Source organism: Streptomyces sp. CCM_MD2014, from assembly GCF_000772045.1.
GTDB classification, from domain to species: domain Bacteria; phylum Actinomycetota; class Actinomycetes; order Streptomycetales; family Streptomycetaceae; genus Streptomyces; species Streptomyces salinarius.
The window spans coordinates 1,139,216-1,196,886 of record NZ_CP009754.1; the positions used below are offsets into that span (position 1 = coordinate 1,139,216).

At 72.8% G+C, this 57,671-nt stretch carries 46 protein-coding genes and 2 pseudogenes (2 of these 48 running past the window's edge); 24 read left to right on the forward strand and 24 right to left on the reverse strand.

Translation table 11 applies throughout. The features are described from left to right. The 3 genes from NI25_RS05010 to lanKC form a co-directional block, all read right to left on the reverse strand. Positions 1–243 carry the start of an ATP-binding cassette domain-containing protein gene (locus tag NI25_RS05010; RefSeq protein WP_061441283.1) on the reverse strand. 1,533 nt of this gene lie to the left of the window's left edge, so the window shows 243 of its 1,776 coding nt (coding positions 1–243); the start codon lies at positions 241–243; its stop codon lies beyond the left edge, outside the window. Positions 244–364: 121 nt separating this feature from the next. Next, positions 365–493 (reverse strand): SapB/AmfS family lanthipeptide, encoded by a 129-nt coding sequence (locus tag NI25_RS05015; protein WP_006130296.1) that lies wholly within the window; start codon positions 491–493, stop codon positions 365–367. 58 nt (positions 494–551) lie between these two features. Further along, the gene (gene lanKC / locus NI25_RS05020) at positions 552–3,176 is read right to left on the reverse strand and encodes a class III lanthionine synthetase LanKC (RefSeq protein WP_061441284.1); all 2,625 of its coding nucleotides are present in this window, start codon (positions 3,174–3,176) and stop codon (positions 552–554) included. Between the two features lie 225 nt (positions 3,177–3,401). On the opposite strand from lanKC, the gene NI25_RS05025 reads away from it, so the two are divergent. Genes NI25_RS05025 through NI25_RS05035 form a run of 3 tightly spaced genes read left to right on the forward strand, consistent with a single transcriptional unit; the run spans position 3,402 to position 5,580 of the window. Further along, positions 3,402–4,475: an aromatic ring-hydroxylating dioxygenase subunit alpha gene (locus NI25_RS05025; protein ID WP_107071627.1), complete on the forward strand. Its 1,074-nt coding sequence runs from the start codon at positions 3,402–3,404 to the stop codon at positions 4,473–4,475. Then, entirely contained in the window at positions 4,472–4,642 is a 171-nt protein-coding gene (locus NI25_RS38290) for a hypothetical protein (RefSeq protein WP_061441285.1), read from the forward strand. The genes NI25_RS05025 and NI25_RS38290 overlap by 4 nt, the downstream gene beginning before the upstream one ends. After that, on the forward strand, positions 4,639–5,580 hold the full coding sequence (locus NI25_RS05035; RefSeq protein ID WP_061441286.1) for a PDR/VanB family oxidoreductase: 942 nt from the start codon (positions 4,639–4,641) through the stop codon (positions 5,578–5,580). Before NI25_RS38290 ends, NI25_RS05035 begins: the two co-directional genes overlap by 4 nt. Before the next feature lie 85 nt (positions 5,581–5,665). On the opposite strand, the gene NI25_RS05040 is transcribed toward NI25_RS05035, so the two are convergent. After that, a complete protein-coding gene (locus NI25_RS05040) occupies positions 5,666–6,325 on the reverse strand; it encodes a hypothetical protein (RefSeq protein WP_061441287.1) in 660 nt (219 codons plus the stop codon). 233 nt (positions 6,326–6,558) lie between these two features. Between NI25_RS05040 and NI25_RS05045 the strand changes: the two genes are divergently transcribed. Both NI25_RS05045 and NI25_RS05050 read left to right on the forward strand, forming a co-directional pair. Then, the gene (locus NI25_RS05045) at positions 6,559–7,215 is read left to right on the forward strand and encodes a helix-turn-helix domain-containing protein (RefSeq protein ID WP_061441288.1); all 657 of its coding nucleotides are present in this window, start codon (positions 6,559–6,561) and stop codon (positions 7,213–7,215) included. Positions 7,216–7,448: 233 nt separating this feature from the next. Next, positions 7,449–7,685 (forward strand): hypothetical protein, encoded by a 237-nt coding sequence (locus NI25_RS05050; RefSeq protein WP_061441289.1) that lies wholly within the window; start codon positions 7,449–7,451, stop codon positions 7,683–7,685. 28 nt (positions 7,686–7,713) lie between these two features. On the opposite strand, the gene NI25_RS05055 is transcribed toward NI25_RS05050, so the two are convergent. Both NI25_RS05055 and NI25_RS05060 read right to left on the reverse strand, forming a co-directional pair. Further along, complete coding sequence (locus NI25_RS05055; RefSeq protein WP_061441290.1) at positions 7,714–8,394, reverse strand: 4'-phosphopantetheinyl transferase family protein; 681 nt, start codon at positions 8,392–8,394, stop codon at positions 7,714–7,716. After that, entirely contained in the window at positions 8,391–9,260 is an 870-nt protein-coding gene (locus tag NI25_RS05060) for a metallophosphoesterase family protein (protein WP_061441291.1), read from the reverse strand. The genes NI25_RS05055 and NI25_RS05060 overlap by 4 nt, the downstream gene beginning before the upstream one ends. A gap of 287 nt (positions 9,261–9,547) precedes the next feature. Here NI25_RS05060 and NI25_RS05065 point away from each other — a divergent pair, with 287 nt between their 5' ends. After that, a complete protein-coding gene (locus tag NI25_RS05065) occupies positions 9,548–10,699 on the forward strand; it encodes an ATP-grasp domain-containing protein (RefSeq protein WP_061441292.1) in 1,152 nt (383 codons plus the stop codon). On the opposite strand, the gene NI25_RS05070 is transcribed toward NI25_RS05065, so the two are convergent. Then, positions 10,692–12,029, reverse strand: coding sequence for a 6-phospho-beta-glucosidase (locus tag NI25_RS05070; protein WP_061441293.1), 1,338 nt, complete (start codon positions 12,027–12,029; stop codon positions 10,692–10,694). The genes NI25_RS05065 and NI25_RS05070 overlap by 8 nt on opposite strands. A 134-nt stretch (positions 12,030–12,163) precedes the next feature. Here NI25_RS05070 and NI25_RS05075 point away from each other — a divergent pair, with 134 nt between their 5' ends. From NI25_RS05075 to NI25_RS05095, 5 genes and pseudogenes are all read left to right on the forward strand, one after another. Beyond that, entirely contained in the window at positions 12,164–12,958 is a 795-nt protein-coding gene (locus tag NI25_RS05075) for an IclR family transcriptional regulator (protein WP_061441294.1), read from the forward strand. 32 nt (positions 12,959–12,990) lie between these two features. Further along, a complete protein-coding gene (locus NI25_RS05080; protein ID WP_061441295.1) occupies positions 12,991–14,202 on the forward strand; it encodes a sensor histidine kinase in 1,212 nt (403 codons plus the stop codon). Beyond that, the gene (locus NI25_RS05085) at positions 14,199–14,867 is read left to right on the forward strand and encodes a response regulator (RefSeq protein WP_061441296.1); all 669 of its coding nucleotides are present in this window, start codon (positions 14,199–14,201) and stop codon (positions 14,865–14,867) included. Before NI25_RS05080 ends, NI25_RS05085 begins: the two co-directional genes overlap by 4 nt. A gap of 138 nt (positions 14,868–15,005) precedes the next feature. Next, positions 15,006–17,106 (forward strand): annotated as a pseudogene (locus tag NI25_RS05090) (MMPL family transporter). Between the two features lie 293 nt (positions 17,107–17,399). Beyond that, on the forward strand, positions 17,400–18,800 hold the full coding sequence (locus NI25_RS05095) for a glycoside hydrolase family 16 protein (protein WP_061441297.1): 1,401 nt from the start codon (positions 17,400–17,402) through the stop codon (positions 18,798–18,800). A 79-nt stretch (positions 18,801–18,879) separates the two neighbouring features. Here NI25_RS05095 and NI25_RS05100 read toward each other — a convergent pair whose 3' ends face one another. After that, entirely contained in the window at positions 18,880–19,809 is a 930-nt protein-coding gene (locus tag NI25_RS05100) for a helix-turn-helix transcriptional regulator (RefSeq protein WP_061441298.1), read from the reverse strand. Between the two features lie 157 nt (positions 19,810–19,966). On the opposite strand from NI25_RS05100, the gene tkt reads away from it, so the two are divergent. The 8 genes from tkt (at position 19,967) to NI25_RS05140 (ending at position 31,372) form a co-directional block, all read left to right on the forward strand. Beyond that, entirely contained in the window at positions 19,967–22,051 is a 2,085-nt protein-coding gene (tkt, locus tag NI25_RS05105) for a transketolase (protein WP_061441299.1), read from the forward strand. Between the two features lie 41 nt (positions 22,052–22,092). Then, on the forward strand, positions 22,093–23,238 hold the full coding sequence (gene tal / locus NI25_RS05110) for a transaldolase (protein ID WP_061441300.1): 1,146 nt from the start codon (positions 22,093–22,095) through the stop codon (positions 23,236–23,238). Beyond that, positions 23,235–25,013, forward strand: a complete 1,779-nt coding sequence (zwf, locus tag NI25_RS05115; protein ID WP_061441301.1) for a glucose-6-phosphate dehydrogenase — start codon at positions 23,235–23,237, stop codon at positions 25,011–25,013. The genes tal and zwf overlap by 4 nt, the downstream gene beginning before the upstream one ends. After that, positions 25,010–25,945, forward strand: coding sequence for a glucose-6-phosphate dehydrogenase assembly protein OpcA (gene opcA / locus NI25_RS05120; RefSeq protein ID WP_054101838.1), 936 nt, complete (start codon positions 25,010–25,012; stop codon positions 25,943–25,945). The genes zwf and opcA overlap by 4 nt, the downstream gene beginning before the upstream one ends. Continuing rightward, positions 25,938–27,590 (forward strand): glucose-6-phosphate isomerase, encoded by a 1,653-nt coding sequence (gene pgi / locus NI25_RS05125; protein WP_061441302.1) that lies wholly within the window; start codon positions 25,938–25,940, stop codon positions 27,588–27,590. Before opcA ends, pgi begins: the two co-directional genes overlap by 8 nt. Before the next feature lies 1 nt (position 27,591). After that, a complete protein-coding gene (gene gnd, locus NI25_RS05130; RefSeq protein WP_061441303.1) occupies positions 27,592–28,473 on the forward strand; it encodes a phosphogluconate dehydrogenase (NAD(+)-dependent, decarboxylating) in 882 nt (293 codons plus the stop codon). Between the two features lie 56 nt (positions 28,474–28,529). Continuing rightward, positions 28,530–30,014 carry a hypothetical protein gene (locus NI25_RS05135; RefSeq protein ID WP_061441304.1) on the forward strand — a complete coding sequence of 495 codons (1,485 nt, stop codon included), beginning with the start codon at positions 28,530–28,532 and terminating at the stop codon, positions 30,012–30,014. A gap of 125 nt (positions 30,015–30,139) precedes the next feature. Beyond that, positions 30,140–31,372 carry a serine hydrolase domain-containing protein gene (locus NI25_RS05140; protein ID WP_061441305.1) on the forward strand — a complete coding sequence of 411 codons (1,233 nt, stop codon included), beginning with the start codon at positions 30,140–30,142 and terminating at the stop codon, positions 31,370–31,372. Between the two features lie 20 nt (positions 31,373–31,392). Here NI25_RS05140 and ribA read toward each other — a convergent pair whose 3' ends face one another. Then, the gene (gene ribA / locus NI25_RS05145; protein ID WP_061441306.1) at positions 31,393–32,055 is read right to left on the reverse strand and encodes a GTP cyclohydrolase II; all 663 of its coding nucleotides are present in this window, start codon (positions 32,053–32,055) and stop codon (positions 31,393–31,395) included. Between the two features lie 82 nt (positions 32,056–32,137). Between ribA and NI25_RS37235 the strand changes: the two genes are divergently transcribed. Continuing rightward, positions 32,138–32,896, forward strand: coding sequence for a creatininase family protein (locus NI25_RS37235; RefSeq protein ID WP_078884508.1), 759 nt, complete (start codon positions 32,138–32,140; stop codon positions 32,894–32,896). Between the two features lie 482 nt (positions 32,897–33,378). Here NI25_RS37235 and NI25_RS40595 read toward each other — a convergent pair. From NI25_RS40595 to NI25_RS39600, 5 genes and pseudogenes are all read right to left on the reverse strand, one after another. Continuing rightward, positions 33,379–34,320, reverse strand: a pseudogene (locus NI25_RS40595) (lysylphosphatidylglycerol synthase transmembrane domain-containing protein); the annotation flags it as partial. Beyond that, positions 34,293–35,621, reverse strand: coding sequence for a hypothetical protein (locus NI25_RS38300; protein ID WP_061441307.1), 1,329 nt, complete (start codon positions 35,619–35,621; stop codon positions 34,293–34,295). The pseudogene NI25_RS40595 and the gene NI25_RS38300, both read right to left, overlap by 28 nt. Next, the gene (locus NI25_RS05165) at positions 35,618–36,826 is read right to left on the reverse strand and encodes a glycosyltransferase family 4 protein (RefSeq protein WP_233520678.1); all 1,209 of its coding nucleotides are present in this window, start codon (positions 36,824–36,826) and stop codon (positions 35,618–35,620) included. The genes NI25_RS38300 and NI25_RS05165 overlap by 4 nt, the downstream gene beginning before the upstream one ends. Then, the gene (locus tag NI25_RS05170) at positions 36,823–37,221 is read right to left on the reverse strand and encodes a 6-pyruvoyl trahydropterin synthase family protein (protein WP_061441308.1); all 399 of its coding nucleotides are present in this window, start codon (positions 37,219–37,221) and stop codon (positions 36,823–36,825) included. The genes NI25_RS05165 and NI25_RS05170 overlap by 4 nt, the downstream gene beginning before the upstream one ends. A gap of 115 nt (positions 37,222–37,336) precedes the next feature. Beyond that, positions 37,337–38,347 carry a zinc-dependent alcohol dehydrogenase gene (locus tag NI25_RS39600; RefSeq protein WP_061441309.1) on the reverse strand — a complete coding sequence of 337 codons (1,011 nt, stop codon included), beginning with the start codon at positions 38,345–38,347 and terminating at the stop codon, positions 37,337–37,339. Between the two features lie 109 nt (positions 38,348–38,456). On the opposite strand from NI25_RS39600, the gene NI25_RS05180 reads away from it, so the two are divergent. Beyond that, positions 38,457–39,257, forward strand: a complete 801-nt coding sequence (locus NI25_RS05180) for a CDP-alcohol phosphatidyltransferase family protein (protein ID WP_061441310.1) — start codon at positions 38,457–38,459, stop codon at positions 39,255–39,257. Here NI25_RS05180 and NI25_RS05185 read toward each other — a convergent pair. Continuing rightward, entirely contained in the window at positions 39,254–40,069 is an 816-nt protein-coding gene (locus NI25_RS05185; RefSeq protein WP_061441311.1) for an SDR family NAD(P)-dependent oxidoreductase, read from the reverse strand. The genes NI25_RS05180 and NI25_RS05185 overlap by 4 nt on opposite strands. Before the next feature lie 72 nt (positions 40,070–40,141). On the opposite strand from NI25_RS05185, the gene NI25_RS05190 reads away from it, so the two are divergent. Further along, entirely contained in the window at positions 40,142–40,729 is a 588-nt protein-coding gene (locus NI25_RS05190) for a TetR/AcrR family transcriptional regulator (protein ID WP_061441312.1), read from the forward strand. Here NI25_RS05190 and NI25_RS05195 read toward each other — a convergent pair. The 9 genes from NI25_RS05195 to NI25_RS05235 form a co-directional block, all read right to left on the reverse strand. Further along, positions 40,726–42,102, reverse strand: a complete 1,377-nt coding sequence (locus tag NI25_RS05195) for an MDR family MFS transporter (RefSeq protein WP_061441313.1) — start codon at positions 42,100–42,102, stop codon at positions 40,726–40,728. The genes NI25_RS05190 and NI25_RS05195 overlap by 4 nt on opposite strands. 1 nt (position 42,103) lies before the next feature. Further along, positions 42,104–43,912 carry an ABC transporter permease subunit gene (locus NI25_RS05200; RefSeq protein ID WP_078884510.1) on the reverse strand — a complete coding sequence of 603 codons (1,809 nt, stop codon included), beginning with the start codon at positions 43,910–43,912 and terminating at the stop codon, positions 42,104–42,106. Between the two features lie 3 nt (positions 43,913–43,915). Continuing rightward, a complete protein-coding gene (locus NI25_RS05205; RefSeq protein ID WP_061441314.1) occupies positions 43,916–45,427 on the reverse strand; it encodes an ABC transporter substrate-binding protein in 1,512 nt (503 codons plus the stop codon). A 90-nt stretch (positions 45,428–45,517) separates the two neighbouring features. Further along, positions 45,518–46,081 (reverse strand): GNAT family N-acetyltransferase, encoded by a 564-nt coding sequence (locus NI25_RS05210; RefSeq protein ID WP_061441315.1) that lies wholly within the window; start codon positions 46,079–46,081, stop codon positions 45,518–45,520. 431 nt (positions 46,082–46,512) lie between these two features. Then, positions 46,513–48,603, reverse strand: a complete 2,091-nt coding sequence (locus tag NI25_RS05215) for an Hsp70 family protein (RefSeq protein ID WP_061441316.1) — start codon at positions 48,601–48,603, stop codon at positions 46,513–46,515. Continuing rightward, complete coding sequence (locus NI25_RS38305) at positions 48,600–49,202, reverse strand: hypothetical protein (RefSeq protein ID WP_233520679.1); 603 nt, start codon at positions 49,200–49,202, stop codon at positions 48,600–48,602. Before NI25_RS38305 ends, NI25_RS05215 begins: the two co-directional genes overlap by 4 nt. A 169-nt stretch (positions 49,203–49,371) precedes the next feature. After that, on the reverse strand, positions 49,372–51,069 hold the full coding sequence (locus tag NI25_RS05225; RefSeq protein WP_199561089.1) for a hypothetical protein: 1,698 nt from the start codon (positions 51,067–51,069) through the stop codon (positions 49,372–49,374). A gap of 200 nt (positions 51,070–51,269) precedes the next feature. Beyond that, the gene (locus NI25_RS05230) at positions 51,270–51,818 is read right to left on the reverse strand and encodes a hypothetical protein (protein ID WP_061441318.1); all 549 of its coding nucleotides are present in this window, start codon (positions 51,816–51,818) and stop codon (positions 51,270–51,272) included. A 111-nt stretch (positions 51,819–51,929) separates the two neighbouring features. Continuing rightward, positions 51,930–53,156: a DNA sulfur modification protein DndB gene (locus NI25_RS05235; protein WP_061441319.1), complete on the reverse strand. Its 1,227-nt coding sequence runs from the start codon at positions 53,154–53,156 to the stop codon at positions 51,930–51,932. A gap of 189 nt (positions 53,157–53,345) precedes the next feature. On the opposite strand from NI25_RS05235, the gene NI25_RS05240 reads away from it, so the two are divergent. Together NI25_RS05240 and NI25_RS05245 are read left to right on the forward strand one after the other, a co-directional pair. Beyond that, positions 53,346–55,523 (forward strand): N-6 DNA methylase, encoded by a 2,178-nt coding sequence (locus tag NI25_RS05240; RefSeq protein WP_199560827.1) that lies wholly within the window; start codon positions 53,346–53,348, stop codon positions 55,521–55,523. 162 nt (positions 55,524–55,685) lie between these two features. Then, positions 55,686–57,671 carry the 5' portion of a type I restriction-modification system subunit M gene (locus NI25_RS05245; RefSeq protein ID WP_061441320.1) on the forward strand. It continues 6 nt past the right edge of the window, so 1,986 of the gene's 1,992 nt are visible here — the first part of the coding sequence; it begins with the start codon at positions 55,686–55,688; its stop codon lies beyond the right edge, outside the window.

Consider the following 57,671-nt stretch of genomic DNA (forward strand, 5'->3'; position numbering starts at 1 on the left):
GGTCGCGCTGTCCAGCAGCAGTTCGCCCAGGAGCAGCCCGGCGCTCGCCGGGAGCCACCGGCCCGCGTCGCCGTCGCGCAGCAGCAGGTCCAGGGTGCGGCCGAGAACGAGGGGCTGGGCCACGGCCGCCAGGGCCGCTCCGACCGAGCACAGCAGTACCAGGGCTTCCAGCGTGCGCCCGGGTGCGGAGCCGTCGGTCCCGTTCCGCTCCCCGGGTGCTCGGCGCACCGCCGCCCTCGTCATTCGCACCTGCCGAACCTCCGTACGTCCCGCGCGGGCAGGCGTCGGCGCCCCGGGCCGCGGCCCGGGGCGCCCGCGCCCGGCGGCATGGCTCACCACGCCGCCGTGGCCCTCGAGTCCGGCGTCAGTTGCAGGTGGTGACGCTCAGGCTGCTGTCGCCGCAGAGCAGGAGGCTCGCGCGGCTGCCGGTCTCGACGTCCCCCATGGCCTCTTCCTTGGGGGTCTCCATCGACTGCAGGTCGAACAGGTTCATGACGACTTCCTTTCGTTCGGCAACGGGTGTGCTGTTCACGACCCCGTACGGGGCCGGGTCAGGGGGCGCTGCTCTGCCGCAGCGGTGGGAGGAACGGCAGCCCGGTGGGCGCGCCGCCGAGGACGGAGGCGACGGCCAGCAGGCATCCGGCCGTTCCGGTGGAGAGGTCCATGGACAGGCGCATCATCTGCTCACCGGGGAAGGCCAGCCGGTCGCGGTAGGACATGGCGTGCCAGGACAGCGCGTCGAGCTGGCGCCGTACGGCCTCCGGGCCCGTGCCGGGTGCCGTGGCCGTGGTGCGGCCCAGGTACAGCACCATTCCGGCCACCCCCCGGAAGAGGCCCGGCTGGGCGTAGAACATCGCCTGGGCCGCGGCGACGATCTCGTCCCCGGCCCGTGCGAACTCCTCGTCGGCCCGGTGCGCCAGGTAGTCGTCGAGGACCATGCCGATGCCCACACTGCCGGCGCCCAGGTAGGGCATGGTGCGCCATCCCTCGTCGACCTGCAGCGCGCCGCCCGCGCCGCGGACACAGCGGGCGAGGTCCTGGCGCAGCGCGTCCCGTGCGAGGTCGAGGAGGGCCGAGTCCCGGGTGCGTTCGAACAGCCGCAGGAAGAGCAGTGCGCGTCCCGCGCCGCCGTACAGAAGCCCCGCGCGGGCACGTCCCCGGCCTCCGCCCCCGGCCGGCGCGGCGTCGGCGGCCAGCTCGGCGCAGCGCAGGGCCGCCGCGTGCGGTGCGCTCTCCCCGGTGGTGACGGCCAGCGAGTCCAGGGCCAGGCCGAGACCGGCGGTGCCGCCGTGCAGGTCCGGACCCAGGTGGTCGAGGGACTGGTCGAGGAGGAGTTCGGTGAGGTCGAGGGCGCGGTCGCGGTGGCCGAGGTGCTCCAGGGTCCAGGCGATGCCGGCGAGCCCGTCGTGGAAGCCGAGCGCCATGCCGGAGGGCGGTTCCTTGGTCCGCTCCAGCAGCCACTGCTCGCCCGTCTCGTCGCGTCCCGCACCGCTCTCGGCGAGGGCGTACAGCACTCCCGCCGCGCCGTGGGCGAAGGCCAGCCCGCCGCCGGCGGTGGCGAACTGCGCGATGTCGCCGGGGAAGAGGCGGTCCGTGCGGGACGGCGTCGCGGAGGCGCGGATCGCCGCGGCCATGGAGTCCCGGCCGCGCGGCCAGTCGCCCGGCCGGACCGGAACCGCGCACCGGGCGGCCGGTCGCGCCACTTCCCCGGGGTGCGGTCGCGCCGCCGGGCCGGCGGGCCGTCCCGCCTCGGGGCCGCCGTCCACGCGCGTGATCTCGTCGACCGCCGCGTCCAGGAAGGCCCGGTCCACCGGGAACTGTTCGGCCACCACGTCCGCGAGATGCGCCGCCTTGCGCCGGTCCACGGCCAGCAGACTGGTGAGCGGGAGGAACAGCGCGAGCCGCAGACACGCCAGCGCGTACCGGTCCACCGCCACGCCCCGCCGGTCGGAGGGCGCCACGAACCCGGGGTTGGCCACGGTCTGCCGGCCGGCCTCGCCGACAAAGCGGGCGGCCTCGAAGTCCAGGAGGGCGACGCTGCCGTCGTCCCGGATCATGATGTTGAACAGATGCAGGTCGTTGAAGACCACACCCCGGGCGTGGACGTCCTCTACGGCGCGTTCCACCCGCGCGTGGACGTCGAGGGCCCAGTCGGTGTACTCGGCCAGTCTCCGCTCCCCCGGGTCGGCCTCGATGAGCGGATGGCGGCGGGCGAAGAACGTGTTGAGCGGCTTGCCGTCGATGTGCTCCAGGACCAGGAAGTGGTGCTCACCGACCGTGACGTGGTCCCGTACCTCGGGCGTGCAGTCGAGGCCCGACAGCCGCTCCAGCGCCCGGCGTTCGCGGTGCAGCCGGGTCACGGCGTCGGCGCCGTCGGCCGCGAGACCGGCGTGCGGACGGGCCTCCTTCAGGACGACCCGCTCCCCGGTGCGGGTGTCGCGGGCGAGGTACACGCCGCCGCCGTTGGAGAAGTGCAGCGCCGACTCGACGGTGTAGGGCAGGCCGGTCACGGTGACCGCGGAACGGGCGTCGAGGTGGGGGCGCAGAAAGGGGGGCGGGCTCACCCAGTCCGGGACGCGGAAGACCGGGCCGCGCGGGTCGGGGACCAGCACACCGTCGGGGCGGGCCACGGCGGGCCGCAGCTCCCCGTCCGCGTCGTAGCAGTTGCGGCGCGTGAAGCCGCCGTAGCGGACGTGCACGGGGCCGTCACCGATGCGCAGGTCGCTCAGGATGTGCGGGCCGGGCTCGCCGGCCAGCAGGTCGGACAGCTCGCGCACCAGTCGCTCGAACTCCGCCTCGTCCGCCGGGTACACGGTGACGAACTTCCCGCTGCCGGCCCGGTCCGCGTACTTGGCGTTGCGCTGGTGCAGCAGGTAGCGGCTGGGCACGAACTTGAAGGCCGTACCCCCGGCGACGCAGTACCGCCACACGCGGTCGAGCACGGACTCGGCGTTGTCGAGACAGGCGGAGACGTGGATCTTCCACCCCTGGTCGGGCAGGTCCGCGTCGGCCGGGCGCAGCGCGAGCCAGTCCCCGCTCTCGTTGCGCCGCCATCCCTCCGGCACCGGCCGGGAGGCCGCGGCGTAGCGGGATCGCGAGGTCCCCGAAGCCGTGCGGTGCGGGGCGTCGTAGAAGTACGGGTCCGCGTCGCAGTACACGGCGTAGCCCTTGTTCACGCCTGCTCCTTCCCGCCCGGTCGCTGACGGAGACGACGCTGTCACGCGGCGTACGGCCGCGCACAGTTGCCGCTGTCATCACTCCGACGTGCGGAACGCACGGGTAACTTCACGGGAGGAGGACGGCGAAGCGGGACAATTCCGCCGGGCGGAAGTTCTGTTGCCGGGCTCGGAGGGGGTGGCGATGGTGTGACCACACGACGTCAACGACGACGGGAGCCGCGCATGCCGCACATGACCGCCTTCGCCAGGAACCAGTGGTACGTCGCCGCCTACAGCCACGAGGTGGGGCGGGAGTTGCTGGGCCGCACGGTCCTCGGCGAGCCGCTCGTGCTCTACCGCGCCGAGGAGGACGGAAGCCCGGTCGTGCTGCACGGCCGCTGCGTGCACCGGCGTTACCCGCTCTCCGAGGCGCCGACCCGGCTGGACGGCGACCGGATCGTGTGCGGGTACCACGGGTTCACGTACGACACGACCGGCACCTGTGTGTACGTGCCGGGCCAGAAACGCGTGCCGCGCACCGCCCGCGTCGCCTCCTACCCGGTGGCCGAACGGGACTCCCTGGTGTGGGTGTGGATCGGCGACCCGGCGCTGGCGGACCCCGGGGCGGTGCCCCGCGCCCGGCACCTGGACGCGCCGGGCTGGGTGACGGTCCGGGGGATGGAGCCGATCGACGCGGACTACGGGCTGCTGGTGGACAACCTCCTCGACCTGTCGCACGAGACGTATCTGCACGGCGGTTACATCGGCACGCCCGAGGTCGCCGAGACGCCGATCACCACCGAGGTCGACGAGGGAGCGGGGATCGTCCGGGTGAGCCGGCACATGGACGACGCCGAGTGTCCGCCGTTCTACGCCAGGTCGACGGGCATCAGCGGGCGCATCGACCGCCGGCAGGACATCGAGTACCACGCGCCCTGCCTGTACGTGCTGCACAGCAGGGTCGCGCCGACCGGCTCCGTGCCCGCGCCCGACGGCAGCGATCCGGACGGCTTCCACACCGAGATCACGTACGCCATCACACCGTCCGGCGAGGGGAAGGTGTACGACTTCTGGGCGGTCTCCCGGGACTGGGCGACGGACGACGCCGAGGTCACCGAGTTCCTGTACAAGAACAACCGCACGGTCGTCATGCAGGACGTCGACGCGCTCAACCTGCTCCAGCGCACGCTCGGCGGCGAGCGCTCCGGCTACCGGGAGCTGAGCATCAACATCGACACCGGGGGCCTCGCCGCCCGCCGCATCCTGGCCCGGCTGGCCGAGGAGGGTGCCGGGGCGGAGCCGCGGGTGGCCCGGTGAGCGGGCGCACCGGGGAGATCTACCGCGTCGAGTGGCTGCCCGGCACCGACGTCCTGCACGGCACCTGCCACTGCGGCGCCGAGCACACCGCCGAGGACCCCGTCGCCATGTGGGACTGGATGCTCGCCCACCCGCAAGGACACGGCCTGCCCGGGGACGGTTCATGACCGCGTACGAAGCCGAACTCGTCGTCGGCCGCCGGGAGACCGCGGCCGACGGCGTCCTCGCCCTCACCCTGCGCCATCCCTTGGGCGAACCGCTCCCGGCCTGGGAGCCCGGCGCCCACGTCGACGTCGTCCTGGGCCCGGGTCTGGAGCGGCAGTACTCGCTGTGCGGCGACCCGGCCGACCGCACGCAGTGGCGCATCGCGGTGCTGCGCGAGACCGACGGGAGGGGCGGGTCGGCCCACGTCCACGAGGAGGTGCGGACCGGCGGCAAGCTCCGGGTGCGCGGCCCGCGCAACAACTTCCGGCTGGAGCGCGCGTCCCGCTACCGTTTCGTCGCCGGGGGCATCGGCATCACCCCCATCCTGCCGATGCTGGCCGCCGCCGAGGACGCGGGCGCCGAGTGGAGCCTGCTGTACGGCGGACGGACCCGCGCCGGCATGGCGTTCACGCGGGAGTTGGGGCGGTACGGCGACCGGGTGACGGTCGTCCCGGAGGACGAGTCGGGGCTGCTCGACCTCGCGCCCGTGCTCGACGACCTGCCCCCGGACACCCTCGTGTACTGCTGCGGCCCGGGCCCGCTGCTGGACGCCGTCGAGGCGCGCTGTCCCGCCGGGCGCCTGCGCGTGGAGCGCTTCCGCCCGAAGGAGGCCGGCGACGGTGCCCCGGCGGAGGCGGAGTTCGAGGTCGTGCTCGCGCGCAGCGGCCGTACGGTCGCCGTCCCGCCCGGTGTCTCGGTCCTGGACGCGGTCCGCGAGGCCGGCGTCGAGGTGCTGCACTCCTGCACGCAGGGCACCTGCGGAACCTGTGAGACCGAGGTCGTCGAGGGGGAACCGGAGCACCGGGACTCGGTCCTCACCGAGGAGGAGCGGGCCGCCGGGGAGACGATGCTCGTCTGCGTCTCCCGGTGCCGCGGCCGGCGGCTCGTCCTGGACCTGTGACGGCGCTCCGGCTCCCGGACACGCCGGCCCCGTCCCGGTTGAGTGCTCAACGGCCCGTCGAAACGGCCCATCGAGAGACCACCGGTCACTCGGGGGCGGGGACGACCGTCAGGTGGGAGGGGGCACGGCGGGTGCGCGGCGACCGCTGCGCGGTGCGGCGCGGCTCCCGCAGGACCAGCGTCAGCCTGGTGTAGCCGAGCTCCTGGAGCGCCCTGGGCGTCTCCACGACGACCCGGCACTCGGTGGTGCCCCGGCGCGGGTCGGGGTGGTGCAGCGGCCGTACGGCCCCGTCGTGTTCGACGGCCCGGTCCCCGACGGCGCGGACCCAGTGCGGCAGGCCCTGGCGGTAGGCGGCCTCCATGATCGGGTCCTGGGCGATGTCCCGGCGGACGGCCTGCAGGCCGGGGTCGTGGCCGTACCGCTCCAGGGTGGCGGCGAAGTGCGCCAGCATGGGCAGGCACCAGCTCGACTCGTGCTCGCCGAGGACGGTGGCGGCGTCCGGGTGGAAGAGGACGAAGCGGAGGAAGTTGTCGTCCGGCATGGCCGTCGGGTGCGGTCCGGCCCCCTGGAAGAGTGTCCGGAAGGCGCCGTTGGCCAGCACCACGTCCCAGCGGTGGTCGACCACGAGAGAGGGGAAGGGGACGGCCTCCAGGAGCGCGGTGTAGTCCTGGAGATAGGCCTGGGCCTCGGGGGTCGCGGGGGTGGGCCGCGGCGCCGACCGCTGCCCTCCTGCCTGAAATGCCATCGGGAGGTCACCCCTCTTGCCTATGCGGCCTTCTCGCGGCGTCCCGCATCCTGGCGCCCCGACGCGAGGTGTGTCAACTATCGTGGCATTTCGTGCCTGTTGACGGCTGAAATAGGCCACAGTTGTGGCGATGCCTGGATGTGAGTTCGAGCGGCAGGCTACTCTCCGGGAAGTTCACGGCAACTGCTTGTGAGAAGCCTGTGAGGCCTGTGAGAGACGTAGGAGAGCTGTCGGTGACGGGTGGCTTCGAGGGTCCGGGCACCATGCCGATCACCACGCTGACCGCCGTCGTCGCCCGGGTCGGCGCACTCGCGGACCGGCTCGGCGTGCCGCACACCGAGGTGTTCGACGTCGGCCGGCTGTCCGTCGCCTCCGGTGTTCCCGAGTCCGTGGTGGGAGCCCTGCTCGGCGGCCGGCCGGCGGGTGAACCCGACGTCCAGACCCGGTTCGTCCAGCGCCTGGACCTGCTGCGCCGAACCCGGCTGAAACCGAACGGCCGCAAGTACACCCAGCAGGAGATCGCCGACGGGGCGGGAATGTCGCGGCAGCAGGCCGGCGCGCTCATCAACGGCGACCGGCGCCCCACCATGGAGCACTGCGACGCCATCCAGCGCTTCTTCCGGGTGCACGCCGGATTCCTCACCGCAGAGGACCCCGAGGCGCTCGCGGGCGCCCTCCAGCACACCGAGCAGGAACTGCTCCAGCAACTCGCCGACCGTGAGCGGGAGGCGGCGGCCGCCGCCGACGACCCGCTGGAGCGGCTGCTCCAGGACCACGGCGTGCGTGGCATCGCCTGGCGGGCCGCTCAACTCCCCACCGACCAGCACCGCGACAAGGTCGCCGAGTGGCTGGACATGCTGCTGGAGAGCGTGCAGCGGCCCGAGTCGTGAGCCGTTGCGCACCTTTGATGAACCGTGCGCCCGTCGTGAGCCGTCGTGCGCCCTCGCGGGTCAGTAGTACGTCTGTCGTGCGCCCGTCCGAGGCGGTGGCCCGATCGGCCCGCGCGGGGAGGGAGTCCGGGCGCGGCTGGACGGGATTGTCAGTGGCGGGCGGCAAGCTGGGAGGGTGCCGCCGCCGTGCGGGGGCGCGTGACCGCTGACGTCGTTGTGGGGAGAGCCGACCGATGACCACCGCCGTACTGACCGACCACGAACGCACGGCCGTCCAGGCCTACCTGCGACTCCTGCACACCGTGCGGGCCGGTGTGGACACCGGCTCCGATCCGGACGCCCCGAAGCGGCCGCCCGTCGTCCCGCCCTCCGTGCTGGCGGAGGCGGAGCAGGCCCTGGAGGCGGCGGGGCTGGCGGGGAACGAGGAGGCGTTCTTCCGGCTGCTGCGGAACTGGTGCCCGCCGACCTGACGGGGAGGGGCGGGCGGCCTGTCGCCGTTCAGGTGTGCGGGACCGTGATCGCCGTGGCGACCAGGCCGTTCCGGGCGGTCCAGCGGCCGTCGAAGCGGGCCAGGCGCCTGCCGCCCACGATCGGTCCCGGCACCAAGAGGGCGGCGTGCAGGGTGCCGCGGCGCGGGTCGGCCGGATCGACGCGGACCTCGACGTCCGCCTCCGTGAAGTCCAGCCACTGCCCGGTGAGGGGGAACCACGCCTTGTAGACCGACTCCTTGGCGCTGAACAGCAGCCGCTCCCAGTGGATGCCGGGCCGCGCCTCGTCGAGTCGCCGCAGGCGGGCCGCCTCGGCGGGCAGGGCGATGGTCCTGAGGACGCCGTCCGGAAGCGGCCCGTCGGGTTCGGCGTCGATACCGAGGGAGGCCAGGTCGGTGAGGCGGACCAGGGCGGCCGCGCAGTAGCCGTCGCAGTGGGTCATGCTGCCGGCGAGGCCGGCCGGCCAGCTCGGCGCCCCCCGTTCGCCGGTCGGCACGGCCTGCGGGGGCACGCCGAGCTTCTCCATGGCACGGCGCGCGCAGGACCGTACGACGGTGAACTCCCGGCGCCGCTTGGCGACCGCCCGCACGACGATCTCCTCCTCCTCCGGGTAGAGGGGCAGGTGGCCGGCCTCGTCGTGGCCGAACGCCTCCACGGCGACGACGGTGTCGGGCAGCAGTTCCTCGATCAACGGGCCACCTCCGGGCGCGACGGGGAGGGCAGGATGCGGCGCAGTTGCCCCGGCGGCCCGGGCCGCTTGCGCCACTCGCGGGGGTAGCCCACCGAGACCTCCTCGAAGCGGACCCCCTCGTGCCAGGTGGTGCGCGGGATGTGCAGATGGCCGTAGACCATGGCGGCGACCCGGAATCTGCGGTGCCAGTCCGCGGTCAGCGAGGTGCCGCACCACATGGCGAACTCGGGGTACCACAGGACGTCGGTGGGGTGCCGGTCGAGCGGATAGTGGTTGACGGGGATCACCGGCAGGCCGGCGGGGATCTCGGTGAGCCTGCGCCCGGTCTCGGCGACCCGCGCCCGGCACCAGGCCTCGCGGCTGGGATAGGGGTCGGGGTGCAGCAGGTACTCGTCGGTGCACACGACGCCGGTGCCCCGGGCGTACTCCAGGCCCTCGGCCTTGGTCGCGCATCCCGGGGGCAGGAACGAGTAGTCGTAGAGCAGGAAGAGCGGGGCGACGACCGCCGGCCCGCCCGCGCCCTCCCACAGGGGGTAGGGGTCCTCCGGTGTGGTGACGCCCAGTTCGCGGCACGTCTCGACGAGGTGTTCGTAGCGGGCGACACCGCGCAGGGCGACCGGGTCCTTGGGGTGCGTCCACAGTTCGTGGTTGCCGGGGACCCAGACGACCCGGCCGAAGCGGCCCGCCAGCGTCTCCAGCGCCCAGCGGACGTCGGCGACGGTCTCCGCGACGTCGCCGGCCACCAGGAGCCAGTCGTCGGCGGACTCCGGACGCATCCGCTCGACCAGGGCCCGGTTCTCCTGGTAACCGATGTGCAGGTCGCTGATGGCCCACAGCTTCCCCTGAGCGCCGGCCCTCGACGTCATCCCCCACCCCTCCGCAGACACCCGTTCGACGTCACGAGATCACATCACCACCCCCGTCACAAGGCGGCCCCGCGACGCCCGCCCCGGGCCGGTCCGAAGGCCGGTGCGCGGCGGGCCCGGCGCATCCGTGTGACGCGCGTTGCACTCGGGGCCGCGCGTACCCCTATGATCGCCCCAACACCACCGCCACGCCCCTTTCCTCGCGCAGAGCGGCTCGGTGTCCCTCCGAACCCCTGGCCGGGCACGGCCTGCTTCGCCCTGCCCGCGAACCCTGGAAGGCGGCTTGCATGGCTTCTCCCGTACGCGTCTGGCTCAACCGCACGTACGCGGAGAACGTCTTCTTCATGGATCAGCTGCGGAGAAATCCCGCCGACCGGGCCGTCGAGATCCATGCCACGCACGGCGACCCGGACTCCCCCGTGCTGGCCGCCGCGGACACCGCCGACCTGGAACCCGAGGGGCTCTCCCCGGCCGGTTACGTCGAGTACGCCCTGGCACAGTGCGCGCGGCGCGGCATCGACGTGTTCGTGCCCCGGCTGCACCAGTCGGCGATCGTGGCGCACCGCGCCGAGTTCGAGGCCGCTGGTACGGCACTGCTCGCGCCGTCGCCCCAGGCGGTGGCCCTGTTCGGCGACAAGGTGATCGCCTACGAGGCGGTCCGGGCGATCGGCGTGCCGGTGCCGCCCTGGTGGCGGGTGCGCACGGCCGAGGAGCTGGTCCTCGCGGTGGAGGAGCTGGAGGCCGGCGGCCACCGGGCGTGCTTCAAGCCGGCGTCCGGCGCGGGCGGCGTGGGCTTCCGGATGGTCAGCCGGGACCCCTTCTCGCTCGCGCACCTGAACGGGTTCCCGAGCCCGTCCGTGCCGCTGCCCCTCGTCGTCGAGGCGCTGCGGGCGGCCGAGGAGCCCGTGGACTGGCTGGTGATGCCGCGTCTGGAGCAGCCGGAGGTCTCGGTGGACCTTCTCACGGGACCCGACAACCGGGTCCGGCTGGCCGTGGGCCGCACCAAGAACGGCCGCCGCCGGGGGTTCACCCTGCACGAGCAGTGGCTGGCACCGGCCCGGCGGATCGCCGAGGCGTTCGGGCTGCACCACCTGTCCAACGTGCAGTTCCGGATGCTCGGCGACCGGCCGGTGCTCATGGACGTCAATACCCGCCCGGCCGGCGGGCTGCACCAGCTGGCGCTGTGCGGCGTCAACGTGCCGTGGGCGGCGGTCCGGCTGGCCCTCGGCGACGACCCGGGCGAGCTGGAGCCGCCGTTCCTGGGCCAGGACTACGCGGTGGTCTCCGGACCGCGCCCGCTGCGCCCGGTGTCCCTGCCCCAGCAGCGCCCGGACCTGCCCGCCGTTCCGTCTCCGACGACGGCTCCGGGGCCGGGACCGGCCCACCCCTCGACGCCGGCGCAGGCTCCGGCGACGTCCGCGCCGGCGGGGCTCACCTGAGGTAGGCCAGCCCCGGGTGCACCGCCCGGTAGCCGTCGACCAGGCGGCGGGCGACGTCGACCGAGTCGACGAGGGGGTGCAGGGCGAAGGCGCGTACCGCGGCCGCGCGGGAGCCCGTCTCGGCGGCGGTCAGGACGTCGCGCTCGACGGCCTTGACCGCGCAGACCAGGCCGGTGGCGTGGCCGGGCAGCGGACCGACCGCCATCGGGTGGGCGCCGTTGGCGTCGACCAGGCAGGGGACCTCGACCACCGCGTCGCGGTCGAGGGCACAGAGCGTGCCGCGGTTGCGGACGTTGAGGATCAGGGTGGCGCGTTCGTCGCGGGCGACGGCCCGCATCAGCGCCAGCGCCACCTTCTCGTAACCGCCGGACAGGTCCTCGGCCTCGCGCTCGCCCGCGCCCGCCGTCTCGCGGTTCTCGGCCATGTAGGTGGCCTCGCGTTCCGCGCGGGTGCGGTCCCAGGCGGCCAGGGCCGGGGTGCCGGGGCGGCGCATCTCGTCGTAGAAGCGGGCCTGCTGGTCGCGCAGGAACGCGCCGCGGGTGCGGTCGGCCTCCTGGTAGGCGCGTACGGTCTCCCGGTTGAAGTAGTAGTAGTGCAGGTACTCGTTGGGGATCGCGCCGAGGGAGCGCAGCCACTCGGGGCCGAAGAGCCGGCCCTCCTCGAAGGAGCCGAGCAGCTCTGGGTCGGCGAGCAGCCGCGGGAGTTCGTCGCGTCCGGCGACGCGCAGTCCGCGCAGCCAGCCGAGGTGGTTGAGGCCGGCGTAGTCGACGAAGACGCGGTCCGGGTCGGCGCCCAGCACGCGGGCGACGCGGCGGCCGAGGCCGACCGGCGAGTCGCAGATGCCGATGACCCGGTCGCCGAGGTGCCGGGACATGGCCTCGGTGACCAGTCCCGCCGGGTTGGTGAAGTTGATGACCCAGGCGTCGGGCGCCAGCCGGGCCACCCGGCGGGCGATGTCGACGGCGACCGGGACGGTCCGCAGCCCGTACGCGATGCCGCCCGCGCCGACCGTCTCCTGTCCGAGGACGCCCTCCGCGAGCGCCACCCGTTCGTCGTCGGCACGTCCCTGGAGGCCGCCGACGCGGATCGCCGAGAACACGAAGTCGGCACCGCGCAGCGCCTCGTCGAGGTCGGTCGTGGCGGTCACCGCCGGCGCGTCGGGCACCGCGGCCGCCTGCTCGGCCAGGACCCGGGTCATCGCGGTCAGCCGGGCCGCGTCCGTGTCGTGGAGCACGACGTCGCTCACGCGCCCCTCGGCACGGTCCCCGAGCAGCGCCCCGTACACGAGCGGCACCCGGAATCCGCCGCCGCCCAGCATCGTCAGCCTCACGTCGTCCGCACCCTTCCGTCACCGAGCCGCGCCACCATCCGTCTGGCGCCGATCATGGCACGGCCGGTCGCCTGCCCGCGTGCACCCGTCCCTCCCCCTGTCCAGGGCCGGACGGGCGCCCTACCCTCGGCCCGGTGACGGCGTCCAGCTCCCCCACCGCCCCCGACCGGCTGCTCTCCGTGCTCGCCGCGTTCGACCACGCGCACCCGGCCCTGTCCCTGACGGACATCAGCCGCCGGGCCGGGCTGAGCCTGACCACCGCGCACCGGCTGGTGGGCGCTCTGACCCGGTGGGGCGCCCTGGAGCGGGACGCGTCGGGCGTCTACCACGTCGGTCTGCGGCTGTGGGAGGTCGCCGCACTCGCCCCGCGCGGTCTCGCGCTGCGGCAGGTCGCGTGGCCGTACCTGGAGGACCTGTACGAGGCGACCCACGAGAACGTGCAGCTGGCGGTGCGGGACGGCGGCGAGGTCGTCTACATCGAGTGGCTGGCGGCGCGGTCGTCCGTCGGCGTGCACATCCGCGTCGGCGCCCGCTGGCCGCTGCACGCCACCGGGGTGGGACTCGCCCTGCTCGCGCACGGCGCACCGGAGTTCCAGGAGGCCTACCGCACCGGCCCGCTCGCCTCCTTCACCCCGCACACGATCACCGACCCGGTGCGGCTGCGCCGGGTACTGGCCGAAGTGCGGCGCACCGGAGCGGCGGTGAGCGACCGCCAGGTCACCGACGACGCCCTGTCGGTGGCCGCGCCGGTGCACGGCCCGGACGGCAGGGTGACGGCGGCCGTGTCGGTCGTCGTGCCGTACGCGGGAGCCCGGGTGCCGACGCTGGTCCCGGCGGTACGGCTGGCGGCGCGCGGCATCTCACGGGCGCTCGGCTGGCGCCCCGATATCCCTCTCGCCGGTGAGGACGGGCACCCGCGCGGCTGTTGATACTGGGACGGCCCTTCCCCCGAGGAGCCGCCATGCCCGACCGGTCCCCGCTCGCCCCCGTCGTCGCACGGCTGCGCACGACCAACCCGTACGCCGTGGACGCCGTCGTCGCCGCGCTGGCGCTGTTCGCCGTCTCGCTGCAGTGGCTGTTCCCGGACGAGGGGGACGACCCCCTGTCCTGGCGGGGCTGGCTGCTCGGCGCGGCGACCGCCGTGCCCCTGGTGTGGCGGCGTGCGGCACCCTTCGCGACCGCCTGCGCCGTGTCGGTGGCCACCCCGGCCCAGGCGGTGTACCACGCGCCGCCGCCCGACCTGATGTACGGCGGCTTCGTCGTCCTCTACACGCTGGCCGCACTGGCGCGGCCCTGGCAGCGCCGGGTGATGCTGGCGGGCTGGCTGCTCGGGGTGGCCACCACCATCAGCCACCGGGAGGACGCCGAGCCGTTCGAGTACGCCTTCCAGCTGCTGAGCATCGTGTGCGCGTACGCGTTCGGCTCGCTCAGCCGCAGCCGGCGCGCCTACACCGCCGAACTCGAGGACCGGGCGCGGCGGCTGGAGCGCGAGCGGGCCGCCGACACCGCGCGGGCCACGGCGCGGGAACGCGCCCGTATCGCCCGCGACATGCACGACATCCTGGCGCACGCGGTCAGCCTGATGGTGGTGCAGGCGGAGGCCGGGCCGGTCGTCGTGCGCAGTGATCCGGCGCGCGCGGAGGCCGCGTTCGACGCCATCGCGACCGCGGGGCGGGACGCGATGACCCAGCTTCGGCGCATCCTCGGGGTGCTGAAGGAGGAGGAACGGGAGGCAGGTCCGCGGCGGCTGCCCCAGCCGGGCCTGGCCGCGCTGCCGGGGCTGGTCCGGCTGGTCGGCGAATCGACCGGCCTGCGAGCGGAGTTGAAGGTTTCGGGCGAGCCGTGCCCGCTGCCCCCGGACACCGAGGTGGCCGCCTACCGCATCGTGCAGGAGGCCCTCACCAACACGGTCAAACACGCGTACGCTTCCTGCGCGGCGGTCGCACTCGACTGGGCGGAGGACGCGGTGACCCTGACGGTGACGGACGACGGCCGGGGGCCGTCGGCACCGGGCGACGGACCCGGCGGGGGCGGGCACGGGCTGATCGGCATCCGGGAGCGGGCCGCGGCCTGCGGGGGCGAGGCCGTCACCGGCGGCGGACCGGACGGCGGCTTCCGGGTCGTCGCACGCCTGCCCGTCGTCGCGGCGGGCCGGCCGGCGGCGCTCGGGTGAGCGTTCGGGTGGTCGTGGCCGACGACCAGGAGCTGGTGCGCAGCGGGTTCAGCATGATCCTGGACGCGCAGCCCGACATCGAGGTGGTCGCGGAGGCCGGGGACGGCGCGGAGGCGGTCGCCGCGGTCGAGCGGCACGCGCCGGACGTGCTGCTCCTGGACATCCGCATGCCGGTCATGGACGGTCTCGAGGCGGCCCGGCGGGTGTGCGCGGGCTCCGCCTGCAAGGTCGTCATGCTGACCACCTTCGACCTCGACGAGTACGTGTACGAGGCCCTGTACGCGGGCGCCAGCGGCTTCCTGCTCAAGGACGTGCGCCGGGACGACCTGGTGCACGCGGTACGGGTGGTCGCGGCCGGCGACTCGCTGCTGGCCCCGGCGGTGACGCGCCGGCTGGTCGCGGACATCGTGCGGCGCCGGCACGAGGAGGCCGCGGCCGACGTCACTCCGCGGCGCCTGGAGGTACTGACCGCGCGCGAGGTCGAGACGCTGCGGCTGCTGGCGCGGGGGCTGTCCAACTCCGAGATCGCCACGACGCTGTTCGTGAGCGAGCACACGGTCAAGACGCATGTCAGCAACGTGCTGAGCAAGCTCGGTCTCAGGGACCGGGTGCAGGCGGTGATCTGCGCGTACGAGACCGGTCTGGTGGCTCCCGGCTCCCCCTGACGGGTGAGGCGGCGGGCGTTCTCCCCCGCACGGGCGAGGCCGCGAACCGCTCCTGTCGGCGATCCGGCGGACCGCCCGCGGCCCCGACTCTGGTGGCGACGACGCAAGTTCGAAGCCCGACCGCCGGGAGGGACCACCGTGCTGTCCACACTCGCCCGGGCGGCGACCCGCCGCCCCTTGACCGTGATGCTCCTGTGGGGCCTCTTCCTGCTGCTCGGCTTCGGCCTCGGCACGGGCGTGTTCGGGAAGCTCTCCGACGACGTGCCCGACGTCCCGGGCACCGAGTCCCAGGTCGCCGCCGACCACCTGGACGGCCTCGACCCGGCGGGTGACTCGATCACCGGGGTGGTGGAGGCCGCCGTCGCGGACCCCGCCGTGCGCGGCGAGGTGCGGCGGGCCGTGGCCGACCTGCGGGACGTCGCGGGGGTCGCCGAGGTGCCCGACCCCTACGCCACTCCCGGGCTGGTCGCCGAGGACGGGCGGGCACTGATCGTCTCCGTCACCCTGGAGGGCGGACTCGGCGACGACGCCGAGGAGTCGGCGGTGGACCAGGCCTCCGGCCGGCTGCACCAGATCGCCGGGAGTGGGGTGTCCGGGGTCCACGTCAGCGGCGGACCGCTGCTGGGGCAGCAGCTCGGCGAGCGCGCCCAGGAGGACGTGAAGAACGCGGAGTTGATCTCACTGCCGGTGGTGCTGGTCCTGCTGCTCGTCGTGTTCGGGGGGCTGCGCGCGGCCGGGCTGCCGTTGCTGGTGGCGGTCGCCGGAATCGCGGGCGCGTTCCTCGCGCTGTTCGGCTTCAGTCGGTTCACGGACATCTCCGTGTACGCGATCCAGGTCACGACGATGCTGGGACTCGGCCTGGCGGTGGACTACGCCCTGCTGATGCTGGTCCGCTTCCGTGAGGAGCGGCGGCACACCCCGGACGTGGCCGAGGCCGTGCACCGTACGGTCGCGGCGGCCGGGCGGACGGTGCTGTTCTCGGGGCTGACGGTGGCCGTGAGCCTGGCCGGGCTGCTGGTCTTCCCGAGCACGTTCCTGCGCAGCATGGGGCTCGCGGTGGCCGCGGTGGTCGTCGTCGACATGCTGGCCGCGCTGACACTGCTGCCCGCGCTGCTGGCCCGGTTGGGCGGCCGGATCCCCCCGGCGAAGGCGCGGCCGGAGGAGGAGGGCCGGCTCTTCGCCCGCCTCGCACGCTTCGCCGCCCGGCGGCGGGTGGCCGTCCTCGCGGTGGCCGTCCCGGCACTGCTGGTGGTGGCGCTTCCCGTCACCGGCCTGACCATCAACCTCGGGGACGCGCGACAGCTCCCGAAGAGCACCGAGGCCCGGCAGTTGTACGACGCCGTCGAGGCGCACTTCCCGCCGGGCACCGGCGTCTCACCGGTCACGGTGGTCCTGCGGCCCGGCACCGACGCCGCTACGGCCGACCGGATCCGCGCCCTGGCTCCGGGCACCGTCGACCGGGATCTGACCGGTGGCACGAGGGTGCTCGAACTGCCCGCGGGAGGGCCGGCCGACGGCCACCGAACTCGTCGAGCGGGTGCGGGACCTGCGGGGCGACGCGCCCGTACAGGTCACGGGCGCCGCGGCCCAGCTCGTCGACTTCCGGCAGATGCTCGCCGACCGCGCGCCCTGGGCGGCGCTGACCGTCCTGGCGGGGATCTTCGTGCTGCTGTTCGCGTTCACCGGGTCGGTGCTGCTGCCGCTGCGCACCGTCGCGACCACGCTGCTCAGCCTCGGGGCCGCGCTGGGCGCGGTGGTGTGGGTGTTCCAGGACGGCCATCTCGCCGGGCTGATCGGCGCTGAGGGGCTGGGCGCGCTGAGCCTGACGGCGCCTCCGCTGATCATCGCCATCGCCTTCGGACTGGCCATGGACTACGAGCTGTTCATCCTGGCCCGGATGCGTGAGGCCCGGGAGCGGACCGGGGACGACCGGGAGGCCGTGGTGACCGGCCTGCGCCGTTCCGGCCGGGTGGTGACCTGCGCGGCGCTGCTCCTCGCGGTGGTGTTCGGCGCCTTCATGACGGGCGGTTTCTCCCCGATCCTGCAGATCGGGCTCGGCCTCACCCTGGCGGTGCTGATCGACGCCACGGTCGTCCGGATGCTGCTGGTACCGGCCACGATGGCGCTGCTCGGCCGCCGCGCCTGGTGGGCGCCGAAGCCGCTGCGCCGGGTGCACGACCGGTTCGGGGTGCGCGAGGAGGCCGCCGCCCCGGCTCCGCCGCGGCCCGTGGTGCGCTGAGGCACCGGGCACGCGGGCCGGCCGTGGTGCTCCCCGACGGGGGTGGGGAGGACCACGGCCGAGGCGCGGGCCTGGACGCACGCCCACGCCCGGCACTTTCGTGACGTTCACGACGTTCACGGGCTGAACTCCCCGGCGTGGTAGGGACTTTCTCGGCTTCACCTCTTGACGGCGGCGGCGACCGGGAGCACATTGGCCGCACTCTGAGAGCGCTCTCAGAATCACGACCTCCTCCCCTCGGAGCGCACTCGGGCGCACCGCTTCCCACTCCCGCATCGAGAGGCGACCCCCACATGAGTCAGACATCCGGCAACCCGCCCAGACGCCGGCCGCTGCGCCGGGCGCTGGTGGCCGTCGTCGGCACGCTCGGTCTCGCCGCGGCGGCGACGGCCGTGACGGGTCCGTCGGCGGGCGCGGCCGTGCCTCCGCCCCCGTCCGGCTGGACGCAGGTCTTCGCCGACGACTTCGACGGCGCGGCGGGCTCCGGCGTGAACACCGCGAACTGGCAGTACGACACCGGCACTTCGTATCCCGGCGGGCCCGCCAACTGGGGCACCGGCGAGATCGAGACGATGACCTCCTCCCCGAGCAACGTCTCGCTGGACGGCAACGGCAACCTGCGCATCACCCCCCAGCGCGACGGCGCCGGCAACTGGACCTCGGGCCGCATCGAGACCAGGCGCGCCGACTTCGAGCCCCCGGCCGGCGGCAAGCTGCGCGTGGAGGCCCGCATCCAGGTCCCGAACGTCACCGGGGCAGCGGCCAAGGGCTACTGGCCGGCGTTCTGGATGCTGGGCGCGCCCTACCGGGGCAACTACTGGAACTGGCCGGGTGTCGGCGAGATCGACATCATGGAGAACACCCAGGGCCTCAACACGGTCTGGTCCACGCTGCACTGCGGCACCTCTCCCGGCGGCCCGTGCAACGAGACCAGCGGCATCGGCGGCAACACCCCGTGTCCCGGCACCACCTGCCAGGCGGGCTTCCACACCTACCGGGTGGAGTGGGACCGCTCGACGAGCGCCGAGGAGATCCGCTTCTACGTCGACGGCAACAACTTCCACACCGTCCGCGAGAACCAGGTGGACGCGACGACGTGGGCGAACGCCACGAACCACGGCTACTTCATCATCCTCAACGTGGCGATGGGCGGCGGCTTCCCGGACGCCTTCGGCGGCGGTCCGGACGGCGGCACCCAGCCCGGCCACTCCATGCTCGTGGACTACGTCCAGGTGCTGTCGGCCGGTGGGAGCGGTACCACGCCGCCCCCGACCGGCGGGGACCGCGACGCGTACAGCACCATCGAGGCCGAGTCGTACGACGCCCAGTCCGGCACCATGACCGAGGGCACCTCCGACTCGGGCGGCGGGAGCAACCTCGGCGCCCTCGCGAACGGCGACTGGGTGCAGTACAAGGGCGTGAAGTTCGGTTCGAGCGCGGCGACCCAGTTCAAGGCCCGGGTGGCGAGCGGCGCTGCCGCCGGGGTCAGCGGTCTGGTCGAGGTGCGCCTGGACAGCCGCGGCAGCACGCCGATCGGCAGCTTCGCGGTGGGCAGCACGGGCGGCTGGCAGTCCTGGCGCACGATCCCGGCGAACATCGCCTCGGTGACGGGCACCCACGACGTGTACCTCACCTTCACCAGCGGCCAGCCCGCCGACTTCGTGAACGTGAACTGGTTCGCCTTCGGCCACTGAGCGGCCACCGACCCCCCGCAGGAGAGGCGAAGGGGCTCCACGCACCGTGGGGCCCCTTCGTCGTGCCGTGCGGCCTTCCTCAGCGCAGCTCCGCCCGGAAGGCCGCCGGGGTCTGCTCCGTGTGCTGCTGGAAGAACTTGGAGAAGTTCGCCGCGTCCGGGAAGCCGACCGCCGCGCCGACCCGGCCGATCGGCATCTCGGTGTGGGCGAGGAGGCGTTTGGCCTCCAGGACGACGCGCTTGTCGATGAAACCCTTGGGCGTCTCGCCGGTGGCGGCGCGCACCGCGCGCACGAGGGTGCGGCGGGAGTAGCCGAGCGCGTCGGCGTAGGCGCTGACGCTGTGGTTGGTGGCGAAGCCCCGCTCGACGGCGTCCCGGAAGAGGGTGAAGGTGCTGTCCCCCGGCGGGTCCGCCCGCCCCTGCCGCGCGGCGCTCGCGGAACTGGCCGCGAGGTGCGCGAGGCGCAGCAGGAACGCGGAGAGCGTGTGGCGCAGCACGGCGGTGTGCAGGCTCAGCGGGAGCGTGGTCGCGTCCTCGTACTCGCGCCGCAACTGGTCGAGCGCCGCCGTCAGTCCGGCGAGGCGTGCCTCGTCGGGGTGGAGCAGGGGCGGCAGGTCGTAGCGGTAGAGGCCGGTGGCCTCGACGGTGGCGCGGGGCAGGAAGCCGGGCTGCATGGTGAGCACCGTTCCGCGGTACTCGCCCTCCGGCGCGAAGCGGTGGACCTGGCCGGGACGGATCCACAGCAGATCGCCGGCCGACGCCTCGTACTCGGCGAAGTCGATCATGTGACGGACCGGGCCGCCCGTGAAGAGCATGACGATGTGGAAGTCGATGCGGTGGACGCGGTGCAGCGGGGCGTGCGCGTGCCAGGTGCGGCCGTCCCCCATGGGCCCGACCTGCATGCCGACACCGAGGAGGCTGAGATCGACCGGGAAGGGGAACGTTCTGATCCCGTCACCGCCGTCGGCGCCTCGGCCGTCGTCACCGTCTTGGATGTTTTCGTCCGCCATGTCCTTCTCGCGCCGTCCCGCCCGTACGCCCCGCGGCCGGGGCGTGTCCCAGTTTCACCACAGGCTGACACACCACGACCTTCACTCTCAAAAGTCAGACTTTTAAGTTTGAAGGCGTCAGACCAGCCACTTCGCTCCGACAGAGGATTTCTTGAAGATGAGCACGCAGACAACGGACGGCGCGGACCGCTTCGAATGGACCGAACTCGACCGGCGTGCCGTCGACACCGCCCGGGTCCTCGCGGCCGACGCCGTGCAGAAGGTGGGCAACGGCCACCCGGGTACCGCGATGGCGCTCGCCCCGGCGGCGTACACGATCTTTCAGAAGATGATGCGTCACGACCCCGCCGATCCCGAGTGGACCGGCCGTGACCGCTTCGTCCTCTCCCCCGGCCACACCTCGCTGACCCTCTACACCCAGCTCTTCCTCGCCGGGTACGAGGTGGAGCTGGGCGACCTCGAGGCCTTCCGCACGCACGGCTCGAAGACGCCGGGCCATCCCGAGTACGGGCACACGGCCGGCGTGGAGACCACGACCGGTCCGCTGGGCCAGGGTGTGGCCAACGCGGTGGGCATGGCGATGGCCGCCCGCTACGAGCGCGGCCTGTTCGACCCCGAGGCCGCCGAGGGCGAGTCGCCCTTCGACCACACGATCTGGGCGATCGTCAGCGACGGCGACCTCCAGGAGGGCGTGTCCGCCGAGGCGTCGTCGCTGGCCGGTCACCAGAAGCTCGGCAACCTCGTCTTCCTCTACGACGACAACCACATCTCCATCGAGGGCGACACCGCGACCGCGTTCTCCGAGGACGTGCTGAAGCGGTACGAGGCCTACGGCTGGCACGTGCAGCGCATCGAGCCCGCCGAGAGCGGCGACGTGGACGTGCACGCGCTGCACGCGGCGCTGACGGCGGCGAAGGCCGAGACCGGGCGCCCGTCCATCATCGCCATGCGCACGATCATCGCCTGGCCCGCCCCGAACGCCCAGAACACCGAGGCGTCCCACGGCTCCGCCCTCGGCCCGGAGGAGGTCGCCGCGACCAAGCGCGTCCTCGGCTTCGACCCGGAGCGGTCCTTCGAGGTCGCCGACGAGGTCCTCGCCCACACCCGACGGGCCCTGGACCGGGGCGCCGAGGCGCACGCCGCCTGGGACAAGCGGATCGCCGCCTGGCGCGACGCCGCCCCCGAGCGCGCCGAGCTCTTCGACCGCGTGGTCGCCGGCCGGCTGCCCGAGGGCTGGGAGGACGCCCTGCCGGTGTTCGAGACCGGCAAGGCGGTCGCGACCCGTGCCGCCTCCGGCAAGGTCCTCCAGGCGCTCGGCCCGGTGCTGCCCGAACTGTGGGGCGGCTCCGCGGACCTGGCCGGCTCGAACAACACCACCATCGACAAGTCGTCGTCCTTCCTCCCGGCCGGCAACCCGCTTCCCGAGGCCGACCCGTACGGCCGCACCGTCCACTTCGGCATCCGCGAGTTCTCCATGGCCGCCGAGATGAACGGCATCGCCCTGCACGGCAACACGCGGATCTACGGCGGCACGTTCCTGGTCTTCTCCGACTACATGCGCAACGCGGTCCGCATGTCCGCACTGATGCAGCTGCCGGTGACGTACGTGTGGACGCACGACTCGATCGGCCTCGGCGAGGACGGCCCCACCCACCAGCCGGTCGAGCACCTGGCTTCCCTGCGTGCCATCCCCGGCCTCAACGTCGTCCGCCCGGCCGACGCCAACGAGACGGCGACCGTGTGGGCCGAGATCCTCCGGCGGCACTCCACCCACCCGGCGCCGCACGGCCTCGCCCTCACCCGCCAGGGGGTGCCGACCTACGCGCCGAACCCGGACGCGGCGCGCGGCGGGTACGTCCTCGCCGACGCCTCCACCGGCACTCCGGACGTCGTCCTGATCGCCACCGGCTCCGAGGTGCAGCTGGCGATGGCCGCGCGGGAGGCGCTGGAGGCCGAGGGCACGCGCACGCGCGTGGTGTCGATGCCGTCCGTGGAGTGGTTCGAGGAGCAGCCCCGCGCGTACCGCGAGAGCGTGCTGCCGCCGTCCGTGCGGGCGCGGGTGGCCGTGGAGGCCGGGATCGGTCTGACCTGGCACAAGTACGTCGGGGACGCGGGCCGCATCGTCTCCCTGGAACACTTCGGCGCCTCCGCCGACGCGAAGACCCTGTTCACCGAGTTCGGCTTCACCGCCGATCACGTGGCCGCCGCCGCCCGGGAATCCCTGGCCGCCACCCGCGGCTGATCACACCGGATCCCATCCCGATCCGACCGCAGAAAGAGAAGATGATCACTGTGACCGAAGCAACCGCCTCCGCGGGAGCACTGCAGCGCCTGGCCGACCAGGGGGTGTCCGTCTGGCTGGACGATTTGTCGCGGCGGCGGATCGAGTCCGGCAACCTCGCCGAGCTGGTCCGGACGAAGAACGTCGTCGGCGTCACCACCAACCCGTCGATCTTCCAGGCCGCCATCGGCTCCGGCGAGGGCTACGAGGAGCAGCTCGCCGACCTCGCCACCCGGGGCGTCACCGTGGAGGAGGCGGTCCGGATGATGACCACCGCCGACGTCCGCGCCGCCGCGGACGTGCTGCGCGAGGTGTACGACGCCACCGGCGGCCGGGACGGCCGGGTCTCCATCGAGGTCGACCCGCGTCTGGCCCACGACACGCGGGCCACGGTCGCCGAGGCCAGGCAGTTGGCCTGGCTGGTCGACCGGCCCAACGTGATGATCAAGATCCCGGCGACGCGGGCCGGCCTCCCGGCGATCACGGAGGTCGTCGGCGCCGGCATCAGCGTCAACGTCACGCTGATCTTCTCCCTGGAGCGCTACCGCGAGGTCATGGACGCCTACCTCACCGGTCTGGAGAAGGCGCGGGCGGCCGGGATCGACCTGGCCGGCATCCACTCGGTGGCGTCCTTCTTCGTCTCCCGCGTCGACAGCGAGATCGACAAGCGCCTGTCGCTGCTGGGCACGGACGAGGCGCTCGGCCTGCGCGGGAAGGCAGCGCTGGCCAACGCGCGACTGGCCTACGAGGCGTACGAGAACGTCTTCGCGGGCGACCGTTTCACCGCCCTCGCGGGGGCCCGCGCCAACCCCCAGCGTCCCCTGTGGGCGTCGACCGGGGTGAAGGACCCGGCATTCCGGGACACCCTGTACGTGGAGGAGCTGGTCGCTCCCGGCACCGTGAACACGATGCCGGAGGCCACCCTGGACGCCACCGCCGATCACGGCGAGGTCCGGGGCGACACGGTCACCGGCGGGTACGCCCAGGCCCGGGCCGACCTCGCGGCGGTGGAGCGGCTCGGCGTGTCGTACGACGAGGTGGTGGAGCAGTTGGAGCGAGAGGGCGTGGCGAAGTTCGAGGCGGCCTGGGACGACCTGCTCGCCGCCGTGACGAAGTCCCTCGACAGCAAGGGAGTTGACGGGGAATGAGCGAGGAGCTTCCCGCTGGGGCGCCCCAGGAGACCAAGGCGACGAAGGAAGCCAAGGAGACCCGGACGGCTCAGGACGCGGCGGGACCGCTGCACGCCGAGGAGGCCGAGGAGGCCCGCGCCGCCGGGACGGCGAAGGCGTCCGGGCGGGCGAAAACTCCCCGGAACGCGAAGAAGTCCGCGACGGACCGCGCCGCCAAGGGGGCGAAGGGCAAGGGCGCGGCCGCGGAGGGCGTCGAGCCGGCGGCACCGCTCGACTGGAGCAACCCGCTGCGGGATCCCCAGGACCGCCGTCTGCCCCGTATCGCGGGCCCCTCCGGGCTGGTCATCTTCGGCGTCACGGGCGACCTCTCCCGCCGCAAGCTGATGCCGGCCGTGTACGACCTGGCCAACCGCGGCCTGCTGCCGCCCGGCTTCTCGCTGGTCGGCTTCGCCCGCCGGGACTGGGAGGACCAGGACTTCGCCCAGGTGGTGCACGACGCGGTCAAGGAGCACGCGCGCACGCCGTTCCGCGAGGAGGTCTGGCAGCAGCTCTCCGAGGGCATGCGGTTCATCCCCGGCGACTTCGACGACGACAACGCGTTCGAACAGCTGCGCAAGGCCGTCGACGAGCTGGACGCCTCCCGCGGCACCAGCGGCAACTACGCCTTCTACCTCTCCGTGCCGCCGAAGTTCTTCCCGAAGGTCGTCCAGCAGCTCAAGAAGCACGGGCTGACCGACGCGCCGGACGGCTCCTGGCGCCGCGCGGTGATCGAGAAGCCGTTCGGCCACGACCTGGACAGCGCCCGCGACCTGAACGCGCTGGTCCACGAGGTGTTCGATCCGGAGCAGGTCTTCCGCATCGACCACTACCTGGGCAAGGAGACCGTCCAGAACATCCTGGCGCTGCGCTTCGCCAACCAGATGTACGAGCCGATCTGGAACCGGTCCTACGTGGACCACGTGCAGATCACCATGGCCGAGGACATCGGCATCGGCGGCCGGGCCGGCTACTACGACGGCATCGGCGCCGCCCGGGACGTCATCCAGAACCACCTCCTCCAGCTAATGGCCCTCACCGCCATGGAGGAGCCCGCCGCCTTCGACGCGCGGTCGCTGCTCACCGAGAAGCTGAAGGTGCTGCGCGCCGTGCGGCTGCCCGACGACCTGGGCGAGCACACGGTGCGCGGTCAGTACGCGGGCGGCTGGCAGGGCGGCGCGCAGGTGCCCGGCTATCTGGAGGAGGAGGGCATCGACCCGGCCTCCACCACCGACACCTACGCGGCGATCAAGCTGGGCATCGACAACCGCCGCTGGGCGGGCGTCCCCTTCTATCTGCGCACCGGCAAGCGCCTGGGTCGGCGGGTCACGGAGATCGCCGTCGTCTTCCAGCGCGCCCCGCACTCCCCCTTCGACTCCACCGCCACGGAGGAGCTGGGCGAGAACGCGATCGTCATCCGCGTCCAGCCCGACGAGGGCATGACGGTGCGGTTCGGCTCCAAGGTGCCGGGCACGTCGATGGAGATCCGGGACGTGTCGATGGACTTCGCCTACGGCGAGTCGTTCACGGAGTCCAGCCCGGAGGCGTACGAACGGCTGATCCTGGACGTCCTCCTGGGTGACGCGAACCTGTTCCCGCGCCACCAGGAGGTGGAAGAGTCCTGGCGGATCCTCGACCCGATCGAGGAGTACTGGGCCTCGCACGACAAGCCCGCGCAGTACGCGTCGGGCGGCTGGGGACCGCGGGAAGCCGACGAGATGCTCGCACGAGACGGACGGAGCTGGCGCAGGCCATGAGGATCGACCTGACCGACACCACGGCAAGCAAGATCAACAAGGCGTTGGTGCAGGGCCGCCGGGCCATCGGCACCCCGGCCGTGGGCATGGTGCTCACGCTGGTCATCGTCACGGACGAGGAGAACGCCTACGACGCGATCAAGGCCGCCGAGGAGGCCTCGCACGAGCACCCCTCGCGCACCCTGGTCGTCATCAAGCGCCACCCCCGCAACCTGCGCGACCGCACCCGCTCCCACCTCGACGCCGAGGTCCGCGTCGGCTCCGAGGCCGGCACCGGCGAGACTGTCGTCCTGCGCATGTACGGCGAGGTGTCCGAGCACGCCGACTCGGTGGTGCTGCCGCTGCTGCTGCCGGACGCGCCGGTGGTCGTGTGGTGGCCGGTGGAGGCGCCGGACAACCCCGCGAAGGACCCGCTGGGCGCGCTGGCCCAGCGCCGGATCACCGACCTGTACACGGTCGAGCGGCCGATGGAGGTGCTGGAGCGCCGGGTCCGCGCCTACGCGCCCGGCGACACCGACCTCGCCTGGACCCGGCTGACGCTGTGGCGCTCGATGCTGGCCGCGGCCCTGGACCAGGCCCGGGTGCCGGTGACCTCCGCGGTCGTGGAGGCCGAGGCGGACAACCCGGCCGCCGAGCTGCTGGCCCGCTGGCTGGAGGCCCGCCTGGGCGTCCGCGTGGACCGCGTGATCACCGACGGACCGGTCGTCACGGCCGTCCGCCTGGGCACGGCGAACGGCGAGATCGTCGTCGACCGTCCGGAGGGCCCGCTCGCCACGATGACTCTCCCGGGGCAGCCCCCGCGCTCCGTCGCCCTGAAGGTGCGCCCCACCTCCGAACTGATCGCCGAGGAGCTCAGGCGCCTCGACGCCGACGAGATGTACGCCGTCGCCCTGCGCGGCGAGGCCGGCAAGGAGACCCCCGTTCATGTCTGACACCCCCAAGCTCAACCAGCGGCCCCAGTGGACCGCGCTCGCGGACCACGCCAAGGGCGCGGTGCCCCGCGCGGACCTGCGCGAGCTGTTCGACCGGGACCCCGGGCGGGCCGAGCGGTACGTCGTGCGCGTCGGCGACCTGCGCATCGACTACTCGAAGCATCTCGTCACCGACGAGACGCTGCGACTGCTGCGCGAACTGGCCGATGCGACCGACGTGTTCGGGCTGCGCGACGCCATGTTCCGCGGTGAGCGGATCAACATCACCGAGGACCGGGCGGTCCTGCACACCGCGCTGCGCGCCCCGAGGGACGCGGTGATCGAGGTGGACGGCGAGAACGTCGTTCCCCAGGTCCACGCGGTGCTCGACAAGATGGCCGGCTTCGCCGACCGGGTCCGCTCCGGCGAGTGGACCGGCCACACGGGCAAGCGCATCAAGAACGTCGTCAACATCGGCATCGGCGGCTCCGACCTGGGCCCCGCGATGGCCTACGAGGCGCTGCGCGCCTTCACCGACCGCTCCCTCACGCTGCGGTTCGTCTCCAACGTGGACGGCGCCGACCTGCACGAGGCGGTCCGGGACCTGGACCCGGCCGAGACGCTGTTCATCATCGCCTCCAAGACCTTCACCACCATCGAGACGATCACCAACGCCACCTCGGCGCGCTCCTGGCTGCTGGCCGGCCTCGGCGGCGACGAGAAGGCGGTCGCGAAGCACTTCGTGGCCCTGTCGACGAATGCCGGGAAGGTCGCGGACTTCGGCATCGACACGGCCAACATGTTCGAGTTCTGGGACTGGGTCGGCGGCCGGTACTCCTACGACTCGGCCATCGGCCTGTCCCTGATGATCGCCATCGGCCCGGACCGCTTCCGCGAGATGCTCGACGGCTTCCGCATCGTCGACGAGCACTTCCGCAACGCCGAGGCCCCGGCCAATGCGCCGCTCATCCTCGGTCTGCTGGGCGTCTGGTACGGCGACTTCCTGGACGCGCAGTCGCACGCGGTGCTGCCGTACAGCCACTACCTGTCGAAGTTCACCGCGTATCTCCAGCAGCTCGACATGGAGTCCAACGGCAAGTCCGTCGACCGCGAGGGCAATCCCGTGGAGTGGCAGACCGGGCCGGTGGTCTGGGGCACGCCGGGCACCAACGGGCAGCACGCCTACTACCAGTTGATCCACCAGGGCACGAAGCTGATCCCGGCGGACTTCATCGGCTTCGCCCGCCCGGTGGCCGAGCTGAGCGACGGACTGAAGGCCCAGCACGACCTGCTGATGGCCAACTTCTTCGCCCAGACCCAGGCCCTCGCCTTCGGCAAGACCCCCGACGAGGTACGCGCCGAGGGGGTGCCCGAGGAGCTGGTCCCGCACAAGACCTTCCGCGGCAACCACCCCACCACGACGATCCTGGCCGCCGAACTGACCCCGTCCGTCCTCGGCCAGCTGATCGCCCTCTACGAGCACAAGGTGTTCGTCCAGGGCGCGGTCTGGAACATCGACTCCTTCGACCAGTGGGGCGTCGAACTCGGCAAGGTGCTCGCCAAGCGGATCGAGCCCGCCCTCACCGACGGCTCGGAAGTCCCGGGCCTGGACGCCTCCACCAAGGCACTGGTCGCCGCCTACCGTGAACTGAAGGAAGTGCACTGACATGGAGATCGGTCTCGTTGGTCTCGGCAAGATGGGCGGCAACATGCGCGAGCGTCTGCGCAACGCCGGCCACACCGTCGTCGGATACGACACCAATCCCGAACGGGCCGACGTGGACAGCCTGGTCGAGCTCGTCGACCGGCTGGAGCGGCCGCGCGCGGTCTGGGTGATGGTCCCGGCCGGCGGCGCCACCCAGCACGTCATCGACCAGCTGGCCACGCTGCTCAAGCCCGGGGACACCGTCATCGACGGCGGCAACTCCCGCTGGACGGACGACGAGAAGCACGCCGAGGAGCTGGGCAAGCGCGGCATCAACTTCGTCGACGCGGGCGTCTCGGGCGGCGTGTGGGGACTGAAGAACGGCTACGCCCTGATGGTCGGCGGCGACAAGGAGACCGTCGACGACCTCAAGCCGATCTTCGACGCCCTCAAGCCCGACGGCCCCTACGGCTACGTCCACGCGGGCAAGGTCGGCGCCGGGCACTTCTCCAAGATGGTCCACAACGGCATCGAGTACGCCATGATGCAGGCCTACGCCGAGGGCTGGGAGCTGCTGGAGAAGGTCGACTCCGTGGACAACGTCCGCGAGGTCTTCCGCTCCTGGCAGGAGGGCACCGTCATCCGCTCCTGGCTGCTCGACCTGGCGGTCAACGCCCTGGACGAGGACCACCACCTGGAGAAGCTGCGCGGGTACGCGGAGGACTCCGGCGAGGGCCGCTGGACGGTGGAGGCGGCGATCGACAACGCGGTGCCGCTGCCCGCGATCACGGCCTCCCTCTTCGCGCGGTTCGCGTCCCGCCAGGACGACTCCCCGCAGATGAAGATGATCGCCGCGCTGCGCAACCAGTTCGGCGGGCATGCCGTGGAGTCGGCCAAGAAGTAGGCGGCGCCGAGGACGCGTTGACGTGATCGGCCGGTTCGGGTCAGAGTCCCTCCCTGATGGAGATCAACGACCTGACACCGGCCGAGTCGCGTCTGTGGCGGGCGTTCGCCTCGGGCACCGACGTGGACTTCCGCGGCACCGGCAGCGGCCCCACCGCGGCGGACTCCGACGACCCCGCCGACGGCCGCACCTGGGGTTCCGAGCGGACCGTGCGCGCGAGTGTGCTGCGCTCCCTGCTCCTGGACGGCCCGCGGGAGGAAGGCCGGGTCGCCGCACTCACTCTCGCCGGGGCGCGCGTCACCGGGCAGCTGGACCTTCAGCACGCGACGGTCGACCACCCGGTGCGCCTGCGGCACTGCCACTTCGACGAGGCACCCAGGTTCTACGGGGCCCGGCTGCGTGAGCTGAACCTGAGCGAGTCCGTGCTGCCCGGGCTGATCTCGCACGCCGTGCGGGTGGAGGGCGTACTGCGGCTGACCCGGGCCCGGTTCGAGGGCATGGTGCGGCTCGCGGGGGCGGAGATCACGGGCAGCCTGTACCTGGAGGGCACCCGCATCGAGGCCCCGGACACCGAGGGCCCGGTGCTCCAGCTCAACCAGGCCGTGCTGGGCGCCGACCTGTGGGCGCCGGGGCTCAGCACCCGCGGTTCGGTACGGCTCACCGGCGCCTCCGTCACGGGCACGGTGAACCTCCGGGACGCCCGACTCGACGCCGCCGGCGGCACCGCCCTGGACGCGCAGAACCTCGTCGTCGGCTCCGGCGTCGGCGCCTCGTGCCTGCGCGCCCGCGGCCGGGTCGACTTCCGCGGCGCCCGCGTCCCGGGGACCCTCGACCTGCTGCACGCGAGCCTGTCCTCGACGGGCGGCACCGCGCTGCGCGCGAGCAGCTGCGTCATCGGCGAACTGTGGCTGCGGCGCGGCGACCGGATCGAGGGCGCCCTCAACCTGCGGCGCTCCCAGATCGACCTGCTCACCCTCGACACCGGGAAACTCCCGTCCGAGGTGTATCTCGGCGACCTCACCTACACCGCCCTCGCCCCGCACGAACCCGCCCAGCGGCGGCTGCCCATGCTGGAGCGAGACGGCGACGGCTTCGTGCCGTATGCCTACGAGCAGTTGACCGCCTCCTACCGCCGGATCGGCGACGACGACGCGGCCCGGCTGGTGCAACTGGCCAAGCAGCGCCGGCGGCGGCGCACCCTGCCCTGGTACGGCCGCCTGTGGGGGCATCTGCAGGACGTCGCCGTCGGCTACGGCTTCCGTCCGCTGCGCGCGGGCGGCTGGCTGCTGTCGCTGCTCGCGGTCGGCTCGGTCGCGTACGGCCTGCATCATCCACCGCCGCTCAAGCCGGCCGAGGCCCCGGACTTCAACCCGGTGTTCTACACGCTGGACCTGCTGCTGCCGGTGATCTCCTTCGGCCAGGAGAGCGCCTTCGCGCCCGAGGGCGGGTACCAGACCCTGTCGTACGTCCTGATCCTCATGGGATGGATCCTGGCCACCACCGTCGTCGCCGGTGTGACCCGCACCGTCAGCCGCCAGTGACACCGGCACCCGAGCGCCGGCCGCGAGCCGACGCGTCTCGGGTTCCGGGGGTGCGCGCGTTCCGGGGGCGCGAGTGCGGGGTATGCCAGACCCACCCCGAAGAACGATCAAGGAGAACGATGGCGATGCCACCCCTGCGGCAGGAGGTCGACGCGGGTGCGGCCGGGCTGGACCCCGAGGCACTGGACCGGCTCGACCTGCACTTCGCCCGGCAGGTCGACGAGGGACGGCTGCCCGGTTTCCTGGTGGCCGTCGCCCGCGGCGGACGCGTCGCCCACCTGACCGTGCACGGCCTGCGGGACGTCGCCGCCGGGCTGCCCGTCACGGCGGACACCCTGTGGCGGATCTACTCCATGACCAAGCCCGTCACCGCGGTGGCCGTGCTGATGCTGCTGGAGGAGGGCCGGCTGTCGCTCGACGACCCGGTGCACCGGTACCTCCCGGCCTTCGCCGAGCCCCGGGTGTACGTGGCGGGGCCCGCGGACGACCCCGTCACCCGGCCGACCGCCGGGCCCGTCCGCGTCCGCCACCTGATGACCCACACCGCCGGACTGACCTTCGGCTTCTACCACACCCACCCGGTCGACGCGCTGTACCGGGCGTCGGGCCTGGAGTCGTCGGTGCGGCCGGGCGCTGACCTGGCGGAGACCGTCGATCTGTACGCCTCCCTGCCGCTCCAGTTCGAACCGGGCACGCAGTGGAACTACTCGGTGGCCAGCAATGTCCTCGGGCGCCTGGTGGAGGTGGTGTCCGGGCAGCCGCTCGACGCGTTCTGCGCCGAGCGGATCTTCGGCCCGCTCGGGATGACGGACACCGGATTCCACGTCACCGACGAGCAGGCCGGCCGGCTGGCCGAGCTCTACGGCGAGACGGACGACGGCGGCATCGAACCGGTCCCCGGCCTGCCGCTGAGGGGCGGCCGGCCACGGTTCCTGTCGGGCAGCGGCGGCCTGGCCTCCTCGGCGTACGACGTGCACCGCTTCGCGGAACTGCTGCGGCGCCGGGGCGAACTCGACGGCGTCCGCCTGCTCTCCCCCGCGACGGTGGACCTGATGACCCGCAATCACCTGCCCGGCAACGCCGACCTGCGCGCCTTCGGCAGCCGCCCGGCGCACGACCGGCCCGGCAACGACGGGGTCGGCTTCGGTCTCGGCGTCTCCGTGGTGATCGACCCGGACCGCACCCAGGCGCCCTCCGGGCTCGGCACGTACGGCTGGAGCGGAGTGGCGACGACCACCTTCTGGGTCGATCCGGGCCGCGACCTGACGGTGCAGTTCCTGACCCAGGTGCGGCCGAAGTCCTCGCACACGGTCTACCCGGACCTCAAGCGGCTGGTGGCCGCCGCCGTGACGGACTGACCGCCCCGCCCCTCTCCTGCTCAGGACGACACGTGCGCCACCGCGTCGAGGTGGGGCAGGTGGTGGTCGAGCCGTTCCCGCTTGGTGCGCAGGTAGGTGATGTTGCTCTCGCACGGCGGTATCAGCAGCGGCACCTGCTCGCTGACCCTGATGCCGTGCCGCACCAACGCCTCCCGCTTGCGCGGGTTGTTGGACATCAGGCGCACGGAACGCACACCCAGGTCACCCAGGATGCGGGCGGCCACACCGTAGTCGCGGGCGTCCACCGGCAGGCCGAGGGCCAGGTTCGCCTCCACGGTGTCCAGGCCCTCCGCCTGCAACGCCATCGCGCGCAGCTTGGCGAGCAGCCCGATGCCGCGCCCCTCGTGCCCGCGCAGATAGACGACCACCCCGCTTCCCGCGACGGCCACTTCCCGCAGCGCGGCGGCGAGTTGGGGGCCGCACTCGCAGTGCTGGGAGCCGAAGGCATCGCCCGTGAGGCACTCGGAGTGCAGCCGGGTGAGCACGCCGTCCGTGCCGGGCTCGCCGTGGACGAGGGCAACTTGCTCGTCACCGCGCTCGTGGTCGAAATAGCCGTACGCGCGGAATTCCCCGTACACGGTGGGCAACGGCGTCACGACCACCCGTTCCACGTCCGTCCGCTGCGACGCCTTCTTGGCGAGTACACCAATTTTTTCCGTCATGATTCTCGCGTTCCTCAACAGATCAACGGATGCTCTAATGGCTCAACAGTTCTTGTCGACCGAGACGAAAGGCCGTGCGGAAATGGATGTCTCACTGGTGCCGGCGGACACGACCGAGGACGTGCGCGGGCGGGGCGCCGGAGCGCCGCGTCAGGTGGCGGTGCTGCCGGTGGGGAGTTACGAGCAGCACGGGCCGTACCTTCCGCTGGCGACGGACACGCTCGTCGCCTGCGCCGTGGTCCGGGAGATCGCCGCCGCGTATCCGGTTCACCCGCTCCCGCCGGTGACGATCGGCTGCTCGCACGAGCACGCGGACTGGCCGGGAACCGTCAGCATCTCCGCGACGACCCTGCACGCCGTGGTGCGCGACACGGCCGACTCGCTGCGCCGCTCGGGTGTCGACGCCCTGGTGGTGGTGAACGGCCACGGCGGCAACTACGTCCTGGGCAACGTCGTCCAGGAGGCCGGCGCGCGCGGCGAGCGGATGGCGCTGTTCCCGTCCGCGGAGGACTGGGAGGAGGCGCGGGAACGGGCGGGGGTGACCACCTCGCTGCTCACCGACATGCATGCGGGAGAAATCGAGACCTCCATTCTTCTGCACACGCATCCCGAATTCGTCCGGCCCGGTTACGAGGCCGCCGATTTCGTCGCTGACGACCGGCGTCATCTGCTCTCCCTCGGTATGTCCGCCTATACCGATTCCGGTGTCATCGGGCGTCCGTCACTCGGTTCGGCGGAAAAGGGGAAGGAACTGCTGGCGAGTCTCGCGGATTCCTTCGGGGCGTATTTCTCGGTCCTCACGGCGGCGGACGTGCCCCGGCAGGGGGGTGAGCGCGGGTAGGGCCTGCCGGGGTCGGGAGCGCGCCGCGGCGGGAGGCCGTCCGGCGCGGCCCCGGGGGCGAGGACGCCCTCGGCGGGATGGGTGGGGGCGTCGGCCGGGCGGGCGGGGCCGTCGGCCGGGCGGGCGCTTGTCCCGTCCGCCGGGCGGGCGCTTGTCCCGTCCGCCGGGCGGGCGCTTGTCCCGTCCGCCGGGCGGGCGCTTGTCCCGTCCGCCGGGCGGGCGCTTGTCCCGTCCGCCGGGCGGGCGCTTGTCCCGTCCGCCGGGCGGGCGCTTGTCCCGTCCGCCGGGCGGGCGCTTGTCCCGTCCGCCGGGCGGGCGCTTGTCCCGTCCGCCGGGCGGGCGCTTGTCCCGTCCGCCGTACCTGCGGCCGCTGCCGACCCCGCACGCGTCCCGCCGTACCAGCGCACGACGAGCACGACGGCGCCGGGCAGGCTCGCGACGAAGCTGAGCACCCCGTACACGGCGGCCACGCCCAGCCCGGTGCCGGCTCCGAGTCCGGCCGCGCCGAACGCCCAGGCGGTGACCCCCTCCCGGGGGCCCCAGCCGCCGACGTTCAGCGGCAGCGTCATGGCGAGCAGCGCGAGCACGGCCAGCGGTGTCAGTACGGAGACGGAGGCGGCGCTGCCGGCCGCCCGCGCTGCCAGGAGGAACATCGCGAGGTACCCGGCCAGGACGACGGCCGACGACACCGCTACCCGCGGCAGGTTCCGCCGGGACAGCAGCGCTGCGCGCGCCTCGGCGGGCATCGCACGCGGGAGCCTCTCACGGGCTGGTGCGGGGGCCCGGTTCATGCGCAGGGCGAGGAAGACGGCGAGCGCCCCGGCCAGTGCCATCCCCACGAGCGGCGCCGCGTGCCGGGCCCCGGCCCGCACCGGGGACGGCATGGTGAGCAGCACCACGACCGCGAGGAGGGTCAGCGCGACCTGTCCGGCGACGCGTTCGAGGACGACGGACCGCACTCCGCGCCCCAGGTCACCGACGCGGCGCCCGTGCCGCACCGCGCGGTGCACGTCGCCGAGGACGCCGCCGGGGAGGGCGGCGTTGAGGAACAGCGCACGGTAGTAGTCGGCGACGGCCGGGACGAGCGGCAGCCGGATGCGCAGCCCGCGGGCCACCAGGGCCCAACGCCAGGCGCTGCACACGGTGGTGACGAGCCCGATGCCGAGCGCCGCCAGGAGCGTGGGCGCGTCGATGCCGCGCAGCCCGCCCAGGAGGGGACCGGCCCCGGTCCGCCACAGGAGTACACCGAGGATGGCGACGCCGGCGAGAGTCCCCAGACGGGTGCGCAGGGCCCGGCGCCGGGGAGGCGTGTCGCCGTTGCCGTCGGTCGTCGTGGTGTCCCGGCGCGGGGCCGTCGGCACGGGTTCGGCTTCCGCCGCCACCGTCGTCGGTGCGCTCACGAGGCCCCGCCCGTCGGCCGGCACAGCGCCAGCAGGTCGGTGTGGTGGACGACGACGCGCAGCTCCCCCGCCGCACAGGCGGCCAGGCGCTCCGCCAGGTACCGGCCGGCCGGCTCGCGCAGTCCGGGTCGCTGTTCCACGGCCGCGCCGACCCAGCCCCGCAGCCACTGCTCGGCGAGCGCGGCCTCGCCCGGTCCCAGCCGCCAGGGGCTGGGGTGCGCCCGTACGGTGGCACCGTGCGCGGCGAAGGCCTCTGCCGCCGAGGTCACCGCGTCGGGACCGAGCAGGCCGGTGCGCCGCTGGTGGTCGTTGAACGCCTCGGTGATCTCGGCGTCCAGGGGGTGTGCGGGGGCGAGTTCGACCCGTCCGGCGACGGAGAGCGTCAGCAGCGCCGGGCAGCCTGCGGCGGCGCAGGCGGCGGCGAGGGTGCCCAGCTCCCCGGCGGTGAGCACGTCCAGCAGAGCGGATGCCGTGACCAGTCCGGCGCCGGCCAGGGCGTCCGGCGTGAGGCGGGCGAGGTCACCGCGCCGGGTCTCGACGGTGACACGGCTTCCGTCCGCCGCCGAACGCGGGGCGGCGACGGCGGCGAAGTGCAGGAGGTAGGGGTCGCGGTCGTGGAGCACCCAGTGCTGGGCGCCGTCGAGAAGCGGAGCGAGCCAGCGTCCCATCGAGCCGGTGCCGCAGCCCAGGTCGTGCACGACCAGTCCGTCCGCCCGGCTCGGCAGGTTGGCGAGCCGGATGCGAAGCGGATCGAGCAGATCGTGCGCCCGCGCGGCGGCATCGGCGGGCTCACGCAGCCGCAGCCACGCGGGCGCGTACCGCGGCGGGTCGTCGGGGCGCCCGGCGCCGGCCGTGGCGGGTCCGGCCGCGACGGGTTCGCGGAGGCGGAGGGTGGCTCGCTCCACGGCGGACCCGTCGGGGCCGTCGGTGCCACGCCCGGTGCCCGCCCGGACGGGCTGCGCGGTGGGTTCCTCGGCGACCGCCGCGGTCCGGTCGGCGGCACCGCGCTCGGCGGTCCCTTCAGTCCGCCGGTCCGTCCCGTCCTCGTCGCCCGTGTCCGCGGGGTCGGTGTGCTCGCAGGAGCGGCCGACGGACCAGGCGTCCGGCTGACCGGCGGCCGGGGCGGGCCCGGTGGGCAGGTCCGCTCGCTGTCCCCGCGGTCGCCCCGCGAACGGCTCCGCCGGTCGTGGCGTCGGCGGGCGTGGCGTCGGTCCGTCGCCGGCCGGTCCGGCGCCGGGGAACACGCCGTTCGCCGACTCGGCGGCGTCCTGGGGGCCGGGCTGGGCCGGAATGGCTCCCGCGGCCGGTGCCGTCGTCTTCCTCATGCCGCTTCCCCCGGTTCGTCCGGCAGTCGGCGCAGTACGGCGGACAGGCTCCGCGCGGTGGCCGCCCAGCCGTTCAGGGCCGCGCGGCGCCCCCGAGCCGCCGCCTTGAGCCGGCGCCGTACGTCCGCCTCGCCGAACCAGCCGCGCAGTTCGGCGGCGAGCGCGACGGGGTCCTCCGGCGGAACGAGGATGCCGGGCACCCCGCCGTCGGGCGCCCGCCCCACCGCCTCCGGGAGGCCGCCGACGTCCGTGGCCAGTACGGGGATGCCGCGCGCGAGTGCCTCGGTCACCGCCATGCCGTACGTCTCGGCGTACGAGGTGAGGACCATGAGGTCGGCGGTGGCGTAGGTGGCGTCGAGCTCCGCGCCCGACCTCGGCCCGGCGAGCACCAGCCGCTCCTCCAGACCGTGCCGCACGATCAGCGACCGCAGCCGCCCGACGTACTCCGGGTCGTGCCCGAGCCCGCCGACGCACACGCAGCTCCACGGCAGGTCGGCGACCGCCGCCAGCGCCTCCACGAGCCGGTGCTGGCCCTTGCGCGGGGTGACGGCGGCGACGCACACCAGCCGGGAGACGCCGTCGGTGCCGGGCGCGAGGGGCGAGATGTCGGCGCCGGGCGCGGCGACGTGGACGCGGGCCGGGTCCAGCCCGTGGTGGGCGACGAGCCGGCGCACGGCCCAGTCGCTGGTCGCGACGACCGCCGGGACGGCACGCAGTACCGCACGCTCGCGGGCGTCGAGGTCGGCGGCGACGGCCGGGTCGAGGCCGGTCTCGTCGCCGAGCGGGAGGTGGACCAGGACGGCCATGCGCAGCCGCTCCGCCTCCGGGACGACGACCTCGGGCACCCCGCAGGCGACCAGTCCGTCGAGGAGGACGACGGCACCGTCCGGCAACCGGCGCAGGAGGCGGGCGAGTTCGGCGCGGGCGGCGTCGTCCGGCCGGGGCCAGTCCCCGTCGACGGGGAGCCCGCGCACCCGCCAGCCGAAGCCGGGCAGGTCCAGCCGCACGCGGCGGTCGTAGGCGTTGCCGCCGCTGGGGGCGGCCGGGTCGTCGACGCCGCCCGGCATGACGAAGTGCACGGGGCGCAGGGACATGGGGACGATTCCGCCGTTCCTCGGGGCGGCCGGCGTCTGTGCGGGCACGTAGGCGAGACGGGAGCGCGCCGCGGTCGTGGGAACCACCGGCTCGGTGGACGTGTCGGTCACAGCGCACGCTCGTAACTCGCCCAGGCGACGTGCGACTCGTGCAGGGTGACGGTGAGACCGGCCAGACCCTTGGCGGCCTCGCCGAGCGCGCCCTTGTGCACGCGCTCGGCCAGCCGGTCGGCGATGACCTTGGCGAGGAACTCGGTCGAGGTGTTGACGCCGGCGAAGTCCGGTTCGTTGTCGAGGTTGCGGTAGTTCAGCTCGCTGACGACGGCCCCCAGCTCCTGGGTGGCCAGTCCGATGTCGACGACGATGTTGTCCTGGTCCAGCTGCTCGCGCCGGAAGGTGGCGTCCACCAGGAACGTCGCTCCGTGCAGGCGCTGCGCGGGCCCGAAGACGTCGCCGCGGAAGCTGTGGGCGATCATGATGTGATCGCGGACGGTGATGCTGAACAACGGACGACCCTCCAGGTGTGGCACGTCTGGTCCCCCGCCCGTCGCTGCGCGGGGTGCCGTCTATTACGGCCGGGTGCCTGTCCCTGTTCAGTGGGCCGTACGTCTTTTCTCAAGGTCAGGCGCCGCCGCGGGCGTCCGCCCCGCCGTCCTCCCCGTCGTACCGGATCCGGTGGCACAGTGCGGGGATCTCGCCGGAGGCCAACCGGGGCATCAGCTCGGGCAGTTCGGCGAAGGCGGACTCGCCGGTGACGAGCGTGTCCAGCGCCGGGTCGGCGAGCAGGTCGAGGGCGAGGGCCAGCCGGTCGGCGTAGGTGCGGGTGGCGGCGCGGGCCGGGGAGACGGTGCCGACCTGGCTGCCGCGCAGGGTCAGACGGCGGGAGTGGAAGGCCTCGCCGAGCGGCAGGGCGACGCGCCGGTCGCCGTACCAGCTCAGTTCGACGACGGTGCCCTCGGTCCGCAGCAGCTCCAGCGACCGTGCGAGCCCGGCCTCCGTCGCGCTGGCGTGCACGACGAGATCGCGGTCGCCGAGGGCGTCGGCGGGGGACGCGAAACCGACGCCGAGCGCGGCGGCGACCTCCGCCCGGCCGGGATCGGCGTCGACCAACTCGACGCGGACGCCCGGGAAGCGGGCCAGCAGGGCGGCCACCGAGCAGCCGACCATGCCGCCGCCGACCACGGTGATCCGGTCGCCGACCAGCGGCGCCGCGTCCCACAGCGCGTTGACGGCGGTCTCGACGGTGCCGGCGAGCACGGCCCGCCCGGCGGGGACGGAGGGCGGCACCGGGGTGACGGCGGCGGCCGGGACGACGTACCGGGTCTGGTGCGGGTAGAGGCAGAACACGGTGCGCCCGGCAAGACGCTCCGGGCCCTCCTCCACCACACCGACGTTGAGGTAGCCGTACTTCACGGGCCCTGGGAAGTCGCCCTCCTGGAACGGCGCGCGCATCGCCGCGTACTGGTTCCCGGGCACCCGGCCGCCGAAGACGAGGGTCTCCGTGCCCCGGCTCACGCCGCTGAAGAGCGTACGCACGAGCACGTCGTCCGGGCCCGGTTCCGGCAGCGCCACCTCGCGAACGGCACCCCGGCCGGGCGCTTCGAGCCAGAACGAACGTGCCGTGCGGGTCATGGAAAGTCCTCCTGAACGATCGGGAAGCCACTCACGTACCGAGGGATGCACAAGCCGCGCACAAGGCAGCGGCGTTGATCGACTCTGTCACACGGCCGGAGGGTGTTCGGTGGCCCTGAACAACACGTACGACGCGTGCGAACCATACGACCCGTACGACGTCTACGACGCGAGGCCCGTTCAGCAGGAGACCGCGGTGGGAGCGGGCGCGATGCTCCTGCTGCTGGTGCTGCTCGGCACCGCGATCGGCATGGGCACGGCCGGCTGGCTGACCGGCCTCGCGTTCGCGTTCGCGAGCTGGGCCGTGCTCTCCCGGGCCCTGCACCGCTCCCGCCTGCCCTCGTTCGGTCCGGCCAACCGGGTCACCCTCGGCCGGGCCGCTCTCGTCGGCGGCGTCACCGCCCTGGTCGCGGACTCCGTCCGCGGTGCGCCGCCCGTCTCCCTGCTCGTCGGCCTGACGACCGTGGCCCTGATCCTGGACGGCGTGGACGGCAGGGTCGCCCGCCGCACCGGCACGTCCACACCGCTGGGCGCGCGCTTCGACATGGAGGTCGACGCGTTCCTGATCCTGGTGCTCAGCGTGTACGTCGCCATGGACCTGGGCCCGTGGGTGCTGCTGATCGGGGGCATGCGGTACGTGTTCGTGGCCGCGGCCCGGGTGTGGCCGTGGCTGACCGCTCCGCTGCCGCCGAGCACGGCCCGCAAGACGGTGGCCGCGCTCCAGGGCGTGCTGCTGCTCCTGGCGGGCGCGGACCTGCTGCCGCGCGTCGCGAACGCCGGAGTGGTCGCCGTGGCGCTGGGTCTGCTGGTGTGGTCGTTCGGACGGGACGTGCGGTGGCTGTGGCGGCGGAACCGGGGGCCTGCCGCTCCCGCCGGCCGTGTCCCCGGCCTCACAGGGCAGTACACCTAGACTGCCGCGCCGACCCGTCCGGAGGAGCGGGCCGCGATCCGCCCGCCGATCAGGACGGTGCGCCGGCGGGTGAAGAGCCGGGGCAGCGAGACCATGACGGCGTTCATGCGGCCCGACGGAACACTCGGCCGCCGGCCGCGGTCCAGGGTGCGCATCGCGGTCGCCACCACCTGCTCGGGGGTCTCGTAACTGCCCTGGTAGGCACCTCCCTCGAGACGGTCGAAGAACTCGGTGCGGGTGAGGCCCGGGGCGAGCGAGAGCACGCGCAGGCCGGTGCCGCGGGACTCGTACCACAGCGCCTCGGTGAAGTTGAGGACGAACGCCTTGCAGGCGGCGTACACCGCCATGTCGGGGACCGGCGTGTAGGCCGCCGCGCTCGCGACGTTGACGAGGATGCCCCGGCCGGAGTCGCGGAGCGGCTCGATGAACGCCCGGGTGAGGTCGACGAGGTTGGCCACGTCCACGTTGATCTCGTCGGTGAGGCGATCGGGGTCCTCCCGGTGGAAGGCGCCGTTGGTGCCGAACCCGGCGTTGTTCACCAGACCGTCGACGCGGATGCCCTGCCCGGCCAGCTCGGCGGCCAGCCGGCGCCCGGCCCCCGGCTCGCTCAGGTCGAGCGGCGCCACGGTGGCCCGCACACCGTGGTGCCGCGCCCGCAGTTCCGAGGCGAGGTCCTCCAGGCGGTCGCGCCGCCGTGCGACGAGGACGACGTCACTGCCGCGGCGGGCGAGTTCGCGGGCGAAGGCGGCGCCGATGCCGGAGCTGGCGCCGGTGACGATCGTGGTCTGACCGGAGAAATCGATAGGTGCCATGCGATGCACTGTAGGCAGTTACTTGCACTGAGTGCAAGCTATGCATGCGATGCAAAGTTATAGGCTGGGTGCATGGCCGACACCCCCACGCTTCGAGAGCGCGCGCGCCGTGCCGCACGCGCGGAGATCGCCGCCACCGCCATGCGGCTCTTCGCGGAGAACGGCTTCGACGCGACGACCGTCGACCAGATCGCCGGCGCCGTGGGCATCTCGCGCCGCTCCTTCTTCCATTACTTCGGGAGCAAGGAGGACCTCGTCCTGGGCGACACCGAGGCGTTGGGCGAGTCCGTACGGGCCGCGCTGGAGGCCCGCCCGGACGACGAGTCGGCCTGGGCGGCCATCCGGGCGGCCTTCCTGACCATCCGCCCTGCGGACAAGACCCAGGAGGAGCAGCTCACCCTCGCCCGCATCCACCACGAGGCGCCCTCCGTGCGCGCCCGGCACCTGGAGAAGCACCTGCGCTGGCAGGAACTGCTCGCCCCCGACATCCAGCGCCGCCTCGGCCTCCCCGCGACGACGACCCCCGACCCCCGGGCGCTGGCCTTCGTCGCCGCCGCCCTGGCCTGCTTCGACGCGGCCGTCGACGCGTGGTACAGCTCCGGCGGCGCGGAGGACCCCGAGCGCCTCTTCGACGAGGCGGTGGCGACGCTGCGGGCTTAGGGACGCCTCGATGGGCGCCTTCGCGCGGACGGGGACGCGGACGACGGCGCGGGCTCGGACGAGGTGGGGGCCGGCGCCGGGGCCGGGGCCGGGGGAACCGGCTGCGACCGCCGGGGCAGCACCCCCGCCGCCAGCAGCGGTACGGCCGCCAGCACCAGCCACGGCACGGCGACCGGCAGCCCGGTGTCCAGCAGCAGCCCGGTCGCGGAGCTGCCGGCCAGCACGACGATCCCGGAGACCGAGGACAGCGCCCCCGTGTACAGCCCAAGCCGCCCCTCCTCGGCGAGGTCCGGGACCCAGGCGCGGGCGACGGGCGCGACGAGCATCTGCCCCAGGGTGAGCAGGACGACGAACCCGGCGGCGGGCACCAGCCCGCCCGTCCCCGTCCACCCCGCGGGCCGTGCGAGGCCGACGACGACGAACCCGACGGCGATCAGCACCAGCCCGGCCACCATCGACCGGCGCGGCGCCAGCCGCTCCCCCGCCCACCGGGTCACCGGCAACTGCGCGGTCACCACCAGCAGCGACGACAGGGCGAACAGCCAGGCCAGCGGCGCCTGCGAACCGGCGGCCCGCTCCACCTCGGCGGGCAGGGCGAGGTAGAGCTGGTTGTAGGCGAGCAGATAGGCACCGTAGGCGCCACACAGCGCGAGGAACCGCCGGTTGCGCAGCACCAGCCGCGCTCCGCCCTTGGCCCGGACCTGGGCCCGCCCGGGGATGCGCTGCGGCAGCAGCCGGGCGTGCCCGGCGAGAACCAGCACGAAGACACCGGCGCCGGCCAGGCAGGCCGTACGGAAGTCGACGGCGAGCAGCAGCGCACCCAGCAACGGCCCGACGAAGGCACCGGCCTGCCCGGCGACGGTGAACAGCGCGAGCACCCGGGTCCGGTCGCCGCCACCCGCCTCCTCCCACACGACCGCCTGCCGGGCGACCTCGGACTCGACGGCGGGCGAGAAGAGGGCGGCGGCGAACCCGATCAGCAGTACGGCACCGACGACGGCCCAGGTCCGCTGGGCGAACCCGAGCCATCCGAACCCGGCGATCCGCAGGACGCACCCGGCGAGCACGACGGGCCGGATGCCGTACCGGTCGGCGAGGGCACCGCCGACCACGAAGAGCCCCTGCTGGCTGAAGGTCCGCAGCCCGAGCACGAACCCGACCAGCCACCCCGCCATGCCGACGGACTGCCCCAGGTGCTCGGACAGGAAGGGCAGGACGGCGAAGAAGCCGATGTTGAAGGCGAGTTGGGTGAGGACGAGCAGCCGGAGCAGCGGGGAGAGAGTGGAGAACGTGGTGAGCCGTGCGGTACGACGGCGCCGGGACACCGGTTCGGACCGCTCGGTGGAGGAGGATGAGGGAAGTGCGCGGGTCATGTCATCCGACTCCGGCCGGTGCCTTCTCGGTCGCCGTCACGGAGCGCCGCTCGGCCCCCTCGCCCCCGTCGGCGGTCGGCGAGGGACGCCGGCGGGCCGGTCGGCGCAGCCCGCCCGCCGCGCTGACGGCCAGCGCGCCGAGCAGGGCGAGGACGGCGGCGGGGGCGAGGACGGCCCAGGGGGCGCGTTCGGCGTAGGGCTGGTTCTCGGCGAGGAGCAGCCCCCACTCGGGGGACGGCGGCTGGGCGCCGAGGCCGAGGAAGCCGAGTGAGGCGAGCGCGAGGGCGACACCGGGCAGCCGCAGCAGGGCGTGCCGCAGGACCGGCGGCACCACGGCGGGCAGCAACTCGTGCCGCAGCAGATGGACCGGCCCCGCTCCCAGCCCCTTGCTGGCGGTGATGTGCAGGGTGGCGCGCTCCTGCCGCAGCAGGGAGGAGGTGTGCGCGGCGAGCGGTGCCCAGGCGACGGCTCCCACGGCGAGCGCGGGCGTGGCCGCGCCGCTGCCCGCGACGGCGGTGACGAGGAGGGCGACGAGCACGGGCGGCACGGAGTTGACGGTGTCGACGAGCGGCGCGGAGACGCGGGGCACGAGCCCGAGCAGCACGCCCACGAGCAGGGCGGCCGCGCTGATGGCGGCGGCGAGGAGCAGCGTGTCCAGCGCCCCGTGGCCGACGCGGGCGAGCAGGTCGCGCCCGAGGGCGTCGGTGCCGAAGGGGTGCTCGAGGGAGGGCGCCCGCAGTCGCTGCCCGGTGTCGAGGGCGAGCGGATCACGGACCAGCCCGACCATCACGACGGCGACCAGCAGGGCACCGTAGACGAGCGGCAACAGCCTCCCGGCGGGCGGTGCGGGCCGGTGCAGCGAGGACAGGGCGCCGTCCCGCAGCGCGGGCCCGGTCAGCAGCCGGGCGGCGACGCGGGTGGCGCCGGTCGCGAGCGCGGCCAGGAGGACGAGGGCGAGGGTGCCGGCCTGGAGCACGGGAAGGTCCTGGGCGAGGGCGGCCTGGAGGGTGGTGCGCCCGAGCCCCGGGATGTCGAAGACCTGCTCGACGGCGACGGCACCGCCGGTCAGCCCGACGACGAACAGCCCGAGGTTGGGCAGCAGCGCGGGCACGCACCGCCGTACCGCCTGACGGGCGACGGACCTCCCGGTCAGCCCCCGGGCCGCGGCGGCCAGCGCCCACGGTTCGCCGAAGGCGCCGGGCAGCAGGTCGTCGAGCAGCCGCCCCAGCACGGCGCCCGCGGGCAGCCCGAGGGCGAGCGCGGGCAGCACGGTCCACTGGGGGCCGTACCACCCCAGCGCAGGCAACCACCCCAACTGCACTCCGACGACGGTGGCCAGCACGGAGGCGACGAGGAACTCGGGCAGCGAGGCGAGTACGGCGGACCCGCTCCCGCCGCTGCGCCGCCCGCCGAGCCGCCGCCGGGCGCCGAGCCGCAGGGTGCGCAAGCAGATGACCCCGGCCGTGAGGACGGCGACGAGCAGGGCGACGCCCATGAGCAGCAACGAGGCACCGAGCGCCCGCGTCACGTAGGGAAGCACGTCCGCACCGGAGATCCACGACTGCCCGGCGTCCCCGCGCACGAGCCCGCCCAGCCAGCCGGCGAGGACGTGCAGGGGCCCGCCGTCGACCCCGAGCTGCTGCCGGATGTCGGCGAGCACCTCGGGCGTGGGCTCGCGCTCGGCGGACCGCGCCTTGAGGACGGTGTACGCGGGGTCGGTGTGCGTGAGCCAGGGCAGCAGCCCGATCCCGCACACCAGCCCGACGGCGAGGAGAATCCGCCACCCGGCGCCCGCCACCCGCTGCCACACGGTTCAGCGCCGGGTGCCGGTGCCGACGAGGGTGCGCTCGTACGGGTCGAGGACGACGCCCTGTACGGAGTCGGCGACACCGGTGATGATCCGCTGGTGCACCAGCGGCACGACGGCGTCACTGCCGAGGATGCGCGCCTCGGCGGCCATGGCGGCGTCCTGCCGCTTCGCGGTGTCGGCGATCTTCTCGGCGTCCGCTACGGCGCGGTCGACGCCCTTGTCGCAGAGCTGGGCGATGTTGAAGCCGCCGTCGCAGGTGTAGTCGCTGGCGAGGACGGCGACGGGGTCACCGGTGTCGAGCAGCGTGTTCCGGGCGAGTACGAACGCGTCGAACTTCCCGTCCAGTGCGTCCCCTTCGAGCCGCGAGTACTCCCTCACGGTGAGCTTGACGGTGAACCCGGCCTTCTCCAGCTGCTGCTTGACGACCTGGGCGACCTCGGGCAGCTCGGGCCGGTTGTCGTAGGTGGCGAGGGTGATGGTGTCGCCGTTCCCGGGCTTCTTGACCGCCGCACGTCCGACGGGCGCGGTCCGCTTGCCTTCCGCCCAGGTGACGGCGGGCCCGTAGATCCCGGCACCGGGATCGGCGTACCCCTCGTAGACGTCCTCGGCGAACACGGAGGTGTCCAGTGCCTGCCGGGCGGCGGCCCGCAGCCCGGCGTCCTCGAACGCCCCAGACGAGGCGTTGAGAAGCAGGCTGGTGGTCCGGGTGGTGGCGGTGTCGCGCCGGGTCTTCTCATCGAGGGAGGCGGCCTGGGCGACGGGAACGGCCTCGGCGATGTCGAGTTCGCCGGTACGCAGGGCGTTGGCGCGCGCGGTGCCGTCGGCGATGAAACGGGCGTCGATGCCGGAGGCCTGGGCACGGCCGCCCCAGTAGTCGTCGAACCGGTCGAGGGAGGCGGAGGCGGCGCCGTTGACCTCGGTCAGCTCGAAGGGGCCGGTGGCGTGGCCGACCGGGTCGACCCGACTGCCCTTCGCGTACGCGTCCTTGGACAGGATCGCGAGGCTGGGACTGGAGAGCCGGAGCGGCAGCACGGGGTCGGGCTCGGCGGTGGTAACGCGCACGACCCGGTCACCGCTCGCCTTGACGCTCAGGGTGACACCGGCGAGGGCGGCGGGCGCGGGCTCGGCGTCGGTCGCGCGGGTGAGGGACGCGGCGACCGCGGCGGGGGTGACGTCGCTGCCGTCCTGGAAGGTGGCGTCGCGGAGGGTGAACTCCCAGTCCTTCTCCCCGTCCCGCCGCCAGGATTCGGCGAGCGCGGGCGCGGCGGAGCCGTTGGCGTCGAGGGCGGTGAGTCCCTCGGTGACCCCGAGCCGGCTGAGCAGGGTGGCGTCGGCGCCGTACGGGGACAGGTTCTCGGCGGGCGGGAAGGCGAGGGCGACGCGGAGACGGGCACCGTCGCCGTCCCCACCGTCACCGGACGCGGAGTCGTCGCCGCCTCCGGAGGCGAAGCAGCCGGCCATGAGCGGGACGAGCAGGAGGGGGGCGAGCAGCCGGGGGCGGCGGTGGGAGCGCATGGTCCTCGGATCGATCGGTTCAGGCGGGGCGGGCAGAGGGGTGTGCGGCGACGCACCGAGACCCTACATGGAAATGATTTTCACGCCTACTCAATCACGGGAGACGGCCACACGGGAGACGACCAGGGGAACATCGAAGTGCACGATCCCCTGCCCGCCCCCCGCGTCCTCCCGCTCGTCGTGCACGACCTTGGCCAACGACCGCCAGAACGGCTCGGCCCCTTCAACGGCGGGGTCGGTGTGCAGATACACGGCCCGGTATCCCCCATCACGGGCGGCGAACGCCAGCAACTCGTCGACAAGCCGACGCGCGAGCCCCCGCCGCCGATGCTCGGGCCGCACGTACACCCGCCGCAACTGCGCGGTCACACCGGAGGGGTACCGCTCGGCGACGTGCGCCGGGTTCGGGGGATGCGCGGGCCCCCGGGAGTCGAGGGCCCCGGTGGCGACGACCTCACCGTCCGCGTCCACGGCGACGAGGAGGGTGTGCCGGGCGGGGGTCAGGTAGGCCCCGGCCGGGTCGATGACATCACCGTGCCAGCGGGGGACGTAGCCGGTGCGGAAGTCCCGGTAGACGGTGTCGAGCATGACGGCCCGGGCGGGGGCCACGTCGGCGGGGGTGGCGGTTCGGATGGTGTAGTCGGTGGTGCGCACTTGCACATCATATGCAGTAGTGCGTCGGTGCTGGTCAGGCAGGGGAGGACGGCGGCTCAGCACGGGCCCCTGTGGTCGCGCTTGCGCCGGCGACGAAACCCTCTTCCCCGCCTCACTCACCGGCACCTGCTGGTGCGGCTGCGCCAGGAAGACCGGCCCAGCCGAGGAGCGACACCACGACGGGAGACTCCAACAACGAGCGCGCCGTCCTTGAGAAGGCAGTACGTAGGTTCGGTGGGCTTTGCACACCGAGCGCGGTCTCCGTGCCCTGCGCGACACAGGGCACGATCCCCATCCGAAGCACACCCGCAGGGTCCTGCGCGACCTCGCGAGCGACGGCCTACTGGTGAAGGTGAAGGACTGGCCCGTCCGCTAAAGAGTTGTACGGACGGGCTGCAGGGTGACCCCTCCGACCACCGGAGAGACCGGTATCAGCGGCGACGTCCTGCCGGAACGGCAGCATTGGGCCTGCGCCTGTTGAAGACCCATAGTCCCTGGGAGTGTGTGGCGCCCAGCACCCGGCCGTCATCCAGGAGCCAGGGGTTGGCCTTCTGGAAGGGTGCGAAATTGTCGTTGGAGACGATCACCCCGCCGATCTCGTCCGCGATGCTGATCACCAGGGCGTCGCCGCGGCCTTCCGTGCCCGCCGGGGGCTGCACCACGGTGCCGGCGGCGATCGCCTCCTCCACCAGCGGTCGTTCCTCCGGCACGACATCGTGCCGGAGGGTGGCGTCGACGACGACATGGATGTCCCGTTCGGGGTTCTTGAACCGAAGCGACTTGATGGCGGCCTGCAAGGCCTGGAAGCTCGGCCGCCCGCCTGCGGAACGAGGCGGGCGGCCGTTCCACGCGAGATTCGAGCCGTCCACGACCAGGGCCGCAGCAGGTTTCCTGCCGGCCGTGACGGACTTGGGCAGCGAAGCAGGCGTCGGCCTGCTCGCCACTGCACTGCCGGCCCGCCCCTCGGCCCCGTGTGCCACCACCGGCTGTGGATGCGTCGGCCTGGGCGCCTCCCGCCCGGTCGTGCGCAGCGAGAAGAGCTTCTGCAACTCGTTCTTGATCTCCGGCGAGACGGCACTGTCACCGAAGACCCTCACCTCTCCGTCGAGGACGGGGTGCCCCGTCTTCTGGAGCGTGGCCTTCACCGTCAGCAGACCCTCCTTGCTGTAGGTGTACTCCAGATCGAACGCGCCGTCCTCGGCCGCCCGCGAGTGCTGCGGCGGGTAGGTGAGGACGAGTTCGGTGAGTTTGACGTTGTCGGGGTGGTCGACGGGGCGGTCGGGGTCGCCTTCCCACACCTCGACGGTCAGTTTTGACACGCCGTCCCTGGACGGCTGGTAGGACTTCTTCCGCTGCTGCGGGAGGCGCTGGTTGCGATCGATCAGCGAGCTGAACTCTCGCTTTCCGTGCTGGTCCTTGGTGATGGTGCCCAGAGCGTGTGTGTTGACGACGCGGATGATGCTCTTCAGCTCTCCGTCCATGGCGGCCGCGCAGATCGCGGCGCCCTCGGCGACCGCCGTCATCGGGTGGCAAAGGTCCGCGCCGACGAGTTCGCAGTCCAACGCTTCCGCCACGGCGTCGCGCACGGCGGGGATCTGGCTGCTTCCGCCGATCATCAGCACGGCCTTGAGCTCGCTCGGATCGATACGCGCCTGATCGAGGCACTCCTCGACCGGGTCCAGAGCCCGGCTGATGAGGTCCTGAATCGCGGCGGAGAACTCGTCCTGGCCGATCTCCACGGCGATGCCGTCCGGAGTCGTGATGCGCACGGACTCCTGGGTCGACAGGAGGATCTTGTTGCGCTCGATGTCGAGGGCGAACTGCCGCTGTTCGGACTCGGACCAGGTCCTGCGCGCGGGTGCCCGGTCGAGCACCATGCGGCGCAGTCGCGCGTCGATCTCCAGGCCGCCGAGCATGTTGACGCCACGGCTGGCCTTCTCGTCGAAGAATCCGTCGTCGTGCAACAGCAGGGTGGCGTCCATGGTTCCGCCGCCCCAGTCGAAGACGAGGAACTCTCCGTCCTCCTCCATGGTGTGCGCGTAGGCGATGGCGGCGGCCGTGGGCTCGTTGAGCAGTGTCTTGACGGCGATGCCCGCCGCCCGCGCCGCCTCGCGAGTACGGAAGCGAGCCGCTCCCGTGGCGTTCGCCGGCACGGTGATCACGGCCTCACCGATCTCCGTCGCGGCTTCTTCCTCGGCGGCGGTGGCCATCGAACGGAACACGCCGGCGGCAGCCGTAGTGGCGGCGAATCGCCGACCGCCGACCGTCACGAGTGGTTCGTCGCGCAGCAGCCGCTTGCACGCCTCGACGGCCTCCTCTGACCGCAGTTTGGCTTCCCAACCGAACAAGGCCCCTGTGCGGAGGGAACTGGTGCCCACCACCGACGGGTAGAGCTTCTCGAAGCCGGGTCGCTCCCAGTCCGCATCAAGTCCTTGGCCACCGAGTTCAAGGATCTCGACGTACTCGCCGTTCCACTGGGCGGCAACCGAGTTGGTGGTGCCGAAGTCGATGCCGGTCGTCACTCTTCTTCCCCCACAAAGCTGTCACCCGCGGGAACCCTCCGCAGGTGCCCGGACAGCAGAACCTTGCCGGTCAATTCGTCCACGTAGGCCGGACGCAGGACTTCGAAGCGATCCCCCTCACCCTCCGTGACGACGAACTGCCCCTCCTCCTCCGGCTCGGTCACCCTGCGAAGACGCAATTGTCGCAAATGGTCTTCCAGGGAGCCGTTGACGAGCTCACCGCCATGGTCCGGCTGGGCCCACAGCAGTGCGTCGATCTCCGCGAGCCGCCCGGCGAACTGGGTACGCGTCCGGAACTCGTCCAAGACCGCTTTGCGCACAGCCACGTTGAGCCCGGTGGCCGGGACGGCGTCACCGACGGTCGCGGCCGCCAGAGCAGCGGGGATCCGTTCGACCACTCCCTGGATGAGCGTCTTGGCGTCGACGGGCTCCAGCACTGCGGGCGCTGTCCGGTCGTTCACGTCGGTGGACCGCTCGGCGTCGGTCGGCTCCGGCTCCACGGGCTTTTCCTGGACATCCACCGCAGCGGACTGCTCGGACAACTGTTGCCGCTTCGCCCTGCGGCGCATCAGTCCGCTGGGTTTGTGCGGCGCATCCACGTGATTGCTGCCCGGCTGTATCTGCCCGCAGTGCGGGCAGGGGCGATGAGCACGCTCGTTCTTGGGGAGCCTGGCTCTCTTCTCACCACGGCGTTCCGTGGTCTTCCTGTTCCCGGCCATGGACTGGTTGCGCCTCGCTCACCGTCGTGCGTTCTGTCGGAAGGGGCCGTCAACGGGTGGGACCGTGACGGTCGAGGTGGGGTGCGGTGCTGCGGAAGTCGTCGAGCAGTTCGACGGCTGCGAGCGCCCGGATGGACTCGAGGTCCGCGCCACTGGTGAGGGCGGTACGGCGTGGCATCGGCTCCAGCGGCGGCACGAGTCGCCTGGGCACCGCGTCGGGCAACTCGTAGCGGGCGCGATCGAGGGGCACCTGGAAGAAGACGTCGTATCCGGCCTCGTGCCGCTCGGCATCCTGGATGCGGCCCTCCGCCCGATTGAGTCGGGCCTGCGCCGTCTGGTCGCCCTCGTGTTCGTACTGACGGAAGAGGTCTCGGCAGTGCCGTTCCCAGCCTTGCGCTCCATGGTCGAGACCGAGTTCGATGAAGGGGTTCGCCATCTCACCCCGCTTGTTCTTCGTCGTACTCCTCCAGGTACGCACGTGCGCGAGGTTGCGCTCGGCGACGGGATCACCGTTCGCCGCCGCCTTCTGCGCGTACGTCTCCGCGAGGGCCAACTGTTCCCTCGCCGCCCGATCGTTCTCGACATCGGTCGAGGTGACGGCGGCGAGGTACGCGGCGATCGTGTACGCCTCGTCCATGAGGCCGGTGGGCAGCGACGGGCCGTTCGTCCGTTCCCTCACGAAGGAGTCGGCCTGGCGACGGGCCCCTTCCAGATCGCCGGACCTCAACAGGTCGAACGCATGGTTGAGCGCGACCAGCGCGTAGAAGTCGCTGCGTCGCGGGTCGACGGGCGCGGTCGGCCGCCACAGTGCGGCCATCAGCTTCCACAGTCCTTCGTCACGGACGGTGTCGCCGTCCCACTGCCCGACGAACGCACCGGACCTGAGGTCGCGCAACTCGATCTGCTGGGCGCGCGGCAGCGCCGCGTCCAGGGCGTCCAGGGACGCCAGCTGAAGATCCCTGACCACGTCGTACAACAGGTCCCAGACGTCCTCGGGTTCCTGCCGCACGATCGTCTCGTCCGCCAGGAACGCCCGTCGCCGCAGCATACCGTGCCATCCGAGCCGCTCGGCCTCGTGCGGGTCGACCGACTTGGGGGCCAGGCGTGCGCGCAGATAGAGCGCCTCGTTGCCGTCACGCGCTCGCCAGGGTTCGTCCTCTGCCATCAGACCACCGTGGTCCACGAGATCGTCGAGGACCGACAGTGGTGCCCAGGGGAGGACTTGGGCCAGGACCGCGTTCGGTACGGGAATCGCGCCTCGGGTGGCGGCGGTGGCGAACAGGGAGAACGCGGGCCCGCCCGACACCGCGCGGGACCTGGTGCTGACCAACTCGAGGCCGGGCGCGGTCGAGCACAGGATCCGGCACCGCTCCGATCCGGGCGCGTTGAGCCAGCGCACCTCGGCGGCCCACAGAGCACGCAGGTGCCCGAGGACGTCTTCCGGCTTCAGAGCCGTGAGTCCCGCACGGACCGCAGGAAGCAGCGCCTCACGGTCGGGCGTCCCGGCGACAGCCCGGGTCAACGTGTCGCGTTGATCGTCCGTCAGTGCGGGCACCTCGACGATGTCACGCAGCATCGCCAGCACGGCCTCGACGGCCTCACCGCCGTTGACACCGAGCCAACGCCACTTCCGTTGGGCAAAGCCGTTCGCTCCGGCGGGCTCGCGGCCGCGGCGCTCCCGCGCTCTCGCCAGGCGCTCCTTCTCGGCGGCTATCGCCGCTCGGCGGGCGGCGACCGGGTCCGTCATGTCGTACACGCCGACAGAGTAGCCGCGCACAGAAACTTCACCTACCCCTCCCCCGAATTCCATATGCGCAGGTGACCTGCCCGCCGGGACCGCGTCTCACCGTGGGCGAGCCCTGCCCGCCTCAGCCGACCCGCTTCCACTCCTGACACCGGTTGGTCTTGAAGTACTCACCCTTGTTGAGGGTCACCCGGCCGGTGCCCTCAAGGTTGTTGTTGGCGATGATCGAGCCGAACTCGCCGCTGGGCGTCCTTGGCCCGCTCCCAGTAGCAGCCCCACTCGTCCTCGGGCCCGGCCGTCTTGTACGTGCCAGCCTTGATGTCCTCACCGACGAGATACTCGCCGTCTCCCGAGAAGGTGGTCGCCGGCCCCGGCTCCTTCGTCCTCTTCGGCTTGGCGGTCACCGTCTCCGTCACGGTCTCGGTCACCGTGGGCGCGGGTTCGGCCTCGGCGGCCGGTGCCGTCTCCGTGACGGTGATCGTCGGGCGGGGGCCGGCCTTCGTGTCTGCGGCCGCCTCGGCCTCGCTGCCCGTGTCGCCGCTCGCGCCCATGCCGACTCCGACGAGCAGGAAGACGAGGGCGACGGCGCCGTACTTCAGCCACGCCCGGTGGCGGGAGTTGGGCTGCATGGCCGGGGTGTGCGGTGGCATCGGCGGGAAGGGCGGCCGTCCGCCACCGTACGATCCGGTGATCGGCTGAGTTGTGTGGCCGTGGTCGGAACCGAGGCCCGGGTCGGGCTTGTGGTCGGTCATGTTGCGCTCCGTTTCCTCTGCGCACAGGCGGGTCGTTCCGCACCGGCGCTCTGGGGTTTGTGCTGTCGGTTCCACTCGCAGGCAGCGGGCGAAGTGGGCGGTCGATGCGGCTCAGAGGCCGCGGATCTGGCGCCCCGCCTCGGTCGCCGGGTAGAGGATCGCGTCGGCGACGCGACCGCCGGAGTCCTTGACCCCGCCGCTGAAGTTGAGGCGGCCGGAGGTCCCGGTCTTGGCGGCGACGCCGTCCCAGTACTTCGCCTCGCGCTCCCAGCGGATGCCGTCGAGGAGCCGGAGCAGGTCGTCCATGCGGAACACGGCCCCCGACTCGCTCCAGGGCATGGTGGGGTGCACGGCGATGCCGAGCCCCGCGAGGACTGCGGGCGCGGTGATGGCGCCGCGCTCCGCGAACTCGCGGGCGTGACGGACGATCAGGTCGCCGAGGATGGGTACGACTGCGGCCTCCACCTGCTCGGGACGGGCGCCCGCCGGCAACTCGTCCTCGTGCACGGACTCGGCGGAACGTGCGAGCCCGCCCCGCCCGTAGAGGGTGGTGACGACGAGTGCGCGCAACGCGGAGAGGGTGACGACCTCGCGGTCACCGGTGGACAGCTGCCGCTTGCTGACGTTCACGAGCCGGGCGAACGGCACCCGCTGACCCTCGACGTCGATCCGTACGGAGTCGGCGACCAGATGGGCGAGGCGGGTACCGAAGTCCCGCTGGTCCATGGACATGGCGAGGTTCTTCGCCACGGCGACGCCCTGCACGTTGCGGTCGTAGAAGATCTGCCGCGCGTCCGCCGGGGCCAGGTCGATGTAGAGCTCGAAGGGGATGCGTACGCGCGAGAGCTGCGAATACGTCAGTCCGTACGCCTCCGGGTCGTCGTAGAGGTCGTGCCAGGCCGTGGTCTGGGTCTCGCCGTCGATGGCGACGACCATCGTGCCCGGGGCGACGGTCAGGGTACGCAGACCGGTGCCGAAAACGAGTTCCTCGCTGAGCGCGGCCAGCGGTCCGGCGTGCCACAGGGTGATCGGCGGCGTGGACCAGGCGGCCCCGAGCTCGCCCTTGATACCGGCGGCGATGTACTCGGCGTACGGACGGACGTTCTTGCCCTTCTGCGAGGACTTCAGTGTGCGCTGCACGGTGGCGCGCAGCTCGGCGTGCCGACGCACCAGGCCCGACGCCGCCTTCAGCTTGCGCGGGTCCTCCTCGGCGCGGGGCGAGGGCACCAACTGGACGAGTGCGGGCACCGCCATCGTCCCCACGACGGCGTCGTCGCGGAACGGCATGACGGTGAGCTGGGTGCCTTCGACGACGGCGGTCGGCATGGTCAGGCGCATGGGTCTCCCCCTGAAGCGATGCCTGCGCGGCATCTGGAGCGGTCCGGTGGGCGCGGCGGTGTCGACACCACCCACGCCGGAAGCGTGACCAGATAAGCAGTAGAATGAAAGCGTTGTCAATCGTATTCACGGGCTTGACGCGTGCTGTAGGTTGTTGACTGCTAGCTACCGAGAGGTTCAGGAACCGCCATGCCCCAGCAGCCCACCGCGCAGGTGACGGCAGCCGAGATTTCCCGCATCGCCGGAGTCACGCGCGCCACCGTCAGCAACTGGCGCCGCCGGCACGACGACTTCCCCGAGCCCTCTGGCGGCACGGAGAGCAGCCCGCTGTACAACCTGGAGACAGTGCGCGCGTGGCTGGCCGCGCGCGGACACGCCTCCGCCGCGAGTCCGGCGGAGGAACTCCGGACGATGCTCCGCCTGCACGGACGTACCGGCAGCGGCGCCGCGGGCGACTCCGCCGAGCTGCTGCTCCTCGTCCTGGCAGCGGCCCGCCGCTCCCCCGCCGAGCTAGCGGCGACCGCCGGCCTGTCCGACGCGGACCTCGCGTCCGAGGCCGAGTGCGACAGAACGACCGTCGCCGAGGCCGTCCCGGGAACGGGTGACGGTGCCGTCCGCTTCACGGCCAAGGACGCGCCGGTTCTCCGCGCGTTGTACGCGTGTGTACGCGAGTCAGGCGGCCAGGCCACACTGGGCGTCCTCGCGGAGTGGGAGCTGGAGGACAGTGCGGCGAGTGGCGCCTACCGGACCCCCGGGCCGCTCGCGGACCTCATCGCCCGGCTGGTCCCGGGCACTGCGTCCAGCATCCTCGACCCGGCCTGCGGCAGCGGTTCCCTCCTCGCGGCGGCCTCCCGGCACGGCGCTCGCGAGTTGTACGGCCAAGATGTGTTGCCCGTTCAGGCCCGCCGCAGCGCCGTCAGCCTAATGCTGACCGCACCAGATGCCACGGTCACCGTCCGCGCCGGGGACAGTCTCCGCGCGGACACCTTCCCGGACCTGCTCGCCGACGCCGTACTGTCCAACCCGCCCTACGGCATCCGGGACTGGGGCCACGACGAACTGGCCTACGACCCGCGCTGGGCGTACGGCGTCCCGGCCCGCGCGGAGTCGGAACTGGCCTGGGTACAGCACGCGCTCGCCCACCTGGTGCCCGGCGGCTACGCGGTCCTGCTGCTGCCCCCGGCCACGGCCGGGCGAGCGTCTGGGCGGCGCGTACGCGCGGAGCTCGTACGCAGCGGAGCCCTGCGCGCGGTGATCGCGCTGCCGGTCGGCGCGTCGGTGCCGCTGCACGTGGGCCTTCAGGTGTGGGTGTTGCAGCGCCCCGAGCCGGGGGGCGCGGAGCGCAAGTCCGTGCTGTTCGTGGACACGGCGGCGGAGACAACGACGACGGCGACCGGGAGCGGTGCGGCGACAGCGCCGTCGCGGACGCGGGGTACCGGCCGGTCGACGTCCGTGGACTGGGCGGCGGTAACAGCGCGGGCGCTGGAGGCGTGGGAGACGTTCACGGCGAACCCGGACGCCTTCGAAGGCGAGGCGGGCGTCGCGCACGCGGTCGGCGTGGTGGACCTGTTGGACGACGTGGTGGACCTGACCCCGGCGCGGCTAGTGCGGGCATCACGGGCGGAGGTCGATCCGGCGAAGCTGTCGGCCGAGGTGGATGGCACGCGCCAGGACCTCGTGAAGGCCGCGAAGGCCCTCGCGCGGACGGCCGGTCGCGAAGGATGGAGCGCCGCGGGCGCCGACGCCCGGGAGTGGCGGACGGCAACGGCCTCCGACCTCTCGCGGGGCGGAGCGCTCACTCTGCTTCGCCCGGTACCGGACAGCGCGCGCACACGGGCACACGTCGCGAACGGTGAGAATGGGAGCCAGGTTGCACGGGCGGTCCTCACCGGCTCGGACATCGCGACCGGGTCGGGGCCCACGGGAGAGCCGACGGAGCTGTACGACGACACGTCGCCCGTGATCGCCGTGGGGGACGTCCTCGTACGTGCGGTCGCGAGCGCGGACGGCGCCATGGCCCGGGTCGCGGGCGAGGAGGACGCCGGCGCTCTGCCCGGCCCGCACGTCCACCTCTTCCGCCCGGACCCGACACGCCTGGACGCCTGGTTCCTCGCCGGGTTCCTGGGGGCGGAGGAGAACATCGCGGGCGCGTCGACCGGCAGCACGACCCTTACCGTCAACCCGGGCCGACTGCGCGTACCGCTGCTGCCGCTGGACGAGCAGCGGCGGTACGGGGAGGCGTTTCGGCACGTGCACGGACTCCGGGCGGAGGCTCAGCGGGCGACGCGGCTGGCGGAGGAGACGGCGCGGTTGCTGGTAGCCGGGCTCACTGGCGGACAACTGGTGCCGTCGCCGGGAGACGGCTGAGTCAGTTGGCCGGAGGTACGTGGCCGGGTGGCGATTCGCCCCATTCGGTACGCAGGCCTTCACGCATAGACCACAATTGGCAGACCGCTCTGGTCGGCCGCTCAACGCGGCTCGGCTCGGGCGGTGGGGTTGGGACATTTCGGAAGGAATCCGGGGATCCAGTTGAACAGCAGTAAGCACACGGAGCTGGCGAACCACGCGTGGTCCGTCGCCGACCTCCTGCGGGGGGACTACAAGCAGTCCGACTACGGCAAGGTCATCCTGCCGTTCACGGTGCTGCGGCGACTGGAGTGCGTGCTGGACCCTACGCGCGAGAAGGTCGCGGAGATCGCGGAGCAGCACAAGGACAGCGGCATCGACCCGGACCGCTTCCTGCGGCGGGCCTCGGGCCATTCCTTCTACAACAGGTCTCGCCTGACGTTGAAGAAGATCGCCGAGGACCCGCAGAGCGCTGCAATGAACCTCCAGGTGTACGTGGGGGCCTTCTCGGACAATGCGCAGGGCGTGCTGGAGCGCTTCGAGTTCGCCCAGCAGATCAAGCGGCTCGACAGCGCCGGACTCCTCTACAAGGTCATCGGCAAGTTCACGGACCTGGACCTGCGCCCGGAGATCGTGCCCAACCACAACATGGGCTACATCTTCGAGGAGTTGATCCGCCGCTTCGCCGAGCAGTCCAACGAGACGGCCGGTGAGCACTTCACACCGCGCGAGGTCATTCAGCTCATGGTGCGGCTGCTGGTCGCCCCGGACGGCGACGCGCTCCACCTTCCGGGCGCGGTGCGTACGGTCCTCGACCCGGCCTGTGGCACGGGCGGCATGCTCTCGGCGATGGACGACCTGATCACCGACTTCAACAAGGACGCCACGGTGGAGGTGTACGGGCAGGAGTTGAACCCCGAGTCGTGGGCGATCTGCCGGTCCGACCTCATGATCAAGGGCCAGGACCCGGAGAACATCGCCTTCGGCAATTCCTTCTCCGACGACGGCCACGCCCGCAAGACCTTCGACTACATGCTGGCCAACCCGCCGTTCGGGGTGGAGTGGAAGAAGGTCAAGGACGAAGTCGAGCACGAGCACAAGGCGCTGGGTGAGGCCGGCCGTTTCGGTGCGGGTCTCCCGCGCATCAACGACGGCTCTCTGCTGTTCCTCCAGCACATGATCTCCAAGATGAAGCCGGTGGATGTGAACGGCGGGGGCGGATCGCGTCTGGCGATCGTCTTCAACGGCTCGCCGCTGTTCACGGGTGCGGCCGGCTCCGGTGAGTCCGAGATCCGCCGCTGGATCCTGGAGAACGACTGGCTGGAGGGCATCGTCGCCCTGCCGGACCAGCTCTTCTACAACACGGGCATCTCGACGTACTTCTGGATTCTGACGAACAGGAAGAACCCGGACCACAAGGGCAAGGTCGTGCTGCTGGACGCGCGCGACCAGTGGCAGAAGATGCGGAAGTCGCTCGGCGACAAACGCAAGCAGCTGGGCTCGGACCACATCGCGACGGTGGTCAAGCTGTACGGCGAGGCGCTGGCCGTGGCGGGCAACACGGAGCATCCGCTGCACGACAAGGTGAAGGTCTTCCGCAACGAGGACTTCGGCTACCAGCGGATCACGGTGGAGCGCCCGCTGAAGCTGCGGTTCGAGGTGACGGAGGAGACCCTGGCGGCGCTGGAGGCGTCCAAGGCCATCCAGAGGCTTCCGCAGGCTGCAGCCTTGGCGGACGCCTTCAAGTCACTGATGGGCATGCGCTGGGACACGAAGCAGGAGGCTTGGCTCGCCCTGAAGGACGCGGTCGTCCAGGCTGGCGGGACGTGGCCGACGGGGGCGCCGTTCAACAAGGCACTGAGGGAGGTCGTGGGGGTACGGGACCCGGAGGGTGAGGTCCAGCTCGTCAAGGGGCAGCCGGAGCCGGACTCGGAGCTGCGGGACTTCGAGAACGTCCCGTTGGGTGAGGACGTCGAGGTGTACGTGGAGCGGGAGGTCCACCCACACGTGCCGGATGCGTGGATCGACGACAGCAAGACGAAGATCGGGTACGAGATTCCGTTCACGCGGTACTTCTATGTGTACGAACCACCGCGGCCTTTGGCGGAGATCGACGCGGAGTTGAAAGCGCTGGAGGCGGAGATTCAGGGCCTTCTTGAGGAGGTTGCG

Bases quoted from the DNA above. Each gene is read 5' to 3' on its own strand.
- NI25_RS05015 (WP_006130296.1), bottom strand. From the start codon at position 493: ATGAACCTGTTCGACCTGCAGTCGATGGAGACCCCCAAGGAAGAGGCC.
- NI25_RS05025 (WP_107071627.1), top strand. From the start codon at position 3,402: ATGCCGCACATGACCGCCTTCGCCAGGAACCAGTGGTACGTCGCCGCC.
- NI25_RS05035 (WP_061441286.1), top strand. From the start codon at position 4,639: ATGACCGCGTACGAAGCCGAACTCGTCGTCGGCCGCCGGGAGACCGCG.
- NI25_RS05040 (WP_061441287.1), bottom strand. From the start codon at position 6,325: ATGGCATTTCAGGCAGGAGGGCAGCGGTCGGCGCCGCGGCCCACCCCC.
- NI25_RS05050 (WP_061441289.1), top strand. From the start codon at position 7,449: ATGACCACCGCCGTACTGACCGACCACGAACGCACGGCCGTCCAGGCC.
- NI25_RS05060 (WP_061441291.1), bottom strand. From the start codon at position 9,260: ATGACGTCGAGGGCCGGCGCTCAGGGGAAGCTGTGGGCCATCAGCGAC.
- NI25_RS05065 (WP_061441292.1), top strand. From the start codon at position 9,548: ATGGCTTCTCCCGTACGCGTCTGGCTCAACCGCACGTACGCGGAGAAC.
- NI25_RS05080 (WP_061441295.1), top strand. From the start codon at position 12,991: ATGCCCGACCGGTCCCCGCTCGCCCCCGTCGTCGCACGGCTGCGCACG.
- NI25_RS05095 (WP_061441297.1), top strand. From the start codon at position 17,400: ATGAGTCAGACATCCGGCAACCCGCCCAGACGCCGGCCGCTGCGCCGG.
- NI25_RS05100 (WP_061441298.1), bottom strand. From the start codon at position 19,809: ATGGCGGACGAAAACATCCAAGACGGTGACGACGGCCGAGGCGCCGAC.
- tkt (WP_061441299.1), top strand. From the start codon at position 19,967: ATGAGCACGCAGACAACGGACGGCGCGGACCGCTTCGAATGGACCGAA.
- tal (WP_061441300.1), top strand. From the start codon at position 22,093: ATGATCACTGTGACCGAAGCAACCGCCTCCGCGGGAGCACTGCAGCGC.
- zwf (WP_061441301.1), top strand. From the start codon at position 23,235: ATGAGCGAGGAGCTTCCCGCTGGGGCGCCCCAGGAGACCAAGGCGACG.
- opcA (WP_054101838.1), top strand. From the start codon at position 25,010: ATGAGGATCGACCTGACCGACACCACGGCAAGCAAGATCAACAAGGCG.
- pgi (WP_061441302.1), top strand. From the start codon at position 25,938: ATGTCTGACACCCCCAAGCTCAACCAGCGGCCCCAGTGGACCGCGCTC.
- gnd (WP_061441303.1), top strand. From the start codon at position 27,592: ATGGAGATCGGTCTCGTTGGTCTCGGCAAGATGGGCGGCAACATGCGC.
- NI25_RS05135 (WP_061441304.1), top strand. From the start codon at position 28,530: ATGGAGATCAACGACCTGACACCGGCCGAGTCGCGTCTGTGGCGGGCG.
- NI25_RS05140 (WP_061441305.1), top strand. From the start codon at position 30,140: ATGCCACCCCTGCGGCAGGAGGTCGACGCGGGTGCGGCCGGGCTGGAC.
- ribA (WP_061441306.1), bottom strand. From the start codon at position 32,055: ATGACGGAAAAAATTGGTGTACTCGCCAAGAAGGCGTCGCAGCGGACG.
- NI25_RS37235 (WP_078884508.1), top strand. From the start codon at position 32,138: ATGGATGTCTCACTGGTGCCGGCGGACACGACCGAGGACGTGCGCGGG.
- NI25_RS38300 (WP_061441307.1), bottom strand. From the start codon at position 35,621: ATGAGGAAGACGACGGCACCGGCCGCGGGAGCCATTCCGGCCCAGCCC.
- NI25_RS39600 (WP_061441309.1), bottom strand. From the start codon at position 38,347: ATGACCCGCACGGCACGTTCGTTCTGGCTCGAAGCGCCCGGCCGGGGT.
- NI25_RS05185 (WP_061441311.1), bottom strand. From the start codon at position 40,069: ATGGCACCTATCGATTTCTCCGGTCAGACCACGATCGTCACCGGCGCC.
- NI25_RS05190 (WP_061441312.1), top strand. From the start codon at position 40,142: ATGGCCGACACCCCCACGCTTCGAGAGCGCGCGCGCCGTGCCGCACGC.
- NI25_RS05195 (WP_061441313.1), bottom strand. From the start codon at position 42,102: ATGACCCGCGCACTTCCCTCATCCTCCTCCACCGAGCGGTCCGAACCG.
- NI25_RS05205 (WP_061441314.1), bottom strand. From the start codon at position 45,427: ATGCGCTCCCACCGCCGCCCCCGGCTGCTCGCCCCCCTCCTGCTCGTC.
- NI25_RS05225 (WP_199561089.1), bottom strand. From the start codon at position 51,069: ATGACGGACCCGGTCGCCGCCCGCCGAGCGGCGATAGCCGCCGAGAAG.
- NI25_RS05230 (WP_061441318.1), bottom strand. From the start codon at position 51,818: ATGACCGACCACAAGCCCGACCCGGGCCTCGGTTCCGACCACGGCCAC.
- NI25_RS05235 (WP_061441319.1), bottom strand. From the start codon at position 53,156: ATGCGCCTGACCATGCCGACCGCCGTCGTCGAAGGCACCCAGCTCACC.
- NI25_RS05240 (WP_199560827.1), top strand. From the start codon at position 53,346: ATGCCCCAGCAGCCCACCGCGCAGGTGACGGCAGCCGAGATTTCCCGC.